This is a genomic window from Parviterribacter kavangonensis, assembly GCF_056863335.1.
In genome coordinates this window covers 2,764,980-2,821,727 of record NZ_JBXPJA010000001.1, presented here as the reverse complement: position 1 = coordinate 2,821,727, position 56,748 = coordinate 2,764,980, and the positions used below count along the sequence as shown (strand labels likewise).

The following is a 56,748-nucleotide window of genomic DNA, read 5'->3' as shown; positions in this document are numbered from 1 at the left end:
GGCCTTCTTGCCGCGGAGGTCGACGACCGCGGTGACGCGCTTGCCGTGGCGGCGGATCTTCACGAACTTGCCGTTCACGAGGACGCGGGCGGCCTTGACGCTGTACGGGGTCAGGCGGATGGTGATCTTGCGCTTGCTGGTGCAGACGCGCTTGCTCGTCATCACCGTCGTGACCGACGTCGACGGGGCGAAGCTCGGCGTGGCGCTCAGGCCGTCCTTGCCGTCGGCGCCGGCCTTGCCGTCGGTGCCCGAGGTCGGCTTGTGGCCGCCGCCGTTGCCGTGGCCATGGCCGTTGCCGTTGCCGTTCCCGTTCCCGTTCCCGTTGCCGTTCGGCGTGTCCGGGTGGTCGGGATGGTCCGGATGGTCCGGATGGTCCGGGTGGTCGGGGTGGTCCGGGTGCTCGGGCTTGCCGTGCTCCTCGCCGGACTTGCCGTGGTCCTCGTCGCTCTTGCCGGGCGACTCGGGCTTGCCGTGCTCGTCGCCGGCCTGACCGTGGTCCTCACCGGACTGACCGGGGTTCTCCGGCTTGCCGTGGTCCTCACCGGCCTGGCCGTGGTCGTCGCCGGCCTGGCCCTCGTTGCCCTGCGGACCCTGCGGGCCGTTCTGGCCCTCGTTGCCGGGGTTGCCGTTGTTGCCCTGCGGGCCCTCGGGACCGTTGGCGGCCGGGTTGCCCTGCTGCGGGTTCCCGTTGTTGCCCTCGGGACCGGCCGGGCCGTTGCCGCCGGGGTTGCCCGGCTGGCCCGGCTGCCCCTGGTCGCCCTGCTGACCCTGCGCGGCGTTGGCGGCGACCTGCGCCTCGTTGCCGTTGGCGCCGTTGTTGCCGAGGCCGTTCGGGCCGGGCTGGCCGCCGCCGAGCCCGTTGGGGCCCTGCTGGCCGTTGCCGATCCCGTTCGGGCCGGCGTTGACGTTCTTGCCCTGCGGCTGGTCGGCCGACGAGATCATCGGGACGACGAGCGCTGAAGTGAGGACGACCGGCGTGAAGACACGCACGGCACGCCCGAGACGACGAGGAGCCGGGGTACCCGACATTGTTCCTCCTTGACGACGTTCTCCGGGTGGCCGAGCCGGTAGCTGAGCCATCTCCCTGACGTTGCTCCGGTCAAGGGGAGACCTCTGGCTTTGCGCCCCCGCCTCACGACGAGGTTGCCTTTGTCGTCTCGAGAGGCTCGCTGGGCATCCTGCCCCGCTCACCTCTGCAGAGGATGGTGAACGTGAGGAGAAGGGCCTGCAATCGAACGTCGGTCCAGATCTGCTGACCAGCGCGCAAGTCCTTCCCTTCTTAACGACGAAGGGGCCGCCGGCAGAACACCGGCGACCCCTCGAGTCCCTTCGCGCTCCCGAAGGAGAGCTGGTGCTACGCGGCGCGACGGAACGGCGTCGGCACGGTGGCGCAGGCCTGGAAGCGGCGCACGCCGTTGCGGACCTTGCCCGTCTTCGTGATGACGTACGTGCGCACGGTGTACGTGCCGGCGGTCTTGCCACGGAGGTCGATGACGGCCGTGACGCGCTTGCCCTGACGGCGGACCTCGACGCGCTTGCCGTTGACGTACACGCGCGCGAACTTCACCGAGTACGGCGTGAGGCGGATCGTGATGACGCGGCGGCTCACGCTGACGCGCTTGCTCGGGATCGTCATCGCGACCGGGCCCTGCGCGGGCGCCGGCAGGTCGACGCGCACGTCGTTGGCCGGCGCGGAGTTGTCGCCCGAGGACGCGGTGGTCGACTTCTGCTCGGCCGGCTTGTCCTCCGACGGCTTGTCGCCGGAGTCGTCGCCGCCGCTCTCCATCTCGCCGCCGCCGACGACGACGTCGTTGCCGCCCTGGTCGTCGCCGTTGCCGGGGATCTGGTCGTCGTCGTCCTGCTGGTCGTCGTCGCCGGCGTTGCCGTGCTCCTCGCCGTCCTGGCCGTGCTCGGCGTCCTGGCCCTGGCCGTGGTCCTCGCCGGCCTGCCCGTGGTCGTCGCCGTCCTGGCCGTGCTCGGCGTCCTGGCCGTTGTCCGACTGGTCCTCGCCGGACTCGTCGTCGCCCTGCTCGTCGCCGGACTCGTCCTCGCCCTGCTCGTTGCCGGATTGGTCGTTGCCGTGGTCCTCGCCCGACTGCCCGTGGTCCTCGCCCGACTGCCCGTGGTCCTCGCCGGCCTGGCCGTGGTCCTCGCCGTCCTGGCCGTGCTCGGCGTCCTGGCCCTGACCGTGGTCCTCGGCCGCCTGGCCGTGGTCCTCGCCGGCCTGGCTCTGGTCGCCGGTGGGCTGCTGCTGCTCTTCGGCCTTCTTCTCCTGGCCGGGGGCATCGTTCGCCTTGTCGGCGGGCACTGCGGCGGCGGTCGCGGGGACCGCAAGACTGAGGACGACCGGCGTGAAGACACGCACGGCACGCCCGAGACGACGAGGAGCCGGGATACCCGACATGCATCCTCCTTGACGACGTTCTCCGGGTGGCCGAGCCGGGAGCTGAGCCATCTCCCCGACGTCCTTCTCCGGTCAGGGGAGACCTCTGGCTTTGCGTGCACGCCTCGCGACGCGCTTGCCTTTGTCGTCTCGTGAGGTCTGCGTTCAATCCTGAACGCTCGCCTCGCGATGGGAAGAGTGGGGCATGGGGCCCGGTCCTTCAATCGAACACATGGCCAGGACCCCTATCGGAACGTCAGGTGCCCCGGGTTCACGCACCACGCGTGCCCGCAGGTGCGGACCGGCTCGCCCTCTGGCAGCGACCCGCGGACGAGCTGGTGCGCGACGAGCCCGGCCGCTTGGCCGTCGTACACGGGGCTCCCGTTGGCGTCCCGGGCGCCGAGCCACGGCCAGCACTCGTCGCGTCCGCGGACGTCGACGTCCGCCCAGAAGCGGCGGCGCCGCTCGAACCGTCGCATGAGCCGCAGGACGCCCGACATCGGAGGGCGCAGCGTAGACTCGCGCCGCCCGTGGCGCTCGTCCCGATCCTGCTTTACCACGCAGTGTCAACCGACACTGCTCCTCTCGGCCGCGACTACGCGGTGAACGAGCGGACGTTCGCGGCGCACATGGACCTCGTCGCCGATAGCGGGCTGACGCCGCTCACGGTCAGCCAGCTCATCGAGGCGCAGCGCCGGCGCGACGACGAGCTGCTCGACAGCGCGGTGCTGATCACGTTCGACGACGGGTTCGCCGACGTCCTCTCCGTCGCCGCGCCGGTCCTCCTCGACCGCGAGCTCACGGCCACGCTCTTCATCGCGACGGGCCTCCTGCGCGGCGGCGTCCGGCCGTCCGTCGCGCCCGAGCTCGCGCCGTGGATGCTCGACTGGAAGCAGGTGCGCGAGCTGCCGGAGAGCGGCATCGAGGTCGGCGCGCACAGCCACACGCATCCGCACATGGACACGCTGAGCACGAAGCAGCTGCGGTCCGAGATCGGGCGCAGCAAGGCGCTGCTCGAGGACGCGCTCGAGGCGCCGATCACCACGTTCGCCTACCCGCACGGGTACTCGAGCGGCCGCGTGAAGCGCGAGCTGCGCGACGCCGGCTTCCGGGGCGCGTGCGGCGTCAAGGACGCGTTCAGCGCGACCGACGACGACCCGTTCGCGCTCGCCCGGCTCATGCTGCGCGCGACGACGCCCGCGAGCGACGTGGCCAAGTGGCTCGAGCGCCGGGGCGCTCCGGCACCCCCGCGGCGCGAGCACCTGCGCACGACGGGCTGGCGGGCCTACCGGCGGGCGAAGGCGCTGCTGACGCGCACGCCGGGCGCCGACGACGGCTGGCAGTTCAGCGCGTGAAGGACCGCTCGACGAGCGCGTCCATCGTGCGCTCGTCGACCGGGATCGCCGGGCGCCGGAGCCGGTAGACGGCGGCGTCGCCGCTGCGGTGCACCAGCTGCAGCTGCGGCGTCGAGCCGAGCACGTCGCGCAGCGCGGCGATCCCGCGCTCGCCGGCGATCGCGTGGTAGCGCAGGTAGCGCTCCTGGCTCGGGGTCCAGACCAGGAAGCGCGGCCGCTCCTGCTCGCCCGCGGTCATCTGCGCGACGAGCCGGTCGCGGATGCGGCGCTCGTCGCCCGACGCCAGCGCGGCGCGGAACGACGCCGATTGCGCGAGCTCGTCCGGCATCTCGAGGTGGCGCGAGTACGAGGCGACCGGCCGCTCGGGGATCGAGTACGCGACGAGCGCCATCCGCGCGTCGCCGGGCGTCGTGTCGTAGTACCAGGCGACCGCGTCGACGTCCGCGCGCGTCATGTAGTTCGTCGTCTCCTGGCCGAAGTAGCCGAAGAGCGCGCCGACCCCGATCGCCGCCGTCGCCGCGACCGGGCGCCACGTGCGGGCGAGCGCCGACTGCGCGCCGTCCCGCGGGAGCAGCGCCGTCGCGGCGAAGAACGCGAGCCACGGCAACGCGAAGAGGTAGATCCGCAGCGGGCCCTCGCCGCCGTAGGACTGCAGTCCGACGAGCAGCACCGGCGCGGCGGCGAGCGTGACGGGCACGGCGTCCCAGCGCCCCTGCCGGACGCGGCGGACGAAGCCGGCGACCGCGAGCAGGCCGAGCAGCAGCATCGCCGAGCGCGAGAGCGTGACGCCGAGGTCGACGCCCGGCGCGCCCGGCCCGAGCGACTCGGCGGTCTGGCGCGCGGTGAGCGACGGGTCGATCTCGAAGAGCCCGAAGTGGCTGCTGACGAAGTCGTAGCCGAGCCAGACCCACCACAGCTCGGTGACGCACATCGCGGCGACGACCCAGATCGGCGGGCGGCGCACGACGACGGCGAGCGAGCCGACGGCGAGCAGCAGCATCACGGGGGAGAGCTGGTGGCTGACGACGACGGCGAGCCAGCAGACCGTCCCGACGACGAGCGCGACGCGGCCGCTCACGGGCACCGGCTCGTGGCGCTGCAGCTGCGGCGGCCGGCCGCGCAGCACGAACCGCGCGAGGCGCGTCGACCAGCGGATGAGCGACCAGCCGAGCCGCGAGCGCGGCGGTCGCGACCATGGCGCCGTGCGGACGATCAGCCCGATCACCACGAGCCCGGCGGCGAACCCGAGCGCCTGCGGCGCGAAGTAGTCCTGGCCGATCCAGTTGGCGACGACGAAGACCCACACCGTCAGCCAGCGCAGGCGGACGTCGGTGGTCAGCCCGCGGACGGCGAAGAGCAGTGCGGCGATGTTGACGAGCTCGAAGAACACCTGCGACCACGCGGCGTAGTCGAGCGGCGCGATCCCGGCGGTCTCGCTGAGCCACGCGTTCAGCGCGAAGAAGCCCGGCCAGTTCTGGTAGATGTCGATCGACCGGTCGACGCTGCCGTGCTGCGCGATGTAGTCGACGACGCCCACGTGCTTGTACGTCCACGCGTACCGCGCCTCGGGGTAGAGGACCGCGGTCGTCCCGTGGAGGACGACGATGAGCGCGAGCGCGTAGAGCGCGAGGTACGGCCCGCGCGCCTCGCGCTGCGAGACCGCGATCGCGAAGCCGGCGGTGAGGATCGCGAGCGCGACGTAGTACGTGACGGGCAGCGCGGCGAGCAGCCCGTAGCCGTTCATCTTCGAGACGTCGGCGTCCTGCATCGCCACGCCCCACGCGCAGAGCGCCGCGCCGGCGAGCGACCCGTGCAGCACGGCCTCCCGTGGCACCCGCCGCGCCGCGGCCCCGATGGGCGTGCCGTGCGGCACGGCGGTCACCGGACCCTCTCCTCGCGGCTCAGCTGCAGGCAGATCGTCACGAGGCACGCGGCGGCGAGCACGCACGTCGCCGCGCGCGGGTCCCACACGCCGGCCCAGAGCATGGCCTGCGCGAGCACGATCGAGACGGCGATGCTGGGGACGACGACCAGCGCGGGCTCGGGCGCCGTCAGCCGCGGCGCCAGCCACGGCAGCGCGGCGACGCCCGGCGCCATCACGAAGAGCAGGAACGTCGCCAGGACGCGCACCGGCGACTGGCCGCCCGTGAGCATCAGCAGCGGCGCGGCGATGCAGGCCGCGGCGGCGACGATGCGCAGCGTTCGCCTCATCGCCGCGCCCGCTTCGGCTTGTACGCCCACGCGCGCACCGTGTCGACCTCGAGCGTCACGCGGTCGGGCGTCGTCTCGTCCGGGCACGGCGCGTACTCGTCGCCGCACGTGCCGGCCTGCGCCTGCATCGCGAGCTCCATCCGCTCGTCCGGCACGTGCTTGCTGCGCACCGTGCCCCACGTGCGGCCGTCGATCGTGTAGACGAGCTTGCCCGGCGTCCAGCGCACGCCCATCGTGTGCCAGCGCGTGAAGTCGGCCTCGACCTCGCGCTGGATCTGCTTGTTGTCGGCGTCGTAGTGCAGCGTCGCCGACATGCGCGTGCGCTTCGTGGACGCCCCGCCGTTCTCCGCGAAGTCGATCTCGGGCGGCCAGTGGTCGGCGACCGGCCACAGCAGCAGGATCCCGGCGACGCCGCGGCCGGCGTTCATCCGGAAGCGCACCTCGTAGCGGCCGTAGCGCTGCTTGAGCACCTGCGAGTTCGACACGCCGCCCGACACCCAGCGGTTGCCGTAGCGCGGGTCGCGGTACGTCTCGAGCCGCAGCGTGCCGTTGCGCACGACGACGTGCGACGGCTCCCACCAGCCGCCGGGGTCGCCGCCGGGCTGGCCCTCGTAGCGGCCCCAGACGTCGTCGTCGAGCGGGCGGTCGAAGTGCTCGACGAAGCTGAGCTTCCACGGCGAGGCCTTGGCGGGCTCGGCCGTGGCGGCGCTGAGGCCCGCGGCGAGGACGGTGGCGGCGACGGTCAGCACCGGGTCAGCGCTCCGCCGCCAGCAGGACGGGGTCGACGTTGCGCCGCAGCCAGCGGCGGGGCGAGTGGAAGCTGCTCTGCTCCAGCCGCGCGACGGCGTGCTGCAGCCAGGCCAGCACGAGCAGCGAGCGGACCTCGAGCCCGCCCGTCGCCGGGTCGGCGTACGGGGCGAGCAGCTCCTCCTCCCACGCCTCCAGCGTGCCGGCCGCGAGCCGGTTGCGCACCACGTCGCCGAACGACCGCGCGTCGCGGTGGCTGCGGGCGGCCACGATGAGATGGGCGATGTCGGCGCCGGGCACGTCCTCCGCCCGCGACGCCTCCCAGTCCACGACGCCCGTCAGCCGCGAGGCGCGCTCGTCGAGCAGGACGTTGCCGAGCCACAGGTCGCCGTGCACGCGGCCGAGGCGGACGACGCGCCCGGCGATGGAGGCGGAGAGGTCCTCGCGCAGGCGGTCGAGCGCAGGACCGGCGCCGCGCCCGTACGCCGTCGCCAGCGTCGCGAACGGCCGGGCGACGAGCGTGTCGAGCAGCCGCGCGTCGACGACGCGGTCGAGCGCCGTCGCCGCGTAGAGCGGGGCCATGCCGCGGGCGGCCGCGGTCACCGCGTCGCGCAGCGCGTCCGGCCCGGCGGCGGCGAGGTGGCGGCCGTCGACGCCCTGGAGCGCCTGCTCGACGACGTAGGGCCGGCCGTCGACGGTGCCGCGATCGAGCTCCTCCGGAAGGAGCGTGCGCCAGTCGCCGAGGCCCTCGAGCGCGCGGACGGCGGCGATCGCGTCGGTCTGCGCCGCGAGCGCGACCGCTCCGGCGGGGGTCCACGCCAGCTTGACGACCGCGCGGGTGCGCCCCTCGGCGCGCGCGAACACGACGACCGTGTCGGAGTCCGTCGGCGCGGCGTAGGTGCTGAACCCGGCCGGGAGGACGTCGGGGCGGGTGCGGGCGAGCTCGGCGAGCGGCTCGGCCGCGGCGGCGGCGCCGCGCGCACGGCGCATCCACGCGCCGCTCAGGCCCTCGGCCGCTCGGGCGCGCAGCTTGGCGCTGCGGACGCGGCCCGCGTGGGTGCGCGTCCGCCCGTGCACGACGAGGCCGAGCGCGACGACCGTCTGGCTGGTGAGCCACGCGATCCCGGCGCCGGTGACGTCCCACATGTGGATGAGCGGGACGACGAGCCCGAGCGCGATGATCGCCTGCGTCCACAGCGCCGTCACCGCGACAGCCATGCGCTGCTCGATCCGCGCGACGTTCATCGCCAGCGCGAGCAGGAGGTTCGGCAGCGCGCCGAGCAGCAGCAGCCGCATCAGCGTCACGCCGTGGTCCGCGTACTCGTCGCCGAAGAGCATCAGGATCTGCGGCGCGAAGACGCCGAGCACGACGATCGACGGCAGCAGCACCCACAGCGCCTGCCTGGTCGCGCGGCGGACGAGCACCGGCAGCTGGGCGCGGTTGGAGGCGCCGTGCAGCAGGAGCGACGCGCCGACGTTCGCCGCGACGGCGTAGAGCGGGAACGCGACAGCCCACGGCAGCGCGAAGTGCGCGTTCGTCGTCGCGCCGGCGGTGGCGGTGACGACCACCGGCATGAGGTTCACCGACGCGAGCCAGCCGAGGGCGCCGGCGTAGTCCGCCGCGAAGAAGCGGACCATCGCCGGATCGCGCGGGTTGAGCGCCGGCTCGGTCGCGGCGCGCGGGCGGCGCTGCTTGGCGACGCGCGTGAAGATCGCGATGTTCACCCCGATGACGGCGACGAGCACGCCGACCGTCCACGAGACGAAGATGCCGTACATCGGCATCGCGCCGGCGAGGACGGCGAGGAGGACGAGCTTCAGCACCGAGAAGACGGCGTTCTCGGCCGGCACCCACACGGCGCGCCCGAACGCGGTCAGCACGCCGTCCTGTATGACGAAGACGACCCAGACGATCGTCGCCAGCACGAACCACCCGGTGAGGGCCGGCGTCGAGTTCAGGAACGCGAGCTTCGGCGCCCAGGCGTCGATGCCGAGCAGGAAGACCGACGCGGCGATGAGCGCGATGGTGCCCGTGAGCAGGTAGCACCAGCGCACGATCCGGGCCGCGCGCTCGCCGGCGTCCGGGAGGAACCGGATGAGGACGTTCGGGAGGTCCAGGCAGGCGAGGCCGGCGAGGAACATCATGCTCGAGATCAGCGCCGAGTTCACGCCGACCGCGTGGGCGTCGTAGGCCTTCGCGGCGACGATCCAGTAGATGAGCCCGAGCGCGGCGGTGAACGCCGAGTTGAAGACGAGCGCGTAGGCGTCGCGGTGCAGCGGCGTCCGCAGGTGCGCGGCCAGCCGGCGCGCCTGCTGCGGCGCGCGCAGGACGTCAGCGGCGGCCATGCAGCCGCTCCTTCACGACGAGCTTCAGCGCGCTCCCGGCCATCCCGCCCGGGCCCGCCTCGCGGGCTCCGAGCACCTCCATGAGAAGCGCGTCGCCGGCGCCGAGCGTCGGCGCCGCGCAGCGCGGGCAGCCGCCCGGCTTGTGGCCGATGAGCTCGCCGACGGCCTCGGCCAGGCCGGCCTGGTGCGGCCGCTTCGCGACGCGCGCACCGGGGACGAGCTTCGCGACCTTCGCGGCGTGATGCGGCACGGCGGCGCGGTCGGCCAAGCGAAGCATGCACGCGTCCTCGGTCGAGTCGCCGCACGCGAAGGCGAGCCGTGAAGCCGCACGCACGGTGCCTGACCCCGTCGTTGCGTCGAGCATGGCGATGAGGGCGGAGAGCCCGGAGGCCTTGTCGATGCCGGCGGGGACGAGGTCGGTCTGGTCGTCGCCGAGGACCGGGCGCAGTGGGCGGTCGAGCGCGGCGCGCAGAGCGGCCGCGAGGTCGTCGGCGTCGAGCCCGCGGCGGTTCCCGCGGGCGTCGCGGCGCCACGCGCGGATGGTGTGCTCGTGGCTCGCGCCGACCTCCACGCCGGGGCGCGCGGCGAGCACCGTCCGGACGCGCTCGACGGCCGCGGCGCTGGCCTCGTCGACGAGCGAGATCGCACGGCCGTCGATCCACAGGGCGGCGCCGTACTCGGCGACGCCGGCGGCGAGACCGTAGGCCGCGCACCGCTCGGCGACCTCGCCGATCGCACGGCCCGTCGCGATGACCGGCCGGTACCCGTGCGCGAAGAGCGCGCGCAGTGCAAGCGCCGACGCCGGCGTCAGCGAAGGCCACCCGAGCGCGCTGTCCTCGAGGACCCCGTCGACGTCGAGCGCGCAGAGGGGACCGGCGGCGTCTCCGCGTCGCGTCACGTCGTCGAGGAGGAGCGCGGCGACGCTGCGCTGGACGGCGCGGGCGGAGCGGCGGCGGGTCTCCTCGCTCGTCAGCGCGCCGTCGCGGCGGGCGGCCCAGAGGGCGACGAGGGCGTTCGCGAGCCAGCGGTGCTCGGGGACGTCGCCGGCGGCGGCCCGGAGCGGCGCGGGGTCGAGGCCGAGGAGGACCGCGGCGGCGGCCGCATCGTACGCCGGGTCGCAGGAGGCGAGGTTGCGGTTCGAGAACGCGCGCTCGTCGGCGGCGGCCTTCACGACGCCGCCGGCGGCGCGGCCCCACGCGCCGGGGCCCATGTGGCCGTCGACGACCGAGGGCTCGTCGGCCTGCAGGAGGCGGCGCAGCGCGCGGTCGAGGGCGAGCACACGGACCGGCCGCCACGCGCGGCCGTAGCTGCGCGAGAGGACCGTCGACGCGACCTCCCACACCGGGTCCTCGCCGCGCAGCGCGCCGGTGCGGTCGACCGGGATCGCGAGCGCCCGCCGCCGCGCGGCGACGTAGGCGGCGACGTCGTCCGCGCTCAGCTCGGGCGGGTCGAGCAGCGTTCCCTCGGCGGGGACGTCGCTCAGCACGACGCCGTCGACGACGCCATGCACCGCGGGGACATGCCGTCCGAGCGCGCCCGCGACCGCGAGCGCGTGATCGCCGTAGAAGCCGAGCCCGGCGCCGCGCGCGAGCACCTCGACCGGGCGGTCGCCGGCGAGCTCGACGCGGTAGCGCCCGTGGCAGTGGCCGCGGTCCGGCGTGTCGTGCAGCCGCAGCGTCGTCACGCCCGCGATCTGCCGGTGCGGCCACAGGTACGTGAGCGTCTCGCGGACCGCCTCGGGCGCGAGACGGTCGTGGATCGACCACGACCGCCACGGGAGCGTCACGGCGGGAACGCCGGTCAGCGCGGGCGGGAGGTCGTCGCCGAACAGCGCGAGCAGCAGCACGACCGCATCCGGTCGCGGCGCCCACCGCCCGATCGCCCGCACGACCCGCGCGAGGGAGGCGCCGCTGGCGGGCGGGTCGTCGGTCACGAGCACGCGGCCGCCAGAGGCGAGCGCGCCCTTCAGCACCGCCCGCTTCGCCGGCGACAGCGCCACGGAGGGCCGCACCGTGATCGCGGTGGCGGCGTCGCCGCGATGGCGAAGCTCCGCGGCGATCAGCGGCGCGAGCGTGCTCCCCGACGTCCGCAGCCCGACCACGACGGTCGGCCGGTCCGACCGCGGAAGCCGCGCGACGAGCCGGCGGAGGTCGTCCGGGTGCTGGTCGAACCCCTGGAACGACGAGGGGAGCCGCGGCGTCGCCTCGGCCGCAAGAGCGGAGAGGACCGCGCGAAGATCGGCGCCGAAGGCCAACTCGTCGTGCCCGGAGAAGACCGTGTCGGCCTCGGCGGTGGAGAGGACCGTGTCGGCGTCGCCGGAGACGGCGGCCTGGCCTCCACCGGCGCGGAGGGTGGAGGCGCGGGCGAGCGTCTCGGCGCCGGTGCGCATCACGCCGTCGGCGAGGGCGTCGACGAGGTCGGCGAGGACGGCGTCGGCGCGGTGGACGGCGGCGTCGCGGCGGGTGCGGGCGAGGCGGCGGGCGACGGCCGATGCCTCGCCGCCGATGCCTGCGGCGCGCGCGACGGCGCGGCGGGCGGTGCTGGCGCCGCCGGAGCCTTCGGCGCTCGTGCGGACCTCGGCGAACGGGAGCCACTCGCGCTCGAGCTCGTCCTCGGCGACCTGGCGCAGCGCGGCCGCGAGGAGGAACGCGTTGAGGACGTCGCCGGCGGCGAGCCGGTCCTCGAGGTGCGCGGAGGCCTCGGCGACGGAGAGGCGCAGGTCGACGAGCGGAAGGGAGAAGCCCTCCTCCGGGAGGACGCGCGGATCGAGCGTCGCGGTCATGCGGCCACCTGCGCTGCGGCGGTCCGGCGCGCCCAGCGGCTGCGGGCGTACGCGTACGGGCCGAAGACCATGCCGCGCCGCTCGAGCTTGCCGAGTTCGGCCGGGTAGTCCTCCGGCCGCCGCGCGTTCTTCGGCGACCCCGGGCTCAGCGCGTGGCTCAGCGCCCACGGCGCGAGCAGCGACACCTCGAGCACGCGCCGCGGATCGGCGGCCAGCGTGCGGACGATGTACGCGGTCAGCCCGGCGCCGTACGCGAACGCCTGGCGGCGCAGGCTCTCGTAGTCGGGCCGGTGGTGGTGGCGGATGATCGCCGTCGGCTCGTAGACGAGCCGGAAGCCCGCCGCGATGACGTCGAAGAACGCGGCGAGGTCGTCGCCGCCGAGCGCGAAGCTGCCGGTGCCCAGCGTCGGGTCGAAGCCGCCCATCGCCCGCAGCGCCTCGGCGCTGAAGGCCATGTTCGCGCCCGATCCGAAGATGCCCGCGGTGTACGGGTGCAGCCGCTGGCCGGGCGGGCGCGTGCGGTCGAAGATCCGCCGCTCGACGCCCTTGCCGAAGCCCCACGAGCCCTCGAGCCAGACCTGCGCCTCGGAGAGCAGCTCCGCCGGCAGGATCTGCCCGGTCACGCAGCCGACGTTCGGCGCGGCCGTGAAGCCGCGTGCCAGGCGAGCGAGCCAGAGCGCGTCGACCTCGACGTCGTCGTCGGTGAAGGCGATCACCGCGCCGCGCGCGTGCGCGACGCCGGTGTTGTGCGCCTGCGCGACGCCCGGCCGGTCCTCGCGGACGTAGCGGACGGCGACCGGGCCGCCGGTGTGCTCCTCGACGACGCGGCGGACGCCGTCCTCGCGCGACGCGTTGTCGACGACGACGACCTCGAACGCCGGGTACTCCGACGCGAGCAGCGAGCGCAGGCACGCGCCGAGCGTCCGCTCGCCGTCGCGCGTCGCGATGACGACCGACGCGAAGGGGGCGCCGGCGAGGAAGCGGTCGAGCGCGGCGCGGCAGCGCGGCGCGCCGCCCGCGGTGGCCTCGCCGCCGTCGCGCGCCAGGTGGGCGTCGATCGCCTCGCGCGCGGCGTCCTGCGCGGCGGCCGCGATCGACGCGCCGTCCGGGACGCCGTCGACGGCGACCTCGACGTGCGCGACGAGCTCGCCGTGCACGCGCACCGCGACCGCGGCGCCGGCGTACGGCCGGCCGTCGGGGGCGCAGGGCGCGACGACCGGCGGCGGGCCGCCGGCCTCGACGTCGCAGACGAGCAGCGGGCCGCTCATGCGTCCTTGAACCTCAGGACGCGCTTGGCGGCGGTGCGCACCCCGCGGTCGATCGCGGTGAGCGGCAGGGCCTCGGCCACGTACTCGGCGTACTGCCGCGGGCGCGCGCCGAGCGCCTCCTTGAACTGCGCGAGCGAACGCGAGTCCCCGCTCTCGCCCATGTGGTACATCCGGCAGCCCGACGCGCAGGCCTCCTCGATCGCCACCCGGTGCAGGAGGTAGTTCGCCCGAGCGGGTCCCGCGAGCGCCTCGTCCATGACGCCGCGCGTGTAGTGCGCGTTCGTTCCCTGCAGGACGAGGATGGCCGCGGCGGGGCGGCCGCCGACGCGCGCGACCCACAGCCGGCTCGCGTCGCCGAGGTCGGTCACCAGCGCGGCGAGCTTGTCGAGCGAGTCGCGCCGCCCCGCGCGCCAGCGGGCGAGCGCGAGCGGCTCGTGCTGCCGGCGCGCCCAGCGCTCGACGGAGCGCATGAAGAGCTCGTGGAAGACGGGGACGAGGCCGCCGCCGCGGTCGAGCTCGACCGTCACGCCGGACCGCTCCGCCCGCCGGACGTGGTTGCGCGCCCGGCTCGAGAAGCCGTGCTTCCACAGCGCCTCGAAGCCGGGCTCGAGGTCGATCGCGTGCGCGCGCCGGGCCAGCGTGACCATGCCCTCGGGGCGCGCCGCGGACCAGAGCTCGTCGTGCAGCGGGTTCGGCCGCACGCGAACGCTCATCGTGCGCGCGCCGCGCAGGTCCTTCAGCACCGCGGCGACCTCCTCGGGCCGCGCGCCGGGGCCGACGAGGCCGCCGAACCCCCAGGCGGGCGGGTACGACGCCTCGGTCCGCAGCGGACCGGGACGGCGCGGGGGGCGGACGAGCGGCAGCACGAGCCGGCGGCCGTCGCCGAAGTCGTAGAGGCGGCTGACGTCGCGCGCGCCGGTGGTTGCGCGCACGCAGTCCATCCACGCGGGGCTCTGCGTGACGAGCGCATCCGGGTCGGCGCGGTGGAGCTCCTCCCACGTCGCACGCGGCGCGGGCGAGATGACCTGCGGCGTGCTCACGTCCGCACCTGCCGGGCCGAGCCGACCACGTAGCCGGCGGTGGTGACGGCGAGGCCGGCGACGATCGCGGACGCGCGGCCGAGTCCGGCGGCGTCGCCGCGCGCCGCGTCGGCGAGGCCGCGGGCGACGCCGGCGGGCAGCGTGCGCAGCGTGTACGCGCGCTCCGACGACAGGCCGTCGCGCGGGCCGGTGCACGAGGCGACCTGCGCCTTGGAGATGCCCTCGGCGAAGCAGCGCCGGCGGAAGTACCGCCACGTGGTGCGGTCCGCGGGAACCGCGTGGTCGACGCGCGCGCGGGGCTCGTAGAGGAAGACGCCGTCCGGGTCGGCCTGCTGCGCGCGGATGCACAGCTCGGTCTCCTCGCAGCCCAGCGGCAGGCGCCCGATGCGCCCGAGGCCGGACCGGAAGCCGCCGGAGCGCTCGAGGACGTCGCGGCGCAGCGACATGTTCGCGCCGATGAGGTTGCGGACGGGAGCGGCGGCGGTCGGCATGCCCGCGTACGTGCAGCCGACGACCCACTGGAACTCCTGCGGGAACGCGGGCGGGCGGCCGGCGAGCCACTGCGGCTCGATGCTGCCGCCAACGCCGAGGACGCGCGGGTCGCGGTAGCCCTCGGCGAGCAGCGCGAGCCAGTCGGGCGCCGCGACGGCGTCGTCGTCGAGGAACGCCACGACATCGCCGGACGCGGCGCGGACGCCGGCGTTGCGCGCGCCGGACAGGCCGCGCTCAGAGTCGTTGGCGACGGCGACGACCTCGGGCAGCTCGGCGCGCACGCGATCGAGCAGCGCGGCGTTGTGGTCCACGGCGACGACGACCTCGGCCGCGGCGCGCGTCTGGGTCAGCGCCGAGCGGACGGCGCCGACGAGCGCGGGCCAGCGTTCGTCCGCGTAGGCGCAGACGACGACCGAGATGGTGGGAAGGTCGTTCTCCGGCACGACCATCGCTGCCAGCCGGCTCTCAGGATCCGTCGCGGCGCGCGAGCGCCGGGACCCTGCGCGGGAACCGCCGGCCCGGGATGGGCGGCAGCACCGCTGCGAGGTGGGGGTCGTCGACGGCGGGCAGGGGCTCCTCGGCGTGCGGCGCGCCCGGATCCTCGGCGGGGACCGCGGCCGGCCAGGCGGAGACGCGGGCGCGCACCAGCTCGCGCAGCACGCGGCCTCCGTCGCGGAACGTGCGGAGGTTCGACTCGCCCGTCCGGCGCTCGGCCTCGAAGCTCGGCACCTCGGCGATCCGCAGGCCGGCGCGCAGCGCGTGCACGACGATCTGCGTCTCGATCTCGAAGCCGGTCGCGCGCAGGCGCAGCGACGGGATCGCGCTGCGGCGCATGGCCATGAAGCCGTAGCAGAGCTCGGTGAACCGCGACCCGTAGAGAGCGTTCACGAGCCCGAGCAGGCTGAGGTTGCCCATGGCGCGCAGACGGCTGATGTCGCTCGTCCCGCCGTCGCCGAGGAAGCGCGAGCCCTTGACGAGGTCGTAGCCCTCGTCGAGACGCTCGAGGTAGCGCGTGATCTCCGCCGGCTCCATCGAGCCGTCGGCGTCGAGCATCACGACGTACTCGCCGCGTGCGGCGGCGAACCCCGCGCGCAGCGCGGCGCCCTTGCCGGGCGTCATCTCGTGGATGCAGCGCACGTCCGGCCGCGCCCTTCGGGCGGCGCCGAGCGTGTCGTCGGTGGACAGCCCGTCCACGACGATCACCTCGTCCACGACATCCGGCAGGCGTCCGAGGACCCAACCGACGTTCAGTTCTTCGTTGAGCGCCGGTATGACGGCGCTCACTGCTGGCCTGCTCTGCTCCGGGAAAGCGGAACGAAGGCCCGGTGCGTCGTGCACTGAAGCCCCTTCCTTGGTCTGCTGCTGCGTGAATCCGTTCGATTCCGGGCCGGCGGACCCGGTGCGAGGTTGAGCATTGTCCTCGGAACCTGGACCGATGGGCAAGGGTCCTTAAGTCCCAACGGGCGTTCAAGCGCGCCCGCGCCCGACTGCGGTTCAGAGCAGACCGTGGCGCGTTGCCAGCACCGCCGCGTGGGCGCGGTTGCGCGCCCCGAGCTTGGCGGTGATGCGCGTCAGGTGGTTCCTCACCGTGCTCGGGGCGATCACGAGCTCGCCGGCGATGGCGGCGTTGCCGAGGCCGGTCGCCGCGAGCCGCAGGACGTCGCGCTCGCGCGTCGTCAGGGCGGGCGCCGCGGGCAGCCCGTCGCCGTTGGCGTCGCCGTCGTACTCGGACGGCGGCGGATAGGGCGACGTCACGGCCACCGCGAGCGCGGCGCGGTCGGGCACGCCGATCTTGTGCAGGACGCCGGAGACGTGGCGGCGGACCGTGACGGGCGCGACGCCCAGCCGGTCGGCGATCTCCGCCGTGGTCGCACCCTCCAGCAGCCCCTCCAGCACCTCGCGTTCACGGCCCGTGAGGCGCGTCGCCGCGCTGGCGCCGGCCGCGCCCGCGCGCTCGGCCAGACGGCGCGCGGTCGGGGCGGGGAGCACGGCGAAGCCGTCGAGCGCGGCATGGACGGTGGCGGCCAGCCGGTCCGGCCCGGTCTCGGGCGGCAGGACCGTCGTCGCACCCGCCAGCAACAGCGAGCGCGGATCGCCCTCCGCGACGACGACGATGGCCGCCGCGGGCAGGGCGCGCGCGATCCGCCGCACGATCCCGGCGGCCTGCGCGGCGCCGTGGGAGGCGAGGACGACCGCGTCGGGGCGCATCGCGGCGGCGACCTCGATGACGCTGCCGCCGGTCACGCCGTTGGTGGACACGCGCACGTCGAAGCCCGCACCGTCCAACGCTCGTTGAACGGTGCCGTCGCCGCCCTTCGCGGGGGCGAGCAGAAGGCACGGCGCCGGGGCGCCGCCGGAGATACCGGAGCGGTGCTGTGCGGTGGGCGCGGCCATGGGCGCTCACCGGGGTGATCGGCTCCCGCGCGCCTCGCTTCAGCCGCGCAGCCGCCGGCGCGCGTTGCGCAGGCGCCGGCGGAGCCGCACCGCACGACTCGCCAGGCCGGGGAAGGCGCCCACCATGCGGCGCGCGACGGTCGGCTTGCCCACCGTCACCCGGCCCTTGGCGACGTGCAGCGTCACCGCGTCGGCGCGCGACGCCGGGCGCAGGAAGGTGTTCACGCGCAGCCCGGCGATCCGCACCTCGCAGAGCAGCTGCCAGTCGCCCTCGCCCAGCGGCGCCCCCGCGGCGCCCGTCGACGCCGAGAGCCGCCCGGTGCCCCTGAAGACGGGGCGCAGCCGGCCGGGCGTGTCCGGGATCTCCTCCAGCGTCAGCTCCGTCTCGACCGGCACGGGGAACTCGCTGCGGTTCGCGATCGAGCGCGCGTACACGTAGGCCTCGGCCTTGGCCAGCGGGTCGCCCTGCGCCGCATCCGGCAGCGGGGCGATGCCATCGGGCGGGATCCAGCGCAGGCGGTCGCCGTCGCGCTCGAACGTCAGCAGGTCGTCGGACGCCCGGTAGCCGGCGGTGAAGCGGAACGCCATCCCGTCGCCGTCCGCGCGCAGACCGGAGATCCGCGCGCCCGCCCCAAGCTTGACCTCGCGCTCGGCCAGCGCGACGAGATCGTCGAAGCGGCCCTCGCGCATGAGGTGCGCGCGGAGCCGCATCGTCAGCGGGACGAGGTCGTCGAGGTGCGCACCGAAGCGCTCGAGCGCGACCTTCCGCGCCTCCTCGTAGCGCGACCGCCGCTGCTCGCCCTCGTAGCGCAGCAGCGGGTGCCCGCCGACCCGGCCGAGGATCTTGCCGCGGTACCAGCGCAGGTACAGCCGGTCGCGGAACGCGCCCGGCTCGGTGTGCTCGTCGATGACGTCGAGGACACGCCGCACGCTGTCGTAGTACGTGACCGAGTCGAACGTGCGCGACGCGTTGCTGTCGTCGTCGCGCAGCATCCAGTGGTAGATCGGCGCGTTCGCGAGCACCGAGATGCGGTCGCCGGCGGCGAAGTACGCGCGCATGACGAAGACGTGGTCCTCAAGGCGCACCTTGCCCTCGGGGAAGCGGATGTCGTGCTCGTCGAGCAGCGACTTGCGGAACAGCTTGTGCGGGGAGAGCAGCCACAGCATCCCCGTCCACTGCTCCAGCGAGACGCGCGTGCGGTCCTTCTTGAAGACGACGTGCGGGACGTGCTTGCTGCCGCCGTGGCCGATGACCTTGCCGATGACGACGTCGGCGTCGTCGGCGACCGCGCGCGCGTGCAGGCGCTCGAGCGCGTCGTGCTCCAGCCAGTCGTCGTTGTCGACGAAGTAGACGAACTCGCCGCGCGCCATGCCGATGCCGACGTTGCGCGGCCGGCTCGGCCAGCCCGAGTTCGGGATGTGCTCGACGCGGACGTGGTCGTGCTCGTCGGCCAGGCGGTCCAGCCGCGCGGGCGTCGCGTCGGTCGAGCCGTCGTCGACGAAGATGACCTCGTACTCGTCGTGGGGCAGCGACTGGTCGACCAGCGTCCGGATGCAGTCGTCCATGTGGTCGCCCGGGTTGTAGACCGGGACGACGACGCTGACCTTGATCACGCCGGCTCGGCGTAGCCCCACGCGGCCGACAGCTCGCGCAGCGCGGGCGGGATCTCCTCCGGGGCCGGCAGCGGCTCGGGCGCCTGGATGCGCCCGGACTTGATCTTCTGCGACCAGTCGCCCAGCCCGGACTTGAAGCGGCCGTGGTCGTGCTCGCCGTACTCGAGCATCGAGGCCTCCCACTCGACGCCGAGGAACGCGCAGACGTCCTTCGTGACGCGCGCGGGGTCGGCGGTCAGCGCCTCGTAGGTGACGGTGATGCCCTCGTGCCTGGCCCGCGCCTCCTCGAGCGCGTTGCCGTAGCGCAGCACCATCTCGACGTTGCGCTCCTCGCTGTCCTGCGGGCGCGCGGCCGCGCGCGAGCGCGCGGTGGAGAGCGGGTGGCGCAGCAGGTAGATGAACCGCGCGTCCGGCCAGCACTCCTTGATGCGGTCGGCGATGAAGACGTCGTTCGGCGTCTTGTTGACGAGGATGTCCTTGCCGCTGGCGGTGAGCTCGCGGTGCAGGAGGCGGTCCCACAGCAGCAGCTGCAGCCGGTCGGCGTCGAGGCCGACCTCCTTCAGCGACTTCTCGGCGAAGCCCGCCGTCAGCGCGACCTCGATGTGGCGGAGGTGCAACTCGTGCGGGGAGAAGATCCGCGAATGGCTGTTGAGCAGGACGCGCAGCAGCGTCGAGCCCGAGCGAACGCTCGAGAGGATGAAGCCGGGCGCCTCGACGAGCCGCTCGCCCTTGCGGCCGCGCCGCTTCACGCCGGCAGCCGGCTTCGCCGCGGGACGCGCCTTCTGCAGCTGGTAGCCCGTCGTGCTGACCAGCGCTCGGTTGACCCGGTCCTTCAGAGGCATTGCCGCAGGAGCTTAGAAGCCGTATCCTCGCGGCGATCCGGCGCGCACGGAAGGCACGTAGCCGGCAGCCGTACCTGGGGAAGGTCATGGACACGACCGGGCAGGTCCGAAGGGCCACGTTGGCGCTGTGCCTCGTGCTCTTCGCGCTGCTCGCGTCCGCCACGATCGCCTCCGCCGCGATCACCTCGCGGGGGCCGGCGATCACCACCGCGTACGCGTCGGACACCGCCACGTCGGTCACCCTCGGGGTGCCGTCGGACGCGCAGGCGGGCGACGTGCTGCTCGCGACGATCGGGTTCGGCAACGAGAAGTCCAGCGCCGGGGTCACCCCGCCGAACGGTTGGACGCTCGTGACGCGGACGAACTGGACCACGAAGACGTCGGTCTCCGTCTACCGCCACGTGCTCGCCGCCGGCGAGTCGTCGTTCACGTGGAGGTTCAGCGTGCCCGTCGGCGGGTTCTCCGCGATCAGCGCGTTCGCCGGCGTCGACGCCGCCGATCCGGTCGACGCCTCCGCCGGCGTGGGGATCGACAAGAAGGGCAAGTCGTTCGCGACGCCCTCGCTGACGACGACGACCCCGGGGACGATGCTCGTCGCCAGCTACCAGGGGATCCGCGGCAAGGGCAAGATCTCGACGTGGTCGTCCGCTTCGAACATGACCGAGGTCGCCGACCGCGGCGAGTCGACCGGGCGCCGCTCGGGCGGCGTCTACATCGCGACGCAGGCCACCGCGGGCTCGACCGGCAAGAAGACCGCCACCGCCAACCAGGACCAGGAGGACGCCGTCGCGGTCCTCACCGCGCTGAAGCCGGCCGCGACCGGCACGCCGTCCGACCCGCCGCCCCCACCCAGCGGCGCGACGCCGGTGATCCTCGATAGCGACATCTGGAGCAGCGCCGACGACGTCGGGGCGATGGCGATCGCCTACGCGATGGCGCTGCGCGGCGAGGCGAAGGTCATCGCGCTCGGCGTCAGCAAGCGGCCGAACCAGGCGGTCACCTCGAGCTCGTGGCGCTGCACCGCCTCGATCGCGCGCTTCTACGGGTTCGGCTCGATCCCGATCGGCACCGCGCTGCCGAACGACGGCACCGCGAAGAGCCCGACCGACTTCGTCGCGCCGTGCGCGGCGCTCGGCGACCCGAGCGCGCCGACGCCCGGCGACGTCGTCTCGGTGTACCGCAAGGCGCTCGCCGCCCAGCCCGACGGCAGCGTCGTCATGACGTCGTTCGGCTTCTTCGGCAACCTCGCCGCGCTGCTCGACTCGCCGGGCGACGCCTCCTCGCCGCTCACCGGCCGCGACCTCGTCGCGAAGAAGGTGCGCGTGCTCGTCTCGATGGGCGGCGGCTACCCGAGCCGCAGCTACGAGACGAACGTCGGCGTCGATCCCGCGTCGGCCCAGAAGGTCGCGCAGAGCTGGCCGACGAAGCTCGTCTGGTCGGGCTACGAGGTGGGCGACGCGATCCACACGGGACAGACGATCTCGTCCGTGCATCCGTCGCGCTCCCCGGTGCGCGCCGCGTACGAGGCGTTCGCCGGGCCGGGCAACTGGATCTACTCCTACGACCTCACCGCCGTCTACCACGCGATCCGCCCGAACGACACGAAGCTGACCGAGGTCGGGCCGGGGACGAACGTCATCTCGAGCTCCGGCGGCAACACGTTCACGATGGGCTCGGGCAACCAGTGGTACCTGTCGCTGCCGTCCGCGAACCCGCTGAACTCGGCGATCGAGACGCTGCTCGACACGCTGCCGTCCGGGACGAGCGAGCCGCCACCGCCGCCGTCCTCGTCGCCGGGCCCTTCCGACGCCTTCGACTCGGACGTCATCGACCCGGCGAAGTGGTCCGTCACGCAGTCCGGATCGACGGTGTCGGCGTCGGGCGGCGAGCTGCTGATCACGCACCCGGCCGGGTCGTGGACGAAGGGCCTGATCGAGAGCGCGTCGCCGTACGACCAGACCGGCAAGGCCGTGGCGGTGCAGGTCGTGCGGCCGGCGAACGGCGGCGCGGGCGGGTCGAGCTACGGAGAGACGTCGATCGAGGTGCGCGTCGACAACTCGCGGTTCGTGGAGCTGTTCTTCGCGGGCGGTTCGCTGACGGCGTGGAACGCGAACACGAACCTCACGCCGTCGTGGCCCCGCTACAACGCGAACACGATGCAGTTCGTCCGCATCCGCGAGGCGGGCGGCACCGTGTTCTTCGAGTACGCGGGCAGCGCGTCGGGCCCGTGGTCGACGCTCGCGTCGACCCCGAACCCGTTCCCGATGACGTCGGTGAAGCTGCGCATCACGGCGGGGGCGAACACGTCGGCGACCGACGTGGCGCGCTTCGACAACGTCACCACCACCGGCTGATCCTCCGATCGCATGGGGCGCGCGGTCGCCGCCGCCCGGTACGTTGGGACCGATGCAGCGCCGCACCGTCCTCGCGCCGCTCGGCATCGTCTGCCTCCTTCTCGCCGCGGGCTGCGGCGACGACTCCGGCGGCTCCATGACGGCGGCGCCGAACGGCACCGACCGCGCCTTCGCGGCCGCGATGATCCCGCACCACGAGCAGGCCGTGGCGATGGCGAAGGTCGCGCGCAAGCACGGCACGACGCCGTTCGTCCGCGAGCTGGCCGACGCGATCGTCCGGACGCAGACCGAGGAGATCTCGGCGCTGCGCCGCGAGGAGGAGGCGCTCGACACCGCGGGCGTCGACGAGGGGACGCTCGCCGTCGCGCATCACGAGCCGGGCATGGACGCCGACCCGGCGATGCTGGCGGAGCAGCGGCCCTTCGACAAGGCGTTCCTCAAGGCGATGATCCCGCACCACCAGGGCGCGATCGCGATGTCCGAGGCGGAGCTCGCGAAGGGCGGCGACCCCCAGCTCCGCGAGCTCGCACAGCAGATCGTCGATGACCAGCGCGACGAGATCGCGAAGATGAAGCGCCACCTCGGCAGGGGGTAGACCGTTGGGGTGGCGCACAAGACCGCGATCAAGCTGCGGTCCCCCTCCGCGGAGCTCCTCGCGCTTCCGTGGGACACGCCGCTCGCCGAGTGGGATCCGGTCAGCGTGCCGTTCCGCGACGTGCCCGTCGGCCCGAGCCGTCACCTCGTGCGGTTCGTCGAGGTCGGCGGCGTGCTGCTCGCGGTCAAGGAGGCGCCCGACCGGATCGTCACGCGCGAGTACGAGGTGCTGCGAACGCTCGAGTCGCGCGGGCTGCCCGCGGTGCGCCCGGCCGGGACGATCCTGCGCGGCGACGCGGACGGGCTGCTGGTCACGCGGTTCCTCGAGCGCTCGTGGCAGTTCCGCCGGCTCTTCATGCGCCTCCCGCGCAGCGAGACCAAGCAGCGCGAGCGCCTGCTGGCGGCGATGGCGAGCCTGCTCGTCGAGCTGCACCGAGCGGGCGTGTTCTGGGGCGACTGCTCGCTGGCCAACACGCTGTTCGTCCGGGACGGCCAGAACATCCAGGCCCACCTCGTCGACGCGGAGACGTCCGAGGTCCACGACCGGCTCACCGACGGACAGCGTCAGCACGACCTGACCATCCTCGTGGAGAACGTCGCCGGCGGGTTCGTCGACATCGCGAGCCGGCTCGGCGCCGTCGAGGACATCGACGAGCACCTCGCCGCCGCGCAGTCGATCGCCGACATCTACGAGGAGCTGTGGGCGGAGGTCCACCGCGACCTGGTCGTCGAGCCGGGCGAGCGCTGGCGGATCGCGCGGCACCTCGAGCGCCTGCACGAGCTCGGCTACAGCGTCGACGAGGTGCGCCTCGAGCCGGAGCCCGGCGGCGGCGACCGCCTGCGGGTGCAGGTCTGCGTCGCCAACCGCGCGCACCACGCGGGCGAACTGCGCGAGCGCACGGGGATCGTCGTGCCCGAGGGGCAGGCGCACATCCTGCTCAACGACTTCCTCGCCTACGCCAGCCGCTTCGGCGGGCCGACGGCCGACACGGCGCTGCGGTGGCGCAGCGAGGTGCTCGTCCCCGGCCTCGCGATGGTGCGCGACCTTCCGGGGCGAACCGATCAGATCCAGGCGTTCTGCGACCTGCTCGAGGTGCGGTGGCTCCTCTCGGAGGAGGCGGGCAGCGACGTGGGCGACGCCGCCGCGCTCGAGGCCCTGCGCTCGCGCCGGCTGCCGGCCGGTGCCGCGGCATCGATGGCGATCCTCGAGATGCCGACGGTCGAGCACCGCATCGACACGGATGCGTGATCCCGGTTCCAACCTGTCGAACGACAGGTTCGGGGCCTGTTGAAGGACGTGGTGACGGAGGCGGATCGGCCGGAGCATGGCTCCGGTCGATCCGTTCACCTCCTCGGGAGCGCACCATGCAGATCCAGTCCTTCACCACCCCCGTCCGCTCGTTCTCCGCGGCCCACCGCTGGCTCGTCGCCGGCGCCGCCGCCGTCGCAGTCGCCGGGACCGGCGCGGTCGTCCTCGCGACGGACGACGATGCGGTCCCGAGCCGCTCGATCGCCCCGGTCGTCTCCACCGGCAGCGCCGAGGACCTCTCGAGCTACGACGCCGCGCTCCTGCGCCATCACGGCATCCGCGTCTCCGCCGCGCAGCGCGGCACGGGCCTCCAGCCGACCGCCGCGCAGCGCCGCGCCGCGGAGCGTTTCCATCACCGCTAGGTGCGTGGTCGACGGCCACGGTCCGTCGCCGCGTCACGGCGGCGGCGGACCGCGCGCCGGTGAGCCCTGGCGCTGATGGCCGCGGCGCGACTAGAGTCGCGCCATGAGCGGGACGCACCAGTTCCTGGCCCTGCTCGATGACGCCGACCGGGCGGCTCTCGAGGCCATCGGCGTGCCGCGGCGAGCGGCGCGCGGCCAGGCGCTCCTGGCGCAGGGGCAGGTCGCCGACCGGGTCCTGGTGCTCCGCGACGGGCGCGTCAAGGTCATCGCGTCGACGCCGACCGGGAACGAGGCCGTGCTCACCTTCCGCGGACCCGGCGCGCTGCTGGGCGAGCAGGCGCTCGTCGACGGCGCGCCGCGCGCCGCGACAGTCGTCGCCGTCGAGCCCGTCGAGTTCCTCGCGGTTCCCGCCGACGCGTTCCGCGCGTTCCTCGAGCGCCGGCCGCGCGTCGCCATGGCGCTGCTCGCCATCGTCAGCGTCCGGCTGCGCGACTCCGACCGCCGGCTCGCGCAGTTCGCCGGGGCGGACACGCTCGGCCGCGTCGCCGCGCGGCTGATCGAGCTGTGCGACGAGCACGGGGAGTCCGACGGCACTGGCGGCATGACGATCACGCTGCCGCTCACGCAGGAGGAGCTGGCGAGCTGGGCCGGCGCGTCGATCGAGTCGACCGCGAAGGCGCTGCGCCAGCTGCGCGACCTCGGCTGGGTCGCCACCGGCCGGCGCGCGATCACCGTCCACGACCTCGAGGCGATGCGCGCCCGTGCCGCCTGAAGCCGCGACCATCCTGTTCACGGACGTCGAGGGGTCGACGCGGCTGGCGCGCGCCCTCGGCGACGCCTGGCCGGCGGTCGTCGCCGACCACCACGCGCTCCTCGGCGCCGCGATCGAGCGGCACGGCGGGCGGGTCGAGCGCGTCTCCGGCGACTCGTTCTTCGCGCTCTTCGCCACGCCGTCGGCGGCGGCGGCCGCGGCGGCCGACGCGCAGCGCGCCATCGCCGCGCACCCGTGGCCCGAGCCGTTGCGCGTGCGCATGGGCGTGCACACCGGCGTCGTCGACCGCTCCGCCGGCGACCTGACCGGCCTCGACATCCACCTGGCGGCGCGCGTGGAGGCAGCCGCCCACGGCGGCCAGGTCGTCCTGACGGCGGCGACACGAAGCGAGCTCGACGGCGAGTTCGCGATCGCCGATCTCGGCGAGCACCGGCTGAAGGACTTCCCCGCCGCCGAGCGGCTCTTCCTGCTCGTCCACGACGGGCGCGGCCCCGACGCGTTCCCGCCGCTGGGCACCGAGCCCGTGCGGCCGACGAACCTCCCCGTGCAGCAGCGCCCCCTGCTCGGCCGCGAGGCGCAGCTCGATGCGCTGTGGGACGCCCTCGGCTCCGGCGACGACCGGCTCGTGACGGTGCTCGGCCTCGGCGGCACCGGCAAGACGCGCCTGGCGGTCGCCACCGCCGAGGGCCTGCTCGAGACGTTCGAGGGCGGCGTCTGGCTCGTCCCGCTCGCCGGCGTCGCCGACGCCTCGGCGATCGTCCCGGCGATCGCGATGGCGCTCGACGTCCCCGACACAGGCGACGAGCCGCTCGGCGATGCGCTCGTCGCGCGCCTGCGCCGCAAGCCGGCGCTGCTCGTCCTCGACAACGTCGAGCAGCTCGTGCGTGACGCGGGGCCGGTCATCGCGGATCTCCTCGACCGCGCGCCGGGCACGCGCATGCTCGCGACGAGCCAGCTGCCGCTGCGGGTGAGGGCAGAGCGCGTGTTCCCGCTGGGGCCGCTGTCGCTGCCCGCGGCGACGGCGCTGTTCGCCGATCGTGCCGGCGCCGTCGATCCGGGCTTCGACGCCGAGGCGCAGGCCGGCGTGATCGAGGCGATCTGCCGGCGGCTCGATGGTTCGCCGCTCGCGGTCGAGCTCGCCGCCGCGCGTGTCGCCACCCTGTCGCCCGACGCGCTGCTCGACCGGCTCGACGACGCGCTCGGCGTCCTCGCGCGCGGGCCGCTCGACCTCCCGGAGCGCCAGCGCAGCCTGCGCGCGACGCTCGAGTGGGCGCACGCGCTCCTCGACGACGACGAGCGCGCGCTCTTCGCCCGCCTCGCGGTGTTCGTGGGGCCCGCGCCGCTCGACGCGATCGAGGCAGTCGCCGGCTCTGGCGCGACGCTCGACGCGCTCAGTGGCCTGATCGACGCATCGCTCGTCCGGCGCGAGGAGTCACGCGAGCACGGCGTTCGCTACGCGATGCCCGACGCGGTGCGCGCGTTCGCACTCGAGTGGCTCGGCGCATCCGGGCACGAGCGCGACGCCCGCTGCGCTCATGCCGCGCACATCGCCGAGGGCGCGGAGGCCTACAGCATCCTCCACGCGGGCGCGCGCAGCAGCGACCGAAGGCGCGTCCACGCGCTCGCCGGCGAACAGCGCAGCGCCCTCGCATGGACCCGCGACCACGCGCCCGAGCTGCACCTCCGCCTCGCGTCCGCGCTGGCGACCGTGATGAGCCGCGAGGGCCGCACCCGCGAGGCCCGGGCGGAGATCGCGGTCGTCCTCGAACGCTTCCCCATCACGACGCCGGAGGCCGGATGGGCCGCCCTCTCGTGCGCCTGGGCGGCGTGGTCGCTGGGGGAGGGGCAGGACGAGGACCTGATGTGGTCCGGATTGGCCGCGGTCCGCGCGGGAGGGGATGAGGCCCGGCTGGGCGGCGCCCTCAGGATGGTCTGCGTCATGCGCGCGAACGTCGGCGACCCGGAGTCCGTGCTCGAGCTCGGCGACGAGATGATCGACGTGCAGCGCCGGCGAGGGGACCCGGGCGCGCTGGCGTCGGCGCTGATGGTCCACGCGGGGACGCTCCTCGGCGTCGAGCGCTTCGCGGAGGCGAGGAAGCTGCTCGACGAAGCCGCGATCATCGCGGACGAGCTCGGCGACCCGGCGCTGACGGTCGCCACCATCACGGGAGACATGGAGCTCGAGCTCGGCAACTGGGCCGCGGCCGCACGCGACTACGCCGCGAGCGCGCGGGCCGCGGACCTCCGGGACTGCACCGAGCAGTTCGCGGTCGACCTGGACTGCCTCGTCCTCGCGCTCGTTCCCCTGGGAGCCGACGAAGGCGCGATCGAGATCGCCGCGCTCTCTTCGGCGATCAAAGCGGCCTCCGGTGAGACCGGCCTCGAGACGACCTTCCTCGCCGACCGCTGGAACGAGGCGCTCGCGAGTGCGTGGGCGACCGCCGGGCCCGACCGCGGCGCGGCCGCCGCTGCGCGCGGCCGCGCGATCCCGCGCCATGAGCGCGCCGCCCGCGTCACGGCGCTCGCCGAAGCCGGCGCCGCACGCTCCGCGGCGCCCACCTGACGGCGGTCAGGTGCCCAGCCAGCCGGGCGCGTCGAAGCGCAGCGCGGAGCCGGCGACGCGCTCGAGGTCGTCCTCGAGCTGGTCGAGCCGCTGCGCGCCGAGCTCGCGCGCCCAGTGCCGGCGCAGCGTCGCGAAGATCGCGGCGGAGCGATCGAGCAGCTCGACGCCGCGCGCCGTCGGGACTGCGAGCCGCTGGCGCGCGTCGCCGGGGTCCGTGCGCCGCTCGACGTAGCCGAGCCGCTCGAGGCCCTCGATCGTCTTGCCGGCCGCCTGCTTGGAGACGCCGAGGCGACGGCCGAGCTCCGCCGCCGTCGCTCCGTCCGGCCCCAACGCCTGCAGCGCGAAGCCGTGCACCGGCCGGACGTCCGGATGGCCTTCGCCGGCGAGCGCCGCGTGCAGGTCGTCGACGAGCGTGCGGAAGCCGGCGAAGAGCAGCAGGGGGAGGTGATGGGAAGGGCGGTCCGGCATCGCGCGGCTTGACAGCCTATCGACAACATGGTTGTCTAGATCGACAACGAGGTTGTCCACATCAGGAGCACCGCCATGCCCGTCGTCCCCGCCGCCGCCCACCGCCGTACCGAGACGCCCAACGCCGTGATGACCACGCTCGCGTCGCCGACCCTCGGCGCGACGGACCTCGCCGTGTGGCGCGTCGAGATGCGCCCGGGCCAGCAGGGCCCCGCGCACCGCATCGACGCGGAGCAGGTGTGGTCGGTCCTCGCGGGCGGGGCGACGGTCGAGCTCGACGGCAAGGTCGTCGACGCCCGCCCGGGCGACGCGCTCGTCCTGCCCGCCGGCGCGCTGCGCCGCATCACGGCCGACCTCGTGGGCGGCCTGGAGGCGATGGTGAGCGCCGTGGCCGGCGGCCGCGCGTACCTCGCCGACGGCACCGACCGCGGCGTGCCGCCGTGGGCGGCGTAGAGGAAGCCGGAGGTTGTGCGAACGCACAGGCGCGGCGCGCCCGGTCGGTGGGCGCGCCGCGACGCTCGCGTAGCGTCGCTCGGAACCTGCTGACCGCACGACCACAGGATCGGAGGACGCCATGGCCGCGCTACCCGAGGACGCGCTCGACCTGCGCTCCCTCGTCGACCTCACCCGCAACGAGCACGTCGTCCACAGCGACGCGATGCCGTGGATCCCGTACCCGAGCGCCGAGGGCGTGTTCGTCAAGCCGCTGCGCCTGAACCGGCGGACCGGCGTCTGGGCGAACCTGACGAAGGTCGTCAACGGCGGCCAGGTCAACCGCCACTACCACATCGGCCCGGTCACCGGATTCGTCCTGGAGGGCAGCTGGCACTACGTGGAGCGCGACTGGGTCGCGCGCGCCGGGACGATCGTGCGCGAGCCCCCGGGCGACATCCACACGCTCGTCGCCGGCCCCGAGGGAACGGTCACGCTGTTCATCCTCGAGGGCGCGCTGCTCTACATCGACGAGAACGACAACGTGGTCGGCCACGACGACGTGCTCAGCCACATGCGCATGTACCACGAGTTCTGCAAGCAGGAGGGGATCGAGCCGCTCGATCTCGACTTCTGAGGCGGCATCCGTGGCGCCGCACCCGTACGCGATCGACGTCCCCGACGAGGTCCTCGACGACCTCCGCGACCGGCTCGGGCGCACGCGCTGGCCCGAGCCGCTGGACGACGCCGGCTGGGACTACGGTGCCGAGATCGCGTACGTACGCGAGTTGTGCGAGCACTGGCGCACGGAGTACGACTGGCGCGCACACGAGCGGCGGCTGAACCGGATCCCCGGCTTCCTCTGCGAGGTCGACGGCGTCGACCTGCACTTCTGGCACGTGCGCTCGCCGGTCCAGGGCGCGATGCCGCTGCTGCTCATCCACGGCTGGCCGGGATCGATCATCGAGTTCGAGCACCTCGTCGGCCCGCTCACCGATCCGGGAGCCCACGGCGGCGATCCGGCCGACGCGTTCGACGTCGTCGTGCCCGCGCTGCCGGGGTTCGGCTTCGGCGGCCGGCCGCGCGACCGCGGCTGGGGGATCACGCGGATCGCCAGGGCGTTCGACACGCTCATGACCGAGGAGCTCGGCTACGCGCGCTACGGGACCCAGGGCGGCGACTGGGGAGCGATCGTCTCGGCGAAGCTCGGCGAGGCGCACGCCAACCACGTGCTCGGCATCCACGTGAACATGCTCGTCGCGCCGCCGCCGCGCGACCCGTCAGACGACGACGAGGAGGCACGCGACGCGCGCGAGCGCGACCGCCTCTGGCGCACGCTCGAGGCCGCCTACTCGCGCGTGCAGCGCACGAAGCCCGACTCGCTGACCGTCGCGCAGAGCGACTCGCCGGCCGGCCTCGCGGCCTGGATCGTCGAGAAGTTCCGCACGTGGAGCGACTGCGACGGCCACGTCGAGCGCGCGTTCGACCGCGACACGCTGCTGACGAACCTCATGTTCTACTGGGCGCCGAACAGCACGGCGAGCGCCGCGCGCATCTACTACGAGGCCGCGGTCGACCCCGGCGGCATCGCGCGGCGCGGGCGCGTCGAGGTGCCGGTGGGCTACGCCGCGTTCCCGCACGAGATCAACCGCCCGCCGCGCGCGTGGGCGGACCGGCACTACGCGATCCGGCGCTGGGCCGACATGCCGCACGGCGGGCACTTCGCCGCGCTCGAGGCGCCGGACCTGCTGCTCGAGGACGTCCGAGCGTTCTACAGGGACCTGCGTTGACAACGCGAGCGCGGTCCGGAGAGGATCGCGCTCGTGACTGCACGCACGAAGTCCCTGACTGCCGCGCTGATCGCCGCGGCGCTCACGTTCCCCGGCGCCGCGCACGCCGCGACGGTGACGATCACCGGCGACGACGGCGCGCCTGTCGGGCTCTCCGACGGCGGAACCGTGGCGCTGCGGAACATGAGCCCGGTCGTGACCGCGACGTTCGACGGGAACGACCGCCGCTACGGGTTGCAGATCATCGGCCTCGACGGCAGGAACACCAGCCTCGCGTCGACGTGCGGCTCGGTCAGCGATCCGAGCGTCTCGGACACGTTGAAGTTCCAGGGCAACGGCACGTACACCGTCAAGCTCTACACGTCGCCGTTCTCGGAGGACGTCTACTGCGACCAGGGCGGCAAGACGCAGACCTCGACCGTCACGATCACCGGCTCGACCTCGCTGACCGCGCCGGGGGCGACGCTGCTGCTGCACAACGCGGGCAACTCGTCGGCGATCGAGCACGTCTTCCGCGTCGCGACGAACCCGGGCGCGGCGGGCTACGGGATCCGGATCGCGAAGAACGCCTCGATCGGCGCGAACGGCGACCTCGTCTCGTCCGACGGCGTCGGCGAGATCGACGTCGACCGCGCGACGGGCAACGCCGGCGTCTCGTTCCCGGGGGTCGGGCGCTACAAGCTGATCGCGTGGGCGTTCGCGGGCGACGGCAGCACGCCGTTCAGCGGACCGGTCGACGTGAAGGTCATGGCGCCGTTCGACCTCGCGGACAAGCCGTACTTCGCGGACGCCCGCGGCCCGAGCTACAAGATGCGCGGCAAGTTCGTCGACCGGACGGCGATCGAGGGGCAGAAGGTCACGATCTCGCTCGCCAAGGGCAAGGGCAAGTTCCGCCGCATCGCCACGCCGAAGGTCGACGACGCGGGCAGCTTCGAGTTCAAGTTCAAGCAGAAGGGCTCGGGCAAGTACCGCGTGAAGGTCGCCTACAAGGGCGGAGACCTCATGCAGGCGGGCAGCGCGATCCGCAACGTGCGGCTCGGCCGCAACGCGCTGATCCTCTGAGCTAGCTCGCGGTCTCGGTCGCCGGGCGCCTGCTCGGCCGCGTCGCCGGCTGGCGGCGGCGCGGCTCCGGCCGCCGTGTGCGCGTGTGCGCCCAGCGCAGGACGGGACGCTCGACGAGCAGCCAGCTCACCGCCGCCGCGGCGCACGAGATCGCGGTGACGAGGGCGACGGCGGGGCCCAGCGTGCGCGGCATGAGCTCGAGGGTGCGCAGCGCGTCGATGATCGGGAAGTGGAGGAGGTAGATGCCGTAGGAAAGCGTGCCCGCGAGCTGGACGGGCCGCGCGGTCAGCGGTCTCCAGCGACCGGTCGTCGTCGCGATCGCCGCGACGAGCAGGGCGAAGCCCGCGATCGCGGGGAGATCGCCGCCGAGCTCGCGCGCGCGGAACGGCCCGATCGCCCACCCATGCCACCAGGCGTTCGCAGCGACGAGGACGAGGGCGGCCGACGCCAGCAGCAGACCCGTGCGACGGCGCGCCTCGCGCCCGTGCACCGCCACGGCGACGAGCATGCCGGCGGCGAACTCGGGCAGGTGCGTCAGCAGCGACATCGTGATGGTGCGCGGCCACTCCTGCGTCACGCTGAGCGTCGCGAGCACCACGCCGACCGCCAGCAGGACGAGGCTCAGCGCCGCCTGGCGGCCGCGTCCGCGGCACCACCGGTATCCGAACCAGCCGAGCAGCGGGACGAGCGCGTAGAACGCCACCTCGACGCACAGCGTCCACGTCGGCGGGTCGAGCTGGCGGATCGTCTGCTCGTCGTAGTTCTGCTGGAAGAGCAGGAACGCCGGGAGCTCCTCCGGGGCGATCAGGCGCGGATGCCCGAGCGCGCTCAGGACGACGAACGACACGGCGAGCGCGAGCCAGTACCCCGGCAGGATCCGCGCGGCGCGCCGCAGCGCGTACCGGCCGAGCGCCGGCGCCGCGGTGCGCTCGATCGCCGCGGCGACGAAGGGCCGGAAGATGAGGAACCCCGACAGCACGAAGAAGAGCGCGACACCGATGCGCAGCTCCCCGATCGCGCGATCCACGACGGTCTTCTCCGGCCGCCCCGATCCGCCGTAGTCGAACATCCACACGTGCAGGACGACGATCCCGAGCGCGGCGAGGCCGCGCAGGCCGTCGAGCGCCGTGAGCCGGCGCGCTGTTGTCCGCGTCGATGCGCTCGGCATCCGTTCCCCAGCAGAACGCTCTGATTGCCCCGCAGCCGGGGAATCGACACGTCCTCGCGGCAGCGCGCGTTGACGCGCCGACGTCCGCGGCGCTCAGCGCGCGACGAAGCGCGACAGGACGACGCCGGTCGCGAACGTGCGCGTCTGCGTGCGCTCGAAGCGCGCCTCGTCGCAGAACAGCGGCAGCCCGCTGCCGAGCGCGATCGGATGCTGCAGCAGGACGAGCTCGTCGACGAGGTCGCGCTCGAGCAAGCTGCGCGCGAACCGCGCGCCACCGTGGGCGAGCAGGGGGCCGCCCGGCTCCTGCTTGAGCCGCTCGATGCCGCTCGTCAGGTCGCCGGCGTCGACCTCGGTGCCCTGCCAGCGCGGCGCGGTCAGCGTCGAGGAGAACACCACCTTCGGCGTCTCGTTCATGGGCGGCGCGAACACCTCGTCGGACCGCATCCAGTGCTCGGCCATCGCGTCGTACGCGCCGCGTCCCATGACGTGCGTTCCGGCGCGGCGCAGCTCCGCGACGAGAACCGCCGTCAGCTCGGCGTCGAAGCCCGCGGGCGCCCAGGAGACGTCACCGTCCTCGGTGGCGAGCAGCCCGTCGAGCGAGACGTCGAGCTTGAGCACGAGCGGCCGCCCCGTGATGGCGCGCGGGGTGCCGGATGCCGGCGCGCCCGTCGCCTCGCCGATGCCGAGCAGGTTCCCTTCGCTGTCGCGGAACCACGCCGCCCGCTCGCCGGTGCCCTTGCTCGGGTAGTTGCCCTCGACGTGCGCGATGCCGTTGGTCGTCGCGAGCGGCCCGTCGTCGTAGTGCTCGAACTCGAGCCCGCGGCCACGAAGCTCGGCGACGACCCGGTCGAGGTCGTCGACCTCGAAGGCCATCTGCGTGTGCAGGCCGGACGGCCGGCCGCCGGCGGCGTACAGCGCGAACGAGCCGGACGCGCCGTGGTAGAGCAGCCCGCCGGGCCGCTCCTCCGCCGGCTGGAGCCCGAGCACCTCGGCGTAGAAGCGGCGCGCGCGGTCGAGGTCGACGGCCGGCAGCCGCGCGGCGACGCGTGCGCCTCGCAGCGACACGGCCGGTCAGCGCCTCCGCCCACGCACGGGGCCGGTGAAGCGATCCGGCTCGACGTGGAGTGCGTTGAGGAACATGGCCAGCATCTCGTAGTGGCCGACCAGCAGCGGCAGCTCGATGAGCTCGGTGTCCGACAGCCCCGCCGCGCGCAGCGCCTGCCACGCGTCGTCGCCGATCGTGCGCTGCTCGTGCAGGTCGTCGACCGCCCACAGGATCGCGTGATCGCGCTCGCTCCAGTTCGCCGGAGTCGGCGCGCGGTTCAGCGCGGCGGCGATGTCGTCGGGCGTGAGGCCGACGCGCGCGCCGATCCGCTCGTGGTGCACGCGCTCGTAGTCGCTGCCGGTCAGCGCGGAGACGCGGAGGATCACGAGCTCCGCGTCGCGGCGCGGGAGCTTGCCACCGGGCATGAGCCGCCCGGCGAACCGCAGCCACGGCCGGAACAGCCGGCGGTGCCGGCCGAGCGTGGCGAACAGCCGCGGCGGGTCCTGCGTGCGCGCGCCGCGCTGCAGCGTCTTGACGATGAAGGCGTTGAGGGGCCCGAGCTGCTTGCGCGTGCCCGGGGCGACGCGCGGGCTCACCGGCCGACCGCCTCGAGCTCGGCGACGAAGCGGCGGTTGGCCACCCGCATCGCGGCCGCGTAGACCGGCGGCGCGAGCCGCTCGAGCAGGTGCAGCGCGCGGATGTCGGCGGAGGTGTAGACGAGGTACCGATCGCTGGTCACGCCGTCGATGATCCTCCTCGCGACGTGCTCGGGCGACTTGGCGTGCCGGCGGAACCGCTTCGTCAGCTTGCTCGCCCGCATCTTCTCCGCGTCGATCCCGGCGATGTCGACGGTGTTCACGAGCCCGGTGTCGACGCCGCCGGGGCAGACGAGCGAGACGCCGATGCGATGACGGCGCAGGTCGAAGCGCAGCACCTCCGAGACGCCGCGCAGCCCGTACTTCGACGCGCTGTAGGGCGCGTGCCACGGCAGCCCGACCAGCCCGGCGGCCGACGAGACGTTGACGATGTGCCCGCCGCGCCTCGCCTCGATCATCGCGGGCACGAACGCCTCGAGCACGTGGATCGGCCCCATCAGGTTCACGTCGACGGTGCGCCGCCACTGCTCGTGCGACAGCCGCTCGATCGCTCCCCACGTCGCGATGCCCGCGACGTTCATCACGACGTCCGCGCTGCCGTGCCGCTCGTGCACGTCCGCGGCGAGCGCCTTGACCGCCGCGACGTCGGCGAGGTCGATCGCGGCGTGGTGGACGACCGCGGAGCCGAGCCGGCTTGCGACCCCGTCGAGGCCGTCGGCCGAGATGTCGGCGAGCACCAGTCGCGCGCCGTCGTGCGCGGCGGCCTCCGCGGTCGCCCGTCCGATCCCGCTCGCCGCCCCGGTGATCAGAACCAGACGACCATCGAGGGTCGGCACGAGCGGCCGGCGGCGCAGCTTCATGCCCGCAGGTGTACAGCAGGCGGCGCACGGCCGCGCCAACGGATCCTGGAGCGAGTCCAGACTTCGATCTGCTCCAGTCTCCGCTAGGGTCCCGCCGCGTGGCCGCCGCCGACCCCAGTGACCTCCTGCGCGAGCGCGGTCTGCGTGTGACGGTCCAGCGGCTGGCGGTGCTCCGCGCCGTCTCCGCGTCGCCGCACGCCTCCGCCGACGTCGTGGCCGAGAAGGTCAGGGGCGAGATCGGCGCGATCTCGACCCAGGCGGTCTACGACGTGCTCGGCGCCCTGACCGAGAACGGGCTCCTGCGGCGCATCCAGCCGGCCGGCTCGGCCGCACGCTACGAGAGCCGTGTCGGCGACAACCACCACCACCTCGTCTGCCGCATCTGCGACCGGATGGTCGACGTCGACTGCGCCGTCGGCGACACGCCATGCCTGACCGCGGCGGACGACTCGGGCTTCGAGATCGACGAGGCCGAGATCATCTACTGGGGCCGCTGCCCCGAGTGCGCGAGAACGAAAGGAACGACGTGACCGAGAGCGTCAGCGAGAGCGAGAACCCAGCGATCCCCAGCCCGACCGCGAAGACGGATCGACGGCCGCACACGAACCGCGACTGGTGGCCGAACCAGCTCGACCTGAGCGTGCTGCACTGGCACTCGTCGCTCGCCAATCCCCTTGACGAGGACTTCGACTACGCCGAGGCGTTCAAGGGCCTCGACGTCGAGGCCCTCAAGCAGGACCTCGTCGACCTGATGACGTCGTCGCAGGAGTGGTGGCCCGCCGACTACGGCCACTACGGGCCGCTCTTCATCCGCATGAGCTGGCACGCCGCCGGCACCTACCGCATCGCCGACGGCCGCGGCGGCGGCGGCCAGGGCGCCCAGCGCTTCGCGCCGCTCAACAGCTGGCCCGACAACGCGAGCCTCGACAAGGCGCGCCGGCTGCTGTGGCCGATCAAGCGCAAGTACGGCCAGAGCCTGTCGTGGGCGGACCTCCTCGTCTTCGCCGGCGACGTCGCGATGCAGTCGATGGGCTTCAAGACGTTCGGCTTCGCCTTCGGCCGCGAGGACATCTGGGAGCCCGAGGAGGTCTTCTGGGGCCCGGAGGACACGTGGCTCGGCGACGAGCGCTACAGCGGCGAGCGCGAGCTCTCCGGTCCCTTCGGCGCCGTCCAGATGGGCCTCATCTACGTCAATCCCGAGGGCCCCAACGGCGAGCCGGATCCGCTCAAGTCGGCCCGCGACATCCGCGAGACGTTCGGCCGCATGGCGATGAACGACGAGGAGACGGTCGCGCTCATCGTGGGCGGCCACACGTTCGGCAAGACCCACGGCAACGCGCGGCCCGAGGACATCGGCCCCGAGCCGGAGGCCGCGCCGATCGAGCAGCAGGGCCTCGGCTGGAAGAACGGCGCCAACGGCAACGGCGGCGTGCACACGCTGACCAGCGGCCTCGAGGGCGCATGGACCCAGACGCCGACGAAGTGGGACGACACGTTCCTCAAGAACCTCTTCGAGTTCGAGTGGGAGCTGACGGAGAGCCCCGCCGGTGCCAAGCAGTGGACGCCGAAGGACCCGGAGGCGCAGGGCACGGTGCCCGACGCGCACGACGCGTCCAAGCGTCACGCGCCGATGATGCTCACCTCCGACCTGGCGCTGCGGTTCGACCCGGAGTACGAGCCGATCGCGCGGCGCTTCTACGAGAACCCCGCGCTGCTCGACGACGCGTTCGCGAAGGCCTGGTACAAGCTGCTGCACCGCGACATGGGCCCGGTGTCGCGCTACCTCGGCCCGTGGGTCCCCGAGCCGCAGCTGTGGCAGGACCCGGTCCCGGCCGTCGAGGGTGAGCTGATCGACGACGCCGACATCGCGTCGCTGAAGCAGACGATCCTCGACTCGGGGGTGTCCCCGTCGCGTCTCATCGCGACCGCTTGGTCGGCGGCGGCGTCGTTCCGCGGCACCGACATGCGGGGCGGGGCGAACGGCGCGCGCATCCGGCTGGCGCCGCAGAAGGACTGGGAGATCAACGAGCCGGCCGAGCTCGCGCCGGTCCTCGAGGCGCTCGAGAAGATCCGGGCGGACTTCGGCAAGCAGGTCTCGCTCGCAGATCTGATCGTCCTCGGCGGGTGCGCCGCGGTCGAGCAGGCGGCGCGAGCCGCGGGCCACGACGTGACCGTGCCGTTCACCCCCGGCCGTACGGACGCCACGCAGGAGCAGACCGACGTCGAGTCGTTCGCCGTGCTCGAGCCGAAGGTCGACGGCTTCCGCAACCACATCAAGCCGGACGCCCGCTTCCCGCTCGAGCACGGGCTGCTCGAGCGCGCGTACATGCTGACGCTGCGCGCGCCCGAGATGACCGCGCTCATCGGCGGCCTGCGTGCGCTGGACGTCAACGTCGGCGGCGCGCAGCACGGCGTGTTCACCGGCCGGCCCGGGACGTTGACGAACGACTTCTTCGTCAACCTCCTCGACATGGCCACGGAGTGGTCGCCGTCCGGGACCGAGCACGTCTATGAGGGGCGCGACCGCGCCACCGGCGAGGTCCGCTGGACGGCGACCGCCGCCGACCTCGTGTTCGGCTCGCACTCGCAGCTGCGCGCGCTCGCGGAGGTCTACGCCTCCGACGACGGCGAGGAGCGCCTCGTGCGCGACTTCGTCGCCGCGTGGACCAAGGTGATGGAGCTGGACCGCTTCGACCTGCGCTGATCACCGGCGCAGATCACGACGAAGGCAAGGGCTCGCCCGTTGGGCGGGCCCTTCCTTCGATCGTCCTGCCCGCGAGGCGCCCGGCGGCTTCGCCGACGGTGACCGAGGGGAACTCGTTGGTGATGGCGTTGCCGAAGGCGGCCGAGCCCGGCTTCGGTGTGAACTGCTGCTGCAGCAGTCCGAACTGCGACTCGCGGTCGGCGGGATCCGTCCCCTTGTTGCGAAGGTTGTAGACGAGCATCGCCTTGACGTATCCCCAGCCGGAGTCCCGGACGACCTGGAACGCGTCGCTGACGTACCGCGCCTGCTGGGCGGCGGTGACGCACCACTTGCCCGACGCCACGGTGCACGTCGACCAGCCGAACTCGGTCAGCCAGAGGCCCTTGGCGCCGTCGCCGTTGGCGATCATCGCGTCGCGCACCCACGGCACGCCGCTCTTGAAGTTCCACTTCTGCTCGCCGGCCGACCCGGTCTCGGCCGGGCCGCGGCTCTCCGAGTACGGGTGGATCGAGATGCCGTCCTCGTAGCGGGCGATGCCGAGCGCGTACAGGCGCTCGATGAACGGCCGGTCGGAGAACGACGTCGCGCCGGCGATCACCGGCAACTCGGGCCGGGCCGCCTTCACCGGGCCGTAGGCGGCCTTGACGATCCGGACGTAGTCGGCGGCGGGATCCGGCGAGACGAGGAACGTCTGGCTTGCCTCGTTGGGCTCGTTCCAGATCTCCAGCGCGGCCAGGTAGTCGCCCCAGCGCTTGGCCACGAACGCGGCGGCGTCCGCGTAGTCGCGCGCATCGCGTGGCGGGTAGTTCTGCACGTTGCGGTCCCACCACGAGCCGGTGCAGCTCTGCTTGAGCGTGTCCGGCGCGCTGGAGGCCCAGCACGGCGTGGTGTGCAGCGTGGCGACGACCTTGATGCCACGCGCCGCGGCGGCGGAGAAGAGGGTGTCGATCTTGTCGACGTACCACGACGAGTACGAGCCTTTCGCGTCCGTCTCCAGGCTGCTCCACGCGACGTCGAACCGCACGCTGGTCGCGCCGGCGGACTTGAGCGTGTCGAGCTCGCGCATGCTCGTGTCGAGCGGCGAGCTCGGCCACAGCCCATGGCTCTGGGCGCCGAGCAGCGGGGCGCCGGCGGCGGGCGCATCGGCGGCCAGCATGAGCACGAGCGCGAGCAGCGCCCGGCGAACGGCGCGGTGTGGCAACGGAACCTCCTCGATCCGGGGGTTCCCCGGATCGGGAGGGTCGATTCAGCGCACGCCGATGAGGTCGACGACGAAGACGAGCGTCTCGTCCGGCCCGATGACGCCGCCGGCGCCGCGCTTGCCGTAGGCGAGGTTCGGCGGGATGGTGATCCTCCGCCGGCCGCCGACCTTCATGCCCTGCACGCCCTGGTCCCAGCCGGGGATGACCTCGCCGCGGCCGAGCTTGAACTTGAACGTGTCGCCGCGGTCCCACGACGCGTCGAACTGCTGCTTGGTCTGCCAGGAAACGCCGACGTAGTGGACCTCGACGACCTTGCCGGCGGTGGCCTCGTCGCCGTCCCCGACCGCGAGGTCCTCGACCTCGAGCTGGTAGGACGGCGCGCCCTCGGGCACCTCGACATCGGGCTTGTCGTTCATCGCCATGCGCTCAACCGTAGAGCCCGGACACGAAACGGGCCGCCCGGTGGGCGGCCCGTTCACGTCACGTGTGTCGGCGATGATCAGCCGCAGCCGGTGTTGTTGCCGCAGCTCGAGCACGTGTAGCACGAGCCGGTGCGCTGCATCATGCCGCCGCACTGGCTGCACGCCGGGCCGAGGTCGAGGCCGGCGAGCCGGGCCGGGACCACCGGCGGGGTGTCGGTCAGGGCCTCGGCGGCCGCGCGGGTCTGGGCGGGCTCGGTGCCCGCGACCGTCGGGAGGCCGGGGGTGCCGGCCTGCGCCTGCGGCTTGGCCGCGCCGCCGTTCCCGCCGTTGCCGTTGCCGCCGTTGGTCGGGCCCGCCGTGTCGCCGTGCACCGACAGCGCGGTGTCCTCGGCCATCTTCTTGGCCCGGACCTCCTGCGTGAGGATGCCCAGCTCCTCCTGGAGGTCCGCGTCGAGGAAGCGCGACGCGAGCCACCGCATGATGTAGTCGGGCATCGACTTCGCGAACGGGATCTCGGGGTTCTGCGTGATCCCCTCGGGCTCGAAGCGCATGTAGGAGAACTTCTGCACGAGCGTCTCGAGCGGCACCCCGTACTGCAGGGCGATCGAGATCGCGGTCGCGAACGAGTTCAGCAGGCCGCGGAGGGTCGAGCCCTCCTTGCCGATGTCGGTGAGGAAGATCTCGCCGACGGTGCCGTCCTCGTACATGCCCGCCGTGATGTAGCCCTCGTGGCCGGCGATCGAGAACTTGTGGGTGATCGACTGGCGCTCGGCAGGCATGCGCTTGCGCGCCGGGCCGATCTCGGCCTTCGTCTTCGTGACGGCGTCGCGCACGAACTGGTCCACGTCGGCCTGCGTGAACTCGGCGCCCGGCTTGGCCGGCTCGCTCTTCTCCTTCTGTGCGTCGGTGCGCAGCGCCTGCGCGGTCTTCGACCCGTCGCGGTAGATCGCCAGCGCCTTGACGCCGAGCTTCCACGCCTGCACGTACGCGTCGGCGATGTCCTCGACCGTCGTCTCGTGCGGCATGTTGACCGTCTTCGAGATCGCGCCCGAGATGAAGGGCTGGATCGCGCCCATCATCTTGATGTGGCCCATGTGCGAGATCGCGCGGGAGCCGACGGCCACGTCGAAGACGGGCAGGTGCTCCTCGCTGAGCCCCGGCGCGCCGACGATCGTGCCGGCCTCGTTGATGTGGGCCTCGATGCGCTCGACCTGCTCGGGCGAGTAGCCGAGCGTCTGGAGCGCCAGCGGCACCGTGCGGTTGACGATCGTCATCGTGCCGCCGCCGACGAGCTCCTTGAACTTCACGAGCGAGAAGTCCGGCTCGACGCCCGTGGTGTCGCAGTCCATGAGGAACGAGATCGTCCCGGTCGGCGCGAGCACCGTCGCCTGCGCGTTGCGGTAGCCGACCTTCTCACCAAGCTCGACCGCGTCCTCCCACGAGCGGCGCGCCGCGTCGAGCAGCGGGCGGTCCGTGCACGCGGCGTCCGGGATCGAGTACGACGCGTCGCGGTGCATCCGCATGACGCCGTTGTGCGCCTCGCGGTTCTCCTCGTACTTCTCGTACGGGCCGAGCGCCGCCGCGACCTGCGCGGACTGGCGGTACGCGCGGCCGGTCATGAGCGCCGTGATCGCCGCCGCCGTGCCGCGCCCGGTGTCCGAGTCGTACGGCATGCCGTTCGACATCAGGTAGGCGCCGAGGTTCGCGTAGCCGAGGCCGAGCTGGCGGAACGCGCGGGCGTTCGCGCCGATCTCCTCGGTCGGGTAGCTCGACGGGCCGACGACGATCTCCTGGGCGAGGAGCATGACGTCGACGACGTGCTCGAAGGTCGGGACGTCGAACGAGCCGTCCGGGCGCCGGAACTTCATGAGGTTGATCGACGCGAGGTTGCAGGCCGAGTCGTCGACGTGCATGTACTCCGAGCACGGGTTCGACGCGTTGATGCGCCCCGAGTTCGGGCACGTGTGCCACTGGTTGATCGTCGTGTCGTACTGGACGCCCGGATCGGCGCAGCGCCACGCGGCCTCGGCGATGTCGCGCATGAGCTCGCGCGCGTCGACCGACTCGATGACCGAGCCGTCGCGCCGGGCGATCAGGTTCCACTCGCCGCCGTCCTCGACGGCCTGCATGAAGTCCTCGGTGACGCGGACCGAGTTGTTCGCGTTCTGGTACTGGATCGACGTGAAGCCGTCACCGTCGATCGACATGTCGAACCCCGCGCGCGCGAGGGCCTCGGCCTTGTCCTCCTCCTTGGCCTTGCACCAGATGAACTCGCGGATGTCCGGGTGGTCGACGTCGAGGACGACCATCTTCGCGGCGCGGCGGGTCTTGCCGCCCGACTTGATCGTGCCGGCCCACGAGTCGGCGCCGCGCATGAAGGAGACGGGGCCGGATGCGGTGCCGCCCTTGCTGAGCGGCTCCATCGATCCACGGATCTTCGAGAGGTTGATCCCGGACCCCGAACCGCCGCGGAAGATCTTGCCCTCCTTGGTGTTCCACCCGAGGATCGAGTCCATCGTGTCGTCGACCGAGAGGATGAAGCAGGCCGAGCACTGCGGCTGCTCCTCGAACCCGACGTTGAACCAGACGGGGCTGTTGAAGGCCGCCATCTGGTGGAGCAGGATGTACGTCAGCTCCGCCTCGAACGTGTCGCCGTCCTCGACCGTGGCGAAGTAGCCGCGCTGACGACCCCAGTCGGCGATCGTCCCCGCGACCCGCGAGATCATCTGCTTGACCGAGCGCTCGCGGGCCGGCGAGTTGAGCTGGCCGCGGAAGTACTTCTGGGCGACGATGTTCGTCGCGTTCTGCGACCACGTGCGCGGGAACTCGACGTCCTTCTGCTCGAACGCGACGCGGTCGCCGTGACCGATCTTCGCGTCGCGGATCTCCCACTCGACCGCGTCGAACGGATGCACTCCGGGCTGCGTGAACAGCCTCCGGACGGCAAGCGGCTGACCCGGAGCGGTCTCCTGGATGAGTGCGGTCTGGGGGGTCGCTGCCATGGTGCTTCTCCTCCTTCGCGCCACCGGGTGCGGCGCTGAGAACGGGTCGATCGCGGGTTGAGCAGGGTCGCGCCCAGCCCGGACGGAAACCACGTCCGCGGAGCAGTTCAGGCCGCTCCTTCCGTAGGTTTCATTCTAGAAGCCGTACGGGTGTTCGCACCGTGTCCGACTGCATGCGATCTTGCAGCTCTTCGCTACCGCGCGGGGCGGCCGCGGCGCAGCCAGTCGGCGAAGTTCTCCCAGGCGCCGCCGGCGTGCCAGCCGGCCTCCTGGAGGGCGTGCCGAGCGCCCGGTCCCCAGTGCGGCTCGTACGCGAGCCAGCGCATCAGGCCCCACACCGCGAGCGCGATCGCGAGCAGCCCGCCGACGATCGCCAGGAGCAGCAGCGGAGCGGGCGCGTCGCCGCCCGTGTCGTTCGCCGTCCGCTTGGCGGTGTCGGCGATCGCGCCGTCCTGCGCGGTCGTCGCGGCGTTCGCGGTGCCGGGCGGAGCGGGCGTCGTCGCGGGTGCGCCGGTCGCGGGGGACGCGGGCGTCGCCTCGTTCGCAGGTGCCGCGCCGCCGGTCGGGTTCGCCGGTGGGGTGGTGGCGGCGGGAGCGGCCTGCGCGGTCGTGTCCGTGGTCTGCGTCGCCGGCTTGTCGCACTCGCCGCGGGCGCGCTTCTCGAGCGCGTCGTCGAGTGCCGCCGGGAAGTCCGGCGCGTACTGCTCGATGTCGTTCGGCACCTGCTGCTTGGCCGAGCGCAGCTCGTCCTCGCTGTGCTTGCAGGCGTCGATCCGGCCGTCCTTCTGGTAGTCGGCGAACACGCGGTCGTACGCGTCGCCGAACGCGGCCGGGGCGAACGCGAGCAGCGCAAGCGTCACGAGACACGCGACAGCTGTTGCGGAACTGCGCATGAAGTGCACCAAGGTAGTGACACGCGGCTTCGAGGTGCCCGTTCCCGGGGGCTGCGCGGTCTAGCATCGCCCTCCGCTGATGGCCCTCCTGCGACGTCACGACGCCTGGCCGGCCGCTGCGCTGATCGTCCTCTGCGCGTACGCGGCGTTCGCGCGGGGAGCGGTGGGGCTGCCGCAGGAGACCTGGCTGCAGGCGGGTGTCGCGGTGCTGGTCGCCGTGCTGGCGGGTGCGTGGCTCGGCGCGCGGGCGGTGCGGCCCGCCGCGGATCCGCTGGCGGTCGGCGGCGTGGTGCTGCTGGTCGCGTTCGCCGCGTGGACGGGGCTGTCGCTGGTGTGGAGCGTCGCGCCCGAGGCGACGTGGGAGGCGTGCAACCGGGCGGCGACGTACGCGCTCGTCGCCGGCGTCGCGCTCGTGGTGGGGAGCGTCGTGCCGCGGGCGGTCGAGCGGATCGCCGTCGGGTGGCTCGTCGTCGCGACCGGCGTCGCGCTGTACGCGCTGGCGGGCAAGGTGCTGCCGGGCGTCGTGCACCACGCGAACGACGTCGCGCGGCTGCGCGCGCCGCTCGAGTACTGGAACGCGCTCGGCCTGGTGTGCGTGCTCGGTGCGGCGCCGGCGATCCGGATCGCGACGCTCGCCGGCGTGCGGGCGCGGTGGCGCGTCGCGTCGCTGGTCGCGTTGTTCGTGCTGCTGAGCGTGCTCGGCATGACGTACTCGCGCGGCGGGCTGATCGCGCTGGCCGTTGTGGTGATCGTCCTGACGGTGACGGGGGAGCGGCGCTTCGAGGGGCTGATCGCGTTCGCGCTGGCAGCCGTCGCGGCGGCGCCCGTCCTCGCGCTGGCGTACACCGTCGAAGGGCTGAGCGACAGCGGCGCCGCGCACGACGATCGCGTCCGCGCGGGCCTGCTCCTGCTCGGCGTGATGGTGGGGGTCGGCGCGGTGCTGGCGCTGGTCGGGCGGTGGTGCATCCGGCGCGAGGAGCGCGTCGTCTTCGGCCGCCGCTCGTGGCTCGGGCTGCTCGGCGTCGTCGTGGCGCTGGCCGCGGGCTCGCTCGCGGCGCTCGCCGTCTCGGACCGCGGCCTCGGCGGCTCGGTCGACCACGCCGTCGACTCGTTCACCGAGGTCCGCCGCGACCGCATCTTCGAACCCGGCCGCCTGCTGTCGACCTCGAGCGGCAACCGCTGGGCGTGGTGGCGGGAAGCCGCGGGCGCGTTCGCCGACGAACCCCTCCGAGGCTGGGGAGGCGGCTCGTTCCCCGTCGCCCGGCGCCTCTACCGCGTCAGCCCGTACGACGTCCAGCAGCCGCACAGCCTCCCCATGCAGGTGCTCGCGGAGACGGGGCTGGTGGGCGCGCTCCTCCTGCTCGCCGCCCTCGGGCTGCTCTTCGTCGCCGGGGTGAAGAGGGTGAGGCGCCGCGACGCGCCGGGTGAGGAGGACCTCGCGAGCGTGATCGCCGAGACCGGCGACGCGGTGTCGCCGGAGGGCGGAGACCGAGACCTCTTCGGCGCGTCCAGGATGGGCGGTGATCAACACCTCTTCGGCAAGTCCAGGATGAGCGGCGATCGACATCTCGCCGGCGCGCTTCTTGCCGCGGCGGCGGCGTGGGCGGTGCACGCGTGCATCGACTGGGACTGGGACATCCCCGGCGTGACGGTTCCCGTCGTGGTCTTCCTCGGCGTGCTCGGTGGCCGGCGGGCGGCGCCTCGGCCGGCGACGGGCATCGAGGAGGAGGGGCGCGCGCTTGAGATCGGGGCGCTCGCGGCGACGGCGCTCGTGCTGCTCGCGTTCGTGACGTCGGCCGCGCTGCCGGCGTGGTCCGACGCGAAGACCGACGACGCGCTGCAGGCGTCGGAGCAGCGGTCGGAGGAGCGGCTGCGCGACGCGGCCGCCGACGCCGACCTGGCCGCGCGGCTCGATCCGGTCGCGGTCCGGCCGCTCTTCGCCGGTGCGGCGATCGCGGAGGGACGGGGTCGGCTGCTCGAGGCGCGCGACGACCTGCTCGAAGCAGTCGACCGTCAGCCGTGGAGCCTCGAGGCATGGCGGCGGCTCATCGGCGTGGCGGTCAGGCTGGCCGACCGCGATGGCGTCCGCGTCGCATCCCGCCGGGCGCTCGAGCTCGACCCCGCGAACACCGACCTCGTCGTCTTCGTCCGCCGCGCGCAGGGAGTGCTCGCGCCGGCGGAGGCCTCCGCGACCGCGACCGGAACGCCGCTGACGCCGTAGCCGTTCGTCCTCTACGGAGAGACGACGATGCTCAGGAGCGCGAAGGCCAGCAGTGCGACGCAGGTCAGACCGACGAGCAGCAGGACGATGCCGACCGTGCGCTCGGTGCCGACGCGCGGGACCGCGACGCGACGGCGGGCGGGACGCTCGATCGGGAAGGGCGCGACCTGGCCGGGGATCGCGGCGGCCTCGGCGGCGGCGACGCGAGCGGCCTCGAGCGCTTCCTCGGCGTGCCGCTCCGCCTCCTCGCTGACGCCGGCGATCTCGGTGAGCCGCTCTTCCAGCGCCGCCCGCGCCGCCGCCTCCGACGCGGCGCGCGACTCCGCCTCGAGCGCGCGGCGCGCCTCGGCCTCGTGCGCGGCCTCGAGCTCGGTGATCCGCGCATCGGCCGCATCGAGCCGCTTCTCGAACGCCGCCTCGACGTCCTTCGTGCCGGCGAGCTCTGCGCGGAGCTCCTCGGCAGCCTCCAGCGCGGCGGACCGCTGCTCGAGCTCGCGCTGAAGCGTCGCGAGCTCCTGCTCGAGGCCCGTCCGCGCGCGCCCGGCCTCCTCGAGATCCGCGACCCGCGCGGAGACCTCCTCGCGGGCGGTCTCGAGATCGGCGCGGAGCGCGGCGACCTCCTCGTCCGCGCCAGTGTCCTCGGGACGCTCGGCGAGCTCCGCGCGAAGGCTCTCGAGTTCCTGGTCGCGCTCGGCGGCCGCGATGCGGAGGGTCTCGAGCTCGTCGTCGCGCTCGGCGGCCGCGGTCCGGAGGGTCTCGACTTCGTCGTCGCGCTCGATCGCCGCGGCGCGGAGGGCCTTGAGCTCGGCCTCGCGTTCGGCGAGGGCGGCGTGGGCCTCGGCGAGCTGGCTCTCGCGGTCGCTGATCGACTTCGAGAGGGCCGCGTCTCCTCCGCGGGCCGCTTCGAGGTCGCCGGTGAGGGCGGTGATCTCCTCGCGGGCGACCTCGAGCGCTCGCGAGCGGGCGGCGAGGTCGCGGCGCAGCGCGGTGAGCTCGCGGTCGCGGGCGGCGACCTCGTCTCGCGCCGACGCGACGTCGTCGGCCATCGAGGAACGGGCCTGCTCGACCTCGACACGCAGCCGCGCCGTCTCCTCTTGCAAGCCGCCGATGCGGCGGTCGCGTTCGGCGATGACGTCCTCGGCGGCGGCGAGCTCGCGCGCCGCGGACTCCGCGTCGTCGGCCGCCTCCGCCAGCGCGCGCTCGCGTGAGGCGAGCTCCCGCTCCAGCGCCTCATGCGCGCGAGCGCGCTCGTGCAGCTCGGTCTCGACCGCCTCGGCAGCGCGCTCGCGCTCGGCCACGCGCGCAAGCGCCTCGTCGCGCTCCGCGGTTCGCTCGGCGACCGCGGTCCGCCACCGCTCGGCCTCGGCACGCGCACCGCTGAGGTCGCCGGTCAGCGCATCGATGCGCCCCGCGGCCTCGTCGCGCTCTCGCCGCAGCTCGGCGATCGCCTCCGCCGACGCAGCGCCCTCCTCGGCCTGCTCGAGCGCCCGGACGAGCCGCGCCTCCACATCACCGGCGCGGCGCTCCGCCTCGGCCAGGGCACGGTCGCTCGCGGCGGCGGCGCGCTCGGCCGCCGCGGCGCGCTCGCCGGCCGACGCCACCTCTTCGTCCGCCGCCGCCAACCGCAGGCGGAGGCCGGCGATCTCCTCCTCGAGCGCGGAGACCCGCGCGCCCATGACCGCCTCGGCCTCGGCGCGAACGCTGGCGACCTGGTCCTCGGTGACCGCCCGCGCCGCCGCGACGCGCTCCTCGCCCTCGCGCCGCGCGACGTCGATCTGCTCGAGCAGCTGCTGCTCGCGCTCGGTGCCGGCGCCGATCGCCGCCTCGAGCCGCGCACGCATCCGGTCCTCGGCCTCCCCCAGCGCGGCGGCGACCTGCTCGGCCGTCCGGCGCTCCAACCGCTCGCGCTGCGCGACGAGCTCCTGCTCGGCCGCGTCGACGCGCTCCTGCAGCTCGGCTGCGCGCTCGTCGGCCGCTCGCGTCGCCCCGGCGACCGCCGCCTTCAGCGCCTCCTCGTGATCCTGCGCCACCGCGGACGTGCGCTCGAGCTCACCGCGCAGGTGCGCGATCTCGTGGTCGGCCCGCTGCAGCCGCCGGGCCAGCGCCTGCGACTGCTCGTCCGTAGAGGTCCGCAGCGCCTCCAGGTCGGCGATGCGCAGCTGCGCCTCGGCCGCCAGCTCCTCCGCCTTCGCCTCGGCCTCGGCCAGCCGCGTACGCAGCGTCTCGTCGCCGGCCACGCGCTCGCGCAGCTGCTCGACCTCGCGCGCCAAGGCGACCCGCTCGCCGGTGACCTCCGCCAGCTCGTCGCGCACCGTCGAGAGCTCGGCGACCTGCTCGCGCAGCGACAGCAGCTCCGCGCCCGTGACGCGCTCGGCCTCGGCCAGCGCGCGCTCGGCCGTCGCCGCCCGCCGCGCCGCGTCCGCGGCCCGCTGCTCGAGGTCCTTCGCGCGCTGCTCCTCGGCCCGCGCCCGCGTGCGCGCCTCGGTCGACCGCTTCTCGAGCGACTCGATCCGCTGCGTCGCCTCGGCGCTGACCGCGTCGAGATGCGCGGCGCGCGCGGAGAGCTCGCGCACGTGCTTGCGCAGCTCCTGCTCGGCGGTCTGCGCGCGGCGCAGCTCGGTCCGCAGCTCCTTGCCGGCGCCCGCCTGCTCGGCCGCCGCGCGCGCCTCGCGGGCCTGCTCGCGCGCCTCGGCGTGGGCGACCCGCAGCTCGCGCAGCTCCGCCGCCGCGCTGTGCGCCTCCTGCTCGGAGGACCGGCGCGCCGCCTCGGCATCGCGCAGCCGCGCCTGCAGCGCCGCGAGCTCCTCCTCCGCCTTCGCGACGTGCCGCGCGCGCTGCTCGGCCTCGCCGAGGCGCTGCTCGAGCTCGGCGACGCGTGCCGCGGCGGCCTCGCCCTCCGATGCCTGGCGCCGCGCCTCGCCGAGCGACGCCTCCAGCGACTCCGCACGCTCCTGCAGCTGGGTGAGCCGCTCGCCGATGCGCCGGCCGACCGCGCGGGCCTCGTCGCGCTCGCGCTCCGCCCGCGCCTGACCGTCGAGCGCCCGCCGCGCGGCGGCCGCCCGCGCCTCGGTGTCGCGCAGCGTCACGCGCGCCTCGCGCAGCGCCTCCGCCAGCTCGGCCTCGCGGCGCGTCGCCCGGTCGAGCGTCGGCTGCGCCCGGGCGAGCGCCTGCTCCGCCGCACCGCGCGCCGCCGTCTCGTCGCGGATCCGCTCGGTCAGCGAGCGCAGCTGCGACTGGAGGTCGGCGAGCTGCTCCTCCGCCTCGGCGCGGGCGCGCCGCTCGTCGCCCAGCTCGCGCTCGATGGCGGCGGCCTCGGCCGGCACCTCGGCCCGCGGAGCCTTCGGCGGCGGCGGCCGTCGCACCCCGGCCCGCACCGGGGCGGGCAGGTCGACGATCGTTCGCCCGACCTCCAGCGCGAAGACGACGTGCGGCGCGGAGGCGACCTCGACCGGCGCGCTGTACGCCGCCCGCCACAGCGGCCCGTCGGACGGCGCGGCCAGCGGCGAGGCGTCGTCCGGCCCCGGCAGCGCGGCGAGCCGGTGCGTCCGCCGGCCGTCGTCGATGACGAGCAGGGGAGGGGAGAGCCGCTCGCGGCGATCGGACCGCCAGCGGCCCGAGATCCGCAGCAGCGCGGTCTCCGGGGTGGCCGAGATGTGCTCGAACCGCTCGACCAGGAAGCCGGGCATCGCCGCGAGTCTAGGTCTCAGTCCAGCGCGGCGAGGGCATCCGCGAGGACCGCGGCCGGCTCCCGCGCGGCATCGATGACGCGCCAGCGACCCGGATCGGCCGCGGCCAGCTCGTCGTAGGCGGCGGCGATGGCGGCGAAGAAGGCTTCCGGCTCACGCTCCAGCCGGTCCACCGCCTCGCCCCGCGTGCCGGTCCGCGCCCGCGCCGCCTGCGGATCCAGACGCAGCAGCAGCGTCCGGTCGGGCGTCAGCCCGCCGGTGGCGAACGCGTTCACCGCGGCGACCGCGTCGACGCCCAACCCGCGCGCCGCGCCCTGGTAGGCCAGCGACGAGTCCACGAACCGGTCGAGCAGCACGGTCACGCCGGCGTCAAGCAGCGGCCGCAGCCGCGAGGCGACGAGCTGCGCCCGCGCCGCCGCGTACAGCAGCGCCTCCGCGCGCGGATCGACCTCCAGATCCGGGTCCTTGACGAGCGTCCGGATCCGCTCGCTCAGCGCGACGCCGCCCGGCTCGCGCAGCAGCTCGACCTCGCGGCCGTCAGCGCGCAGGCGATCGGCCAGCCCGGAGGCCAGCGTCGTCTTCCCGGCGCCGTCGATGCCCTCGATCGTGATGAACAACTCCTAGGATCGAACACCGTGGACCTGTCGGAACACCCTCACGCCAAGGCCGTCCTCGCCGGATCGCCCAGCCACGCCTACCTCTTCGAGGGTCCCGCGGGCAGCGGCAAGGAGGACGTCGCGCGGGAGTTCGCGGCCGAGCTGCTCAGCGAGGGAGCGGCCGATCCGGCCGGTGCCGCCAACCGCGTCCGCACCGGCGCGCACCCCGACCTGACCTGGGTTCGCCCGACCTCGAGCGCCGGCCTGCTGCGCGCCGACATCGACGAGCCGGTGGTCGCCGCCGCGGCGCGCACGCCGTTCGAGTCGCACCGGCGCGTGTTCGTCATCGAGGAGGCCGACGCGCTCAACGACCAGGCCGCGAACCGGATGCTCAAGACGCTCGAGGAGCCGCCCTCGTACGCCCATCTGATCCTGCTCACGAGCCGGCCCGGCAAGGTGCTTCCGACGATCTCCTCGCGCTGCCAGCACGTGCGGTTCGACCCGCCGACGGTGCAGAAGCTCGTCGACCGGCTCGGCCGTCACGGCATCGACCCGGCGTCGGCGGACGCGTGCGCGCGGCTGGCGCTCGGCGACGTCGACCGGGCGCTGCGGCTCGCGCTCGGCGACGGCCCGGCGCTGCGTCAGGGGGCGGAGCAGCTCGCTCGCGCCGCGCTCGCCGACCAGCTGGCCGAGCGGCCCTGGGGCGAGGTCCTCAAGCGCGCCCGCGAGCACGGCCAGCACGCGGCCGACGAGATCGAGGCGCGCGCGGCCGAAGAGGTCGAGCTGGTCCCGAAGAAGGAACGGAAGCGCATCGAGCGCGAGTACGCCGAGCGCGGCAAGCGCGCGCAGCGGCGCGCGACGCAGAGCGCGCTCGATCAGGCGCTCGAGCTGACCGGGCTGTGGCTGCGCGACGTCGCATGCGTCGCCGACGAAGTGCCCGAGCTCGTCCTCAACACCGATCGCCTCGACCGCCTGACCGCGGACGCCGAGGGCCGGTCGAGCGCGGCGCTGCGCGAGGCGCAGGGGCTCGTCGAGGAGACGCGCCAGCGGCTCGAGGTCAACGTGAGCGAGGAGCTCGCGCTCGAGCAGCTCGCCTACCGCATCGCTCGCGCGGTCGCGGTCTAGGCGGCGATCGGCCCGAGGTTCGGCGTGCGGCCGTGCAGCTCGTGCGCGAGGAAGCGCGCGAAGTGCCGGTGGTCCGGGCCGTGGAAGTCGCTCGAGCCCGTGGTGAGCAGGCCGCGCTCGCGACATGCGTCGTCGAGCAGCTCGATCTGCTCGCGCGTGTGGGTGACGTAGAAGACCTCGACGCCATCCAACCCGTCGGCGACGAAGCGGTCGATCGTCCCGAGCACCGCGGGATCGGCCTCGATGTCCCAGTACGGATGGGCCCAGATCGCCACGCCGCCGGCGTCGTGGATCAGCTTGATCGCGTCGGTGACCGTGGGGAACGTGCGCTTCCGGTACGCGGGCGCGCCGGGGATGAGGTACGCCACGAGCAGGGCGCTGAAGTCCTCCAAGCCCTCGTCCGAGATGCGCCGGGCGTTGTCCGGATGGCCGAACGCGGCCTGGGCGAGGTGCGGCCGGCCGAGCGGCTTGCCCGACGCCCGCCGCTCGTCGAGCTTCGTCTCGTCGATCGCCCAGCCCAGCTCGCGCAGGGCGTCCGCCATGCGATCAGCGCGCGCGTACCGATCCTGCCGGAACGCGGCGAGCTGCTCGTTGAGGTGGGCGTCGTGGTGGTCGACGCCGTACCCGAGCACGTGCAGGTCCTCGTACTCGTCCTGCACGCTCGAGATCTCCACGGCGGGGACGATGCGGATGCCGTTGTGCCGCGCGGCGGTCTCGATCGCCTCGTCGACGCCGTCCACCGTGTCGTGGTCGGAGAGCGCGAGCAGCTCCACCCCCGCGGCGGCCGCGCGCTCGACGACCTCGCTCGCGGGGAGCGCGCCGTCGGAGTGCAGCGAGTGGGACTGGAGATCGAATCGCACGGGGTAGGCACCATACGCACCGATGCCTCCCGCCGAACGACAGATCCTCGTGGGCCCCGACACCATCGCCCGCGCTGCCGCCGCGATCGCCCCGGAGCCCGAGATCCGCTGGATGCTGCGCCAGCCGCGCGACGTTCGCCGTGCGTTCGCCGAGGAGGTCTTCGGCAAGCCGGACGAGGCGCTGCGCCAGCAGGTGTGGATGCTCCACCAGCCGCTCGAGGTGCGGGAGAGCTACGTTGAGCACGTGCTCATGAAGCAGTCCGAGCCGCCGCGCGACCAGATCTGGATGCTGTTGCAGGACGAGGAGCTCTGCCGCGACTACGCGCGGTACGTGCTCCTCGGCGAGGACTAGCGCCTCAGGCGCGGACGGCGCCGAGGACGCGCATGAACGCGCTCACGACCAGCGGGTCGAACTGGCTGCCGCTGCAGCGCTCGAGCTCGGCGACCGCCTCCTCGTGCGGCATGCCGGCGCGGTACGCGCGGTCGCTCGTCATCGCCTCGTAGGCGTCGGCGACCGCGAGGATCCTCGCCTCGAGGGGGATCGCCTCGCCCAGCAGACCGGTGGGGTAGCCGCGGCCGTCGTGGCGCTCGTGATGACCGAGCACCCAGCCGGCCAGGTCGTCGAGCTGCGCGCCCTCGAGGATCCGCGCGCCGAGCTCCGGGTGCTTGCGCATCTCCGCCCACTCGGCGTCGGTCAGCTTGGCCGGCTTCTGCAGGATGTGGTCGGCGATCCCGATCTTGCCGATGTCGTGCAGCAGGCCGGCGAGGCGGATGCGCTCGACCCTGTCCACTTGGAGGCCCAGCTCGGTGGCGATCTGCTCCGAGTAGCGGCCCACGGTCTGCGAGTGCTGAGCCGTTCCGGCATCGCGGAGGTCGAGCGTCTCGGCGAGCACGAGCACCGCGGCGATCTGCTCGACCGGCCGGGGAGCGGCGTCGCGCGGGCCGTCGAGCGCCGCCTCGACCTCTTCGGAGAACAGCACCGAGCGGTCGCGCCCCAGCTGCTTGGCGAGGTAGCACGCCTGGTCGGCGCAGTGCAGGAGCGTCTCGGCGTCGGTGCCGTTGCGCGGCGCGCTCGCGATGCCGAGCGAGATCGTCATCGTTCCCTCGTGCGGCCAGCCGGCGTCGCGGACCGCGCGTCGGAGGCGTTCCGCCAGCACCAGCGCCGCGTGCGCGTCGGTGTCGGGGAGGACGAGCGCGAACTCCTCGCCGCCGATTCGCCCCGCGTCGTCGCCGGTGCGCTTCACATCCTCGACGAGATGCGCGAACGCGGTCAGCGCGCGGTCGCCCGCCGAGTGCCCGAAGCGGTCGTTGACCGCCTTGAAGTTGTCGAGGTCGCCGACGATCACGGCGACGGGGCGGCCGGATCGTGTCGAGCGAGCCAGCTCCACCTCCATCCGGCTCTCGAACCCACGGCGGTTGAGCAGCCCGGTCAGCGGGTCGGTCCGTGCAGCGTCGGCGAGCCGGTCGATGAGCAGCTCGGCGCGGTCGTGCAGCGCGCCGGCGAGCAGGCCGACCACGACGACCGTTCCCATCGTCATGACCCACCGAGCGGCCGCGTCCGGCTCGTCGCCGCCCCCGACGACGAGCGCGATCGCGTAGGCCAGGCCGATCCACGCGATGTGCGCGTGCGCGTGCCGGCGGGTGAGGAAGAAGAACGCCTCGAACCCGACCCAGACGTACATGAGCGCGTAGACCGCCGAGGACGAGTGCTGCGCGACGACGCCGCCGGTCACGAGCGCCGTCCCGAAGGCGAGCAGCGGCGACATCAGCGCGTGCGGCAGCTTCCGCGCAAGCGTCGCCATCGCGATCGCGCTGACGATCGCGGTCCCGCCGAGCGCGGCGACGGCCGGCTTCGACGCCTCGGGCCCGAGCGGCAGCAGCAGCGTCGCGAGCGCGAGCAGACCGCCGGCGACGAACAACGTCGCCATGGAACGCCACAGCACCGCCTGCTCGGTCATCCGCTCGAGCATCGATCGGTAGAACGGGAACGACATGGGTGTGCCCGCTTGATCGGCCTGCAGCGGTGGTTCTTTGGCGCATCGGCACCAGCGATCCCCGCGGGCTAGAATGCGCGTCCCCCGCCGACGTAGCTCAGCTGGTAGAGCACTTCACTCGTAATGAAGGGGTCGCCGGTTCGAGTCCGGCCGTCGGCTTACGTCGCGCTGACCGCGGCGAGGATGCGTTGCAGCGTCTCGAGGTCGGTGTCGTCGAGGCCGGCGAGCGCCGGTGGCGGGGTGAGGAGGATCTCATCGGCGCGACGGGCGAGCCGCTTGCCCTTCGCGGTGGCTTCGACGAGCTTGGCCCGGCGGTCCGTGGGGTGCTCGACGCGCCGGACGAGACCGCGGCGTTCGAGGTCGTCGACGACGACGGTGGCGTTCGGGCGGTCGATGCCGAGCACGTCGGCGAGCTCGCTCATGGTCATCGGCCGGCGCACGATGCGTCGAACCGCGCGGGCACGGCCGAAGGACAGGCCCACCGCCTCGGACACCTCGCGCCGCCGCTGATGGTCGAGGACGAGCTCCGACATGAGCCGCCAGACCTCGCGCGGCAGGTCGTCGTCGGCGCGCTTGCGTGCGGGGGCCATGACGGGCGGGGAGCCTAGGCGGTAGCCGCCGCGTCGCGCTCGAGGCGGGCGGCGGTCCGCCATGCCGACTGTCGCGCGCGATCGCTCGTGGCCAGCGCGCCGAGCACGAGCACGAGCGCTCCGAGGCCGGCCAGCGTCAACCACGCGGCGGTCATGCCGGCGCCGCCCGGGGCCCGCGTCCCCGACGCCACGATCGCGCCGACGATCGCCACGCCGATGGCTTGGCCGAACTGGCGCGACGTGGTCGCGATGGCTGCGGCCACGCCGGCCTGTGCGATGGGCATGCCGGACACGGCCGCGTTCGTGATCGGCGCGTTCACGAACCCGAAGCCGATCCCGAACACGAGGTACGCGGCGACGAGCCACGCGAACGACGTGGCCGGCCCCGCGTCGGCGAGCATGCAGGACGCGACCACGAACGCCGCACCGGCGATGAGCAGGGGCGTGCGCGGGCCCCCGCGGCCGACCATCCGCCCGGAGAGCGGGGAGAGCAGCACGATCATCAGCGCCACCGGGACGATCGCGATCCCGGCCTCGACCGGGGAGAGCGCGCGCACGTCCTGCAGGTACAGCGTGGTGAGGAACAGGAAGCCGCCGAACGACGCGAAGGCGGCGACCGACAGCGCGATCGACGCGGAGAACGGGACGGAACGGAAGAAGCGCAGGTCGACGAGCGGCTGCGCGCGGCGTGGCTCGTAGAGCGCGAGGCCGACCGCTGCGGAGATCGCCGCGGAGAACGCCGCCACGATGGAAGCGGACGTCCAGCCCGCGTTCGGGGCCTCGATGATCCCGTACGTCACCGAGGACATGAGCAGGACGACGAGCGCCGGGCCGACCGGGTCGAACCGGCGGGGCGACGGCGCCTTGGACTCGGGGACGAAGCGCCGCAGCAGCGCGATCGCCATCAGGCCAAGCGGGATGTTGATAGCGAAGATCCACCGCCAGCCGGCGGACGAGACGAGCGCGCCGCCGATGATCGGGCCGAGCGCCAGCGAGGCACCGAAGGCGGCGCCCCAGACGCCGACCGCCTGTGCGCGCTCGCGCCGGTCGGTGAAGGTGCTCGTGATGATCGACATCGCGACCGGGTTCATCATCGATGCGCCGACGCCCTGCAGGACCCTGGACGCCACGAGCAGCTCGATCGTCGGCGCGAGGCTGCACAGCAGCGAGGCCGTTGCGAAGAGGCTCATCCCGGTGACCAGCGTCCGCCTGCGGCCGAAGCGATCCGCCATCGAGCCGGAGAAGAGCAGCAGGCTCGCCATGACGACCGTGTAGGCGCTGACCGACCACTGCAGCCAGGAGAGGCCCGCGTCGAGCTCGTCCCCCATGGCCGGGAGGGCGACGTTCACCGCGGTGATGTCGATGCCGACGATGAGCAGGCTCATCGAGCAGATGAGGAGGATCCCGATCCGGCGTCTTCTCGAGGGTTCGGTCGCGCTCTTCGTCATCGCTGCCTCCTGACGGCCGGGCGGAATCAGTTATGAGAACATATCAATTACGATCTCATAACGTCAAGAGGCGCTCCAGGCCATCGAGGATCACGTCGAGCCCGAACAGGAACTCCCGCTCGTAGTCGTAGCCGGCCTTCGCGACGTGGCCGCCGACGACCTCTACGAGGTGCGGGTAGTCGCCGAGGACGGCCTCGTACTCGTCCATCTGCCGCCGGGCGGAATCCGCGAAGTCCTCGGGCGTCTCGGGCGTCATGTCGGTCTGCTGGAGCGCGAAGCCGTAGATGTACGCGTCCTGGACCGACATCGCGGAGACGGTCATCTCGACGGAGAACCCGGCGGCGCGCAGGCACCCGAGCACCGCGTCGTGGAGGCGGAGGTTCGACGGCCCGTGGGTGCCGCGCCCCTCCATCTCGCCGACCGCCCACGGGTGGCGGCGCAGCGCGGCGCGCGTCGACACGGCGCGCTTGCGCAGCTCCGCCTTCCAGTCGCCGCCCGCCGCCGGCGCGTCGATCTCGGAGAAGACGAGGTCGATCATCCCGTCGAGGAGGTCGCCCTTGTTGGCGACGTGGTTGTAGAGGGACATGGCCTCGACCCCGAGCTCCTTGGCGAGCTTGCGCATCGACAGCTCCGCCAGGCCGCGCTCGTCGGCCAGCGCCATCGCGGCGCGCAGCACGCGCTCCCGGCTGAGTCGCGTTCGTGTCGCTGTTGACGGCCTTGACATGACTTACAGCGTAAGTGTACCGTTCTCGCTCGCAACTTACAGCGTAAGTACAAGCCGAAGGGAGCACGACATGACCAAGCGCAGCGCGATGACGGTTCTCACCCGGTGGGTGCTCGGCCACAAGAAGGTCGTCGTGGCTGCGTGGGTCGCCCTCGCCGTCGCCGGTGTTGCGGCGATGGGCCCGGCGAACAGCTCGTTCCAGCAGCAGTTCGACATCCCCGGCAAGGAGGCGTTCGCCGCGAACAGCCGGATCGTCGAGACCTACGGCAGCGGCGGCGACAGCGCGCCGCTCGTCCCGGTCGTCACGTTGCCCAAGGGCACGACCGTCGCCTCGCCCGGCGTCACACGCGACCTGGCGAGAGCGCTCGACAAGATCCGGGCCGCCGTGCCCGGCGCGCGCACCGCGTCCTACGCCTCGACGCACGACGACGC

The 56,748-nt window shown here is 73.7% G+C and carries 48 protein-coding genes, 1 tRNA gene and 2 riboswitches (2 of these 51 running past the window's edge); of the genes, 18 read left to right on the top strand and 31 right to left on the bottom strand.

Features of this window, described 5'->3' with window-relative positions; translation table 11 throughout:
- From AC1UE4_RS14260 to AC1UE4_RS14250, 3 genes are all read right to left on the bottom strand, one after another.
- On the bottom strand, positions 1 to 990 hold the 5' portion of the coding sequence (locus AC1UE4_RS14260; RefSeq protein ID WP_482917893.1) for a hypothetical protein. The gene continues 138 nt to the left of window position 1, outside the view; only the first 990 of its 1,128 coding nucleotides appear in the window; it begins with the start codon at positions 988 to 990; its stop codon lies beyond the left edge, outside the window.
- 73 nt (positions 991 to 1,063) lie between these two features.
- Positions 1,064 to 1,158, bottom strand: a riboswitch (cyclic di-GMP riboswitch).
- Positions 1,159 to 1,354: 196 nt separating this feature from the next.
- On the bottom strand, positions 1,355 to 2,365 hold the full coding sequence (locus AC1UE4_RS14255; protein WP_482917892.1) for a hypothetical protein: 1,011 nt from the start codon (positions 2,363 to 2,365) through the stop codon (positions 1,355 to 1,357).
- Between the two features lie 73 nt (positions 2,366 to 2,438).
- Positions 2,439 to 2,534, bottom strand: a riboswitch (cyclic di-GMP riboswitch).
- 94 nt (positions 2,535 to 2,628) lie between these two features.
- Positions 2,629 to 2,883, bottom strand: a complete 255-nt coding sequence (locus AC1UE4_RS14250) for a hypothetical protein (protein ID WP_482917891.1) — start codon at positions 2,881 to 2,883, stop codon at positions 2,629 to 2,631.
- Between the two features lie 63 nt (positions 2,884 to 2,946).
- On the opposite strand from AC1UE4_RS14250, the gene AC1UE4_RS14245 reads away from it, so the two are divergent.
- Complete coding sequence (locus tag AC1UE4_RS14245) at positions 2,947 to 3,738, top strand: polysaccharide deacetylase family protein (protein ID WP_482917890.1); 792 nt, start codon at positions 2,947 to 2,949, stop codon at positions 3,736 to 3,738.
- Here AC1UE4_RS14245 and AC1UE4_RS14240 read toward each other — a convergent pair.
- The 12 genes from AC1UE4_RS14240 to AC1UE4_RS14185 all read right to left on the bottom strand — a co-directional run bounded on the left by AC1UE4_RS14240 (position 3,728) and on the right by AC1UE4_RS14185 (position 19,474).
- A complete protein-coding gene (locus tag AC1UE4_RS14240; protein ID WP_482917889.1) occupies positions 3,728 to 5,620 on the bottom strand; it encodes a hypothetical protein in 1,893 nt (630 codons plus the stop codon). The genes AC1UE4_RS14245 and AC1UE4_RS14240 overlap by 11 nt on opposite strands.
- Positions 5,617 to 5,949: a hypothetical protein gene (locus AC1UE4_RS14235; RefSeq protein WP_482917888.1), complete on the bottom strand. Its 333-nt coding sequence runs from the start codon at positions 5,947 to 5,949 to the stop codon at positions 5,617 to 5,619. Before AC1UE4_RS14235 ends, AC1UE4_RS14240 begins: the two co-directional genes overlap by 4 nt.
- Positions 5,946 to 6,698 carry a glycoside hydrolase family 16 protein gene (locus tag AC1UE4_RS14230; RefSeq protein WP_482917887.1) on the bottom strand — a complete coding sequence of 251 codons (753 nt, stop codon included), beginning with the start codon at positions 6,696 to 6,698 and terminating at the stop codon, positions 5,946 to 5,948. The genes AC1UE4_RS14235 and AC1UE4_RS14230 overlap by 4 nt, the downstream gene beginning before the upstream one ends.
- A 4-nt stretch (positions 6,699 to 6,702) precedes the next feature.
- Positions 6,703 to 9,042, bottom strand: a complete 2,340-nt coding sequence (locus tag AC1UE4_RS14225) for a hypothetical protein (protein WP_482917886.1) — start codon at positions 9,040 to 9,042, stop codon at positions 6,703 to 6,705.
- Entirely contained in the window at positions 9,029 to 11,824 is a 2,796-nt protein-coding gene (locus AC1UE4_RS14220) for a hypothetical protein (RefSeq protein WP_482917885.1), read from the bottom strand. Before AC1UE4_RS14220 ends, AC1UE4_RS14225 begins: the two co-directional genes overlap by 14 nt.
- Positions 11,821 to 13,092 carry a glycosyltransferase family 2 protein gene (locus tag AC1UE4_RS14215; RefSeq protein ID WP_482917884.1) on the bottom strand — a complete coding sequence of 424 codons (1,272 nt, stop codon included), beginning with the start codon at positions 13,090 to 13,092 and terminating at the stop codon, positions 11,821 to 11,823. Before AC1UE4_RS14215 ends, AC1UE4_RS14220 begins: the two co-directional genes overlap by 4 nt.
- Complete coding sequence (locus AC1UE4_RS14210) at positions 13,089 to 14,132, bottom strand: GNAT family N-acetyltransferase (protein WP_482917883.1); 1,044 nt, start codon at positions 14,130 to 14,132, stop codon at positions 13,089 to 13,091. The genes AC1UE4_RS14215 and AC1UE4_RS14210 overlap by 4 nt, the downstream gene beginning before the upstream one ends.
- Positions 14,129 to 15,073: a glycosyltransferase family 2 protein gene (locus AC1UE4_RS14205; RefSeq protein ID WP_482917882.1), complete on the bottom strand. Its 945-nt coding sequence runs from the start codon at positions 15,071 to 15,073 to the stop codon at positions 14,129 to 14,131. Before AC1UE4_RS14205 ends, AC1UE4_RS14210 begins: the two co-directional genes overlap by 4 nt.
- Before the next feature lie 16 nt (positions 15,074 to 15,089).
- On the bottom strand, positions 15,090 to 15,908 hold the full coding sequence (locus AC1UE4_RS14200; protein ID WP_482917881.1) for a glycosyltransferase family 2 protein: 819 nt from the start codon (positions 15,906 to 15,908) through the stop codon (positions 15,090 to 15,092).
- A gap of 210 nt (positions 15,909 to 16,118) precedes the next feature.
- Entirely contained in the window at positions 16,119 to 17,018 is a 900-nt protein-coding gene (locus tag AC1UE4_RS14195) for a LuxR C-terminal-related transcriptional regulator (protein WP_482917880.1), read from the bottom strand.
- Between the two features lie 39 nt (positions 17,019 to 17,057).
- Positions 17,058 to 18,632 (bottom strand): glycosyltransferase family 2 protein, encoded by a 1,575-nt coding sequence (locus tag AC1UE4_RS14190; RefSeq protein ID WP_482917879.1) that lies wholly within the window; start codon positions 18,630 to 18,632, stop codon positions 17,058 to 17,060.
- Positions 18,629 to 19,474 (bottom strand): sulfotransferase family protein, encoded by an 846-nt coding sequence (locus AC1UE4_RS14185; protein WP_482917878.1) that lies wholly within the window; start codon positions 19,472 to 19,474, stop codon positions 18,629 to 18,631. Before AC1UE4_RS14185 ends, AC1UE4_RS14190 begins: the two co-directional genes overlap by 4 nt.
- Before the next feature lie 86 nt (positions 19,475 to 19,560).
- On the opposite strand from AC1UE4_RS14185, the gene AC1UE4_RS14180 reads away from it, so the two are divergent.
- The 6 genes from AC1UE4_RS14180 (at position 19,561) to AC1UE4_RS14155 (ending at position 27,428) form a co-directional block, all read left to right on the top strand.
- The gene (locus AC1UE4_RS14180; protein ID WP_482917877.1) at positions 19,561 to 21,828 is read left to right on the top strand and encodes a nucleoside hydrolase; all 2,268 of its coding nucleotides are present in this window, start codon (positions 19,561 to 19,563) and stop codon (positions 21,826 to 21,828) included.
- Positions 21,829 to 21,880: 52 nt separating this feature from the next.
- Positions 21,881 to 22,423 carry a DUF305 domain-containing protein gene (locus AC1UE4_RS14175; RefSeq protein ID WP_482917876.1) on the top strand — a complete coding sequence of 181 codons (543 nt, stop codon included), beginning with the start codon at positions 21,881 to 21,883 and terminating at the stop codon, positions 22,421 to 22,423.
- Positions 22,424 to 22,432: 9 nt separating this feature from the next.
- Complete coding sequence (locus AC1UE4_RS14170) at positions 22,433 to 23,671, top strand: DUF4032 domain-containing protein (protein ID WP_482917875.1); 1,239 nt, start codon at positions 22,433 to 22,435, stop codon at positions 23,669 to 23,671.
- 116 nt (positions 23,672 to 23,787) lie between these two features.
- The gene (locus AC1UE4_RS14165) at positions 23,788 to 24,093 is read left to right on the top strand and encodes a hypothetical protein (RefSeq protein ID WP_482917874.1); all 306 of its coding nucleotides are present in this window, start codon (positions 23,788 to 23,790) and stop codon (positions 24,091 to 24,093) included.
- A 103-nt stretch (positions 24,094 to 24,196) separates the two neighbouring features.
- The gene (locus AC1UE4_RS14160; RefSeq protein WP_482917873.1) at positions 24,197 to 24,865 is read left to right on the top strand and encodes a Crp/Fnr family transcriptional regulator; all 669 of its coding nucleotides are present in this window, start codon (positions 24,197 to 24,199) and stop codon (positions 24,863 to 24,865) included.
- Positions 24,855 to 27,428 (top strand): ATP-binding protein, encoded by a 2,574-nt coding sequence (locus AC1UE4_RS14155; RefSeq protein WP_482917872.1) that lies wholly within the window; start codon positions 24,855 to 24,857, stop codon positions 27,426 to 27,428. Before AC1UE4_RS14160 ends, AC1UE4_RS14155 begins: the two co-directional genes overlap by 11 nt.
- A gap of 6 nt (positions 27,429 to 27,434) precedes the next feature.
- On the opposite strand, the gene AC1UE4_RS14150 is transcribed toward AC1UE4_RS14155, so the two are convergent.
- Complete coding sequence (locus tag AC1UE4_RS14150) at positions 27,435 to 27,896, bottom strand: MarR family winged helix-turn-helix transcriptional regulator (protein WP_482917871.1); 462 nt, start codon at positions 27,894 to 27,896, stop codon at positions 27,435 to 27,437.
- Positions 27,897 to 27,971: 75 nt separating this feature from the next.
- Here AC1UE4_RS14150 and AC1UE4_RS14145 point away from each other — a divergent pair, with 75 nt between their 5' ends.
- From AC1UE4_RS14145 to AC1UE4_RS14130, 4 genes are all read left to right on the top strand, one after another.
- Positions 27,972 to 28,349: a cupin domain-containing protein gene (locus AC1UE4_RS14145; RefSeq protein ID WP_482917870.1), complete on the top strand. Its 378-nt coding sequence runs from the start codon at positions 27,972 to 27,974 to the stop codon at positions 28,347 to 28,349.
- A 121-nt stretch (positions 28,350 to 28,470) separates the two neighbouring features.
- Entirely contained in the window at positions 28,471 to 28,965 is a 495-nt protein-coding gene (locus tag AC1UE4_RS14140; protein WP_482917869.1) for a 2,4'-dihydroxyacetophenone dioxygenase family protein, read from the top strand.
- 10 nt (positions 28,966 to 28,975) lie between these two features.
- Positions 28,976 to 30,118, top strand: a complete 1,143-nt coding sequence (locus AC1UE4_RS14135; protein WP_482917868.1) for an epoxide hydrolase family protein — start codon at positions 28,976 to 28,978, stop codon at positions 30,116 to 30,118.
- A gap of 33 nt (positions 30,119 to 30,151) precedes the next feature.
- Positions 30,152 to 31,180 (top strand): hypothetical protein, encoded by a 1,029-nt coding sequence (locus AC1UE4_RS14130; RefSeq protein WP_482917867.1) that lies wholly within the window; start codon positions 30,152 to 30,154, stop codon positions 31,178 to 31,180.
- A 1-nt stretch (position 31,181) separates the two neighbouring features.
- On the opposite strand, the gene AC1UE4_RS14125 is transcribed toward AC1UE4_RS14130, so the two are convergent.
- The 4 genes from AC1UE4_RS14125 to AC1UE4_RS14110 form a co-directional block, all read right to left on the bottom strand.
- On the bottom strand, positions 31,182 to 32,348 hold the full coding sequence (locus tag AC1UE4_RS14125) for an acyltransferase family protein (protein ID WP_482917866.1): 1,167 nt from the start codon (positions 32,346 to 32,348) through the stop codon (positions 31,182 to 31,184).
- A 93-nt stretch (positions 32,349 to 32,441) separates the two neighbouring features.
- Positions 32,442 to 33,413 (bottom strand): dihydrofolate reductase family protein, encoded by a 972-nt coding sequence (locus tag AC1UE4_RS14120; protein WP_482917865.1) that lies wholly within the window; start codon positions 33,411 to 33,413, stop codon positions 32,442 to 32,444.
- A 6-nt stretch (positions 33,414 to 33,419) separates the two neighbouring features.
- A complete protein-coding gene (locus tag AC1UE4_RS14115) occupies positions 33,420 to 33,989 on the bottom strand; it encodes a carboxymuconolactone decarboxylase family protein (RefSeq protein WP_482917864.1) in 570 nt (189 codons plus the stop codon).
- Entirely contained in the window at positions 33,986 to 34,849 is an 864-nt protein-coding gene (locus tag AC1UE4_RS14110; RefSeq protein WP_482917863.1) for an SDR family oxidoreductase, read from the bottom strand. Before AC1UE4_RS14110 ends, AC1UE4_RS14115 begins: the two co-directional genes overlap by 4 nt.
- Before the next feature lie 98 nt (positions 34,850 to 34,947).
- Here AC1UE4_RS14110 and AC1UE4_RS14105 point away from each other — a divergent pair, with 98 nt between their 5' ends.
- Together AC1UE4_RS14105 and katG are read left to right on the top strand one after the other, a co-directional pair.
- Positions 34,948 to 35,379, top strand: a complete 432-nt coding sequence (locus AC1UE4_RS14105) for a Fur family transcriptional regulator (protein ID WP_482917862.1) — start codon at positions 34,948 to 34,950, stop codon at positions 35,377 to 35,379.
- On the top strand, positions 35,376 to 37,553 hold the full coding sequence (gene katG / locus AC1UE4_RS14100) for a catalase/peroxidase HPI (RefSeq protein ID WP_482917861.1): 2,178 nt from the start codon (positions 35,376 to 35,378) through the stop codon (positions 37,551 to 37,553). The genes AC1UE4_RS14105 and katG overlap by 4 nt, the downstream gene beginning before the upstream one ends.
- A gap of 13 nt (positions 37,554 to 37,566) precedes the next feature.
- On the opposite strand, the gene AC1UE4_RS14095 is transcribed toward katG, so the two are convergent.
- From AC1UE4_RS14095 to AC1UE4_RS14080, 4 genes are all read right to left on the bottom strand, one after another.
- A complete protein-coding gene (locus AC1UE4_RS14095; protein ID WP_482917860.1) occupies positions 37,567 to 38,754 on the bottom strand; it encodes a cellulase family glycosylhydrolase in 1,188 nt (395 codons plus the stop codon).
- A 45-nt stretch (positions 38,755 to 38,799) separates the two neighbouring features.
- Positions 38,800 to 39,177: an FKBP-type peptidyl-prolyl cis-trans isomerase gene (locus tag AC1UE4_RS14090; protein WP_482917859.1), complete on the bottom strand. Its 378-nt coding sequence runs from the start codon at positions 39,175 to 39,177 to the stop codon at positions 38,800 to 38,802.
- A gap of 77 nt (positions 39,178 to 39,254) precedes the next feature.
- Positions 39,255 to 42,179: a vitamin B12-dependent ribonucleotide reductase gene (locus AC1UE4_RS14085; protein WP_482917858.1), complete on the bottom strand. Its 2,925-nt coding sequence runs from the start codon at positions 42,177 to 42,179 to the stop codon at positions 39,255 to 39,257.
- A gap of 194 nt (positions 42,180 to 42,373) precedes the next feature.
- The gene (locus AC1UE4_RS14080) at positions 42,374 to 43,039 is read right to left on the bottom strand and encodes a hypothetical protein (protein ID WP_482917857.1); all 666 of its coding nucleotides are present in this window, start codon (positions 43,037 to 43,039) and stop codon (positions 42,374 to 42,376) included.
- Between the two features lie 112 nt (positions 43,040 to 43,151).
- On the opposite strand from AC1UE4_RS14080, the gene AC1UE4_RS14075 reads away from it, so the two are divergent.
- Positions 43,152 to 45,293, top strand: coding sequence for an O-antigen ligase family protein (locus AC1UE4_RS14075; RefSeq protein ID WP_482917856.1), 2,142 nt, complete (start codon positions 43,152 to 43,154; stop codon positions 45,291 to 45,293).
- A gap of 11 nt (positions 45,294 to 45,304) precedes the next feature.
- On the opposite strand, the gene AC1UE4_RS14070 is transcribed toward AC1UE4_RS14075, so the two are convergent.
- Positions 45,305 to 48,979 (bottom strand): coiled-coil domain-containing protein, encoded by a 3,675-nt coding sequence (locus AC1UE4_RS14070; RefSeq protein ID WP_482917855.1) that lies wholly within the window; start codon positions 48,977 to 48,979, stop codon positions 45,305 to 45,307.
- A 17-nt stretch (positions 48,980 to 48,996) separates the two neighbouring features.
- Positions 48,997 to 49,596 carry a dTMP kinase gene (gene tmk, locus AC1UE4_RS14065; RefSeq protein WP_482917854.1) on the bottom strand — a complete coding sequence of 200 codons (600 nt, stop codon included), beginning with the start codon at positions 49,594 to 49,596 and terminating at the stop codon, positions 48,997 to 48,999.
- Positions 49,597 to 49,614: 18 nt separating this feature from the next.
- Here tmk and AC1UE4_RS14060 point away from each other — a divergent pair, with 18 nt between their 5' ends.
- The gene (locus tag AC1UE4_RS14060) at positions 49,615 to 50,700 is read left to right on the top strand and encodes a DNA polymerase III subunit (protein ID WP_482917853.1); all 1,086 of its coding nucleotides are present in this window, start codon (positions 49,615 to 49,617) and stop codon (positions 50,698 to 50,700) included.
- Here the strand turns inward: AC1UE4_RS14060 and AC1UE4_RS14055 are convergent.
- The gene (locus tag AC1UE4_RS14055; protein ID WP_482917852.1) at positions 50,697 to 51,560 is read right to left on the bottom strand and encodes a PHP domain-containing protein; all 864 of its coding nucleotides are present in this window, start codon (positions 51,558 to 51,560) and stop codon (positions 50,697 to 50,699) included. The genes AC1UE4_RS14060 and AC1UE4_RS14055 overlap by 4 nt on opposite strands.
- A 22-nt stretch (positions 51,561 to 51,582) precedes the next feature.
- Between AC1UE4_RS14055 and AC1UE4_RS14050 the strand changes: the two genes are divergently transcribed.
- On the top strand, positions 51,583 to 51,912 hold the full coding sequence (locus tag AC1UE4_RS14050) for a hypothetical protein (RefSeq protein ID WP_482917851.1): 330 nt from the start codon (positions 51,583 to 51,585) through the stop codon (positions 51,910 to 51,912).
- Between the two features lie 4 nt (positions 51,913 to 51,916).
- On the opposite strand, the gene AC1UE4_RS14045 is transcribed toward AC1UE4_RS14050, so the two are convergent.
- Entirely contained in the window at positions 51,917 to 53,554 is a 1,638-nt protein-coding gene (locus AC1UE4_RS14045; protein ID WP_482917850.1) for a bifunctional diguanylate cyclase/phosphohydrolase, read from the bottom strand.
- Between the two features lie 86 nt (positions 53,555 to 53,640).
- On the opposite strand from AC1UE4_RS14045, the gene AC1UE4_RS14040 reads away from it, so the two are divergent.
- Positions 53,641 to 53,713 (top strand) — tRNA-Thr (locus AC1UE4_RS14040).
- Here the strand turns inward: AC1UE4_RS14040 and AC1UE4_RS14035 are convergent.
- The 3 genes from AC1UE4_RS14035 to AC1UE4_RS14025 all read right to left on the bottom strand — a co-directional run bounded on the left by AC1UE4_RS14035 (position 53,713) and on the right by AC1UE4_RS14025 (position 56,316).
- Complete coding sequence (locus AC1UE4_RS14035) at positions 53,713 to 54,144, bottom strand: MarR family winged helix-turn-helix transcriptional regulator (protein WP_482917849.1); 432 nt, start codon at positions 54,142 to 54,144, stop codon at positions 53,713 to 53,715. The two genes, AC1UE4_RS14040 and AC1UE4_RS14035, sit on opposite strands and share 1 nt — an antisense overlap.
- 14 nt (positions 54,145 to 54,158) lie before the next feature.
- Positions 54,159 to 55,529, bottom strand: a complete 1,371-nt coding sequence (locus AC1UE4_RS14030) for a DHA2 family efflux MFS transporter permease subunit (protein WP_482917848.1) — start codon at positions 55,527 to 55,529, stop codon at positions 54,159 to 54,161.
- A gap of 118 nt (positions 55,530 to 55,647) precedes the next feature.
- On the bottom strand, positions 55,648 to 56,316 hold the full coding sequence (locus tag AC1UE4_RS14025; RefSeq protein ID WP_482917847.1) for a TetR/AcrR family transcriptional regulator: 669 nt from the start codon (positions 56,314 to 56,316) through the stop codon (positions 55,648 to 55,650).
- Between the two features lie 70 nt (positions 56,317 to 56,386).
- Here AC1UE4_RS14025 and AC1UE4_RS14020 point away from each other — a divergent pair, with 70 nt between their 5' ends.
- Positions 56,387 to 56,748 carry the beginning of an MMPL family transporter gene (locus AC1UE4_RS14020; protein ID WP_482917846.1) on the top strand. The gene runs 1,798 nt beyond the window's last position, so only the first 362 of its 2,160 coding nucleotides appear in the window; it begins with the start codon at positions 56,387 to 56,389; the stop codon falls past the right edge of the window.

Coding starts and splice junctions, on each gene's coding strand:
- AC1UE4_RS14205 (WP_482917882.1), bottom strand. CDS start 15,073: ATGGTCGTGCCGGAGAACGACCTTCCCACCATCTCGGTCGTCGTCTGC.
- AC1UE4_RS14160 (WP_482917873.1), top strand. CDS start 24,197: ATGAGCGGGACGCACCAGTTCCTGGCCCTGCTCGATGACGCCGACCGG.
- AC1UE4_RS14195 (WP_482917880.1), bottom strand. CDS start 17,018: ATGGCCGCGCCCACCGCACAGCACCGCTCCGGTATCTCCGGCGGCGCC.
- AC1UE4_RS14235 (WP_482917888.1), bottom strand. CDS start 5,949: ATGAGGCGAACGCTGCGCATCGTCGCCGCCGCGGCCTGCATCGCCGCG.
- AC1UE4_RS14025 (WP_482917847.1), bottom strand. CDS start 56,316: ATGTCAAGGCCGTCAACAGCGACACGAACGCGACTCAGCCGGGAGCGC.
- AC1UE4_RS14110 (WP_482917863.1), bottom strand. CDS start 34,849: ATGAAGCTGCGCCGCCGGCCGCTCGTGCCGACCCTCGATGGTCGTCTG.
- AC1UE4_RS14125 (WP_482917866.1), bottom strand. CDS start 32,348: ATGCCGAGCGCATCGACGCGGACAACAGCGCGCCGGCTCACGGCGCTC.
- AC1UE4_RS14075 (WP_482917856.1), top strand. CDS start 43,152: ATGGCCCTCCTGCGACGTCACGACGCCTGGCCGGCCGCTGCGCTGATC.
- AC1UE4_RS14220 (WP_482917885.1), bottom strand. CDS start 11,824: ATGACCGCGACGCTCGATCCGCGCGTCCTCCCGGAGGAGGGCTTCTCC.
- AC1UE4_RS14185 (WP_482917878.1), bottom strand. CDS start 19,474: ATGCCTCTGAAGGACCGGGTCAACCGAGCGCTGGTCAGCACGACGGGC.
- AC1UE4_RS14030 (WP_482917848.1), bottom strand. CDS start 55,529: ATGAGCCTGCTCATCGTCGGCATCGACATCACCGCGGTGAACGTCGCC.
- AC1UE4_RS14250 (WP_482917891.1), bottom strand. CDS start 2,883: ATGTCGGGCGTCCTGCGGCTCATGCGACGGTTCGAGCGGCGCCGCCGC.
- AC1UE4_RS14090 (WP_482917859.1), bottom strand. CDS start 39,177: ATGGCGATGAACGACAAGCCCGATGTCGAGGTGCCCGAGGGCGCGCCG.
- AC1UE4_RS14050 (WP_482917851.1), top strand. CDS start 51,583: ATGCCTCCCGCCGAACGACAGATCCTCGTGGGCCCCGACACCATCGCC.
- AC1UE4_RS14145 (WP_482917870.1), top strand. CDS start 27,972: ATGCCCGTCGTCCCCGCCGCCGCCCACCGCCGTACCGAGACGCCCAAC.
- AC1UE4_RS14165 (WP_482917874.1), top strand. CDS start 23,788: ATGCAGATCCAGTCCTTCACCACCCCCGTCCGCTCGTTCTCCGCGGCC.
- AC1UE4_RS14035 (WP_482917849.1), bottom strand. CDS start 54,144: ATGGCCCCCGCACGCAAGCGCGCCGACGACGACCTGCCGCGCGAGGTC.
- AC1UE4_RS14225 (WP_482917886.1), bottom strand. CDS start 9,042: ATGGCCGCCGCTGACGTCCTGCGCGCGCCGCAGCAGGCGCGCCGGCTG.
- AC1UE4_RS14140 (WP_482917869.1), top strand. CDS start 28,471: ATGGCCGCGCTACCCGAGGACGCGCTCGACCTGCGCTCCCTCGTCGAC.
- AC1UE4_RS14045 (WP_482917850.1), bottom strand. CDS start 53,554: ATGTCGTTCCCGTTCTACCGATCGATGCTCGAGCGGATGACCGAGCAG.
- AC1UE4_RS14175 (WP_482917876.1), top strand. CDS start 21,881: ATGCAGCGCCGCACCGTCCTCGCGCCGCTCGGCATCGTCTGCCTCCTT.
- AC1UE4_RS14180 (WP_482917877.1), top strand. CDS start 19,561: ATGGACACGACCGGGCAGGTCCGAAGGGCCACGTTGGCGCTGTGCCTC.
- AC1UE4_RS14085 (WP_482917858.1), bottom strand. CDS start 42,179: ATGGCAGCGACCCCCCAGACCGCACTCATCCAGGAGACCGCTCCGGGT.
- AC1UE4_RS14150 (WP_482917871.1), bottom strand. CDS start 27,896: ATGCCGGACCGCCCTTCCCATCACCTCCCCCTGCTGCTCTTCGCCGGC.
- AC1UE4_RS14070 (WP_482917855.1), bottom strand. CDS start 48,979: ATGCCCGGCTTCCTGGTCGAGCGGTTCGAGCACATCTCGGCCACCCCG.
- AC1UE4_RS14215 (WP_482917884.1), bottom strand. CDS start 13,092: ATGAGCGGCCCGCTGCTCGTCTGCGACGTCGAGGCCGGCGGCCCGCCG.